The sequence below is a fragment of the Roseovarius sp. MMSF_3298 genome (assembly GCF_030733705.1).
Taxonomy (GTDB): domain Bacteria; phylum Pseudomonadota; class Alphaproteobacteria; order Rhodobacterales; family Rhodobacteraceae; genus Roseovarius; species Roseovarius confluentis.
In genome coordinates, this window is the sequence record NZ_JASHIN010000015.1 from 55,506 (window position 1) to 110,081 (window position 54,576).

Below are 54,576 nucleotides of genomic sequence, written 5' to 3' on the forward strand. Positions count from 1 at the left end.
ACGCTGGTGGCGTTGGCGGCGGCGAATTGATCGGCACAGGCGTCGTGAACGAAGCCGAAGCGGGCCTCGGAATGCTCGAGCGCGTAGGCTATGGCATCGCGGCCTGCCGCGAGGTTGATCATGGTGGCGCGGAAGCCCCCCGCAAGCGCGCCGTAAAGGGCGGTGAGCCCGTCGCGGCTGTTGGGGGCGACGATGGCGACGCTTTCGCCGCGGGCCGCGCCACGGGCTGTCAGTGCCCGGGCGAAGGCGAGGGCGGCGTCCCGCAGGGCAGGCCAGTCGAGGCGGGTTCCGTCCTCGGGGAAGACGATTGCGGTGCCGCCCCGATCCGCGCGGGCGGCAAGCCAGTCACGAACGGTGCCTTCGGGCGGTGTGTCGCAGCGCAGCTTCATTGGCCGGTGGCTTTCCAGTAGTCGGAGAAGATATCCTCGAGCGTGGGCTCGTTGGCTGGAATTTCGCGCACGATCTTGGTCGATTGCAGGAAATGCTTCCAATGGACGTTCTCGTCTATGGAGTTGCCGCCCCAGCTGCCACAGCCCATGGAGAGCGAGAAGGGCATGCCGTTGGTGAAGGCGCCTCCGGTGGCGAAGGTATGAGCCTGGTTGACGATGATGCGGCTGGTGGGGATGGCGCGGGCCAGCGTCATAGGGCGCGTGTCGTCCGTGCTGTGCAGGCCGACGGAGTGGCCCGCGCCCTGAAACAGCTGGATGTCGCGCGTGATGCGGAGGGCGTCGCCGAAATCCTTCGCTGAATAGAGCGCAAGCACGCGGCTGAGTTTCTCACCCGAGAGCGGGTTTTCCGGGCCGATGCGGGCGGTGGGCACGGCGATATACTCGGTGCCCTCGGGGACCTTGCCCGACAGTCCCAGCGCGTCGATCATCTTGTCGGCGTCCTGGGCGATGACCTCGCGGTTGAGATGCCCGTCGGGCCAGAGGGCGGCGAGGACGGCGGCCTCGTCCTCGACCGTAGCGCCGCCCGCGCGTGCCATGGCGGCGAGGAAGGCGTCGCGCACGGCCTCGACCACAACGACCGAGTTCTCGGACGAGCAGGACGTGGCGTTGTCGAAGGTCTTGGACGCGCGGATCTTTTCGGCGGCGGCGTCGAGATCGGCGGTTTCATCGACGATGACGGTGACGTTGCCCGCCCCCACGGCGACGGCGGGTGTGCCGGAGGTCTGGGCGCGGTGCACGTTGTTCTGGCTGCCGGTGGCGACGACCATGTCGCAGGTTTCCATGAGGCGCTGTGTTTTGTCCTTGGAGCCGGGCGCGGGGACCATGCCGACAAGGTCGGGATCCTCGCCGATCTTGGCGAACTCGGCGTGGATGAATTCGAGCAGTTTCTCGCAGCTGGGCACGCCCTTGGGCGAGGGGGCCACGACGATGGCGTTGCCGCATTTCAGCGCGTTGATGATGTTGTTGGCGGGCGTGGCGGCGGGGTTGGTCGAGGGCACGATAGCGGCAACCACGCCCTTGGGGCGGGCGATTTCTGTGATGCCGGTGGCGGCGTCGTCGCGGATGACGCCATAGGTGGTGACGCCCTTTATGTCGCGCATGAGACCCAGAGTCTTGCGGTGGTTCTTGGTGATCTTGTCGGGCACGTTCCCGAGCCCCGTGGTTTTCACGGCGAGTTCAGCCAGTTCCCGGTTGCGGTCCGGTTCCATGATTGCCCATGCGACGGCCTGTGCGGCGCGGTCGTAGCGCTGTTGGCTGCCTTCGGCCTCGTACCGGCCTTGGGCGGCGCGGGCGCGGGCGATGATGGCATCCAGGTCTGCGATGGGGTCAGGGGCGTTCATGATGCAAAACCTTTCTGGTGAGGAGCGCGCAATTGATGGCGCGCGCCCCGGTGGCATGGGTGGTCAGAGACCGGAGAGCAGTTCCTTGAGAGTTTCCTCGCGGGCGGCCCACATCTCGATCACCTCGTCGCGGGTCATGACGTGCATGGGCGAACCGCCCGCTTCCATCTTTCCCTTCACGCGATCGTTCTCGAACATGGTGGGGACGATCTCGGCCAGCTTGTCGATGATCGGCTGGGGCGTGCCCTTCGGCACCATCACGCCGCGGAAATTGACCGAGGCGTTGTCGATGTCATAGCCCTGTTCCTTCATCGTCGGAACATCGGGCAGGAAGTCGCTGCGCTCGTTGTCGAAGACGCCGAGGATCTTGACGTTGCCGGCCTTTTCGGCGCGAAACGCGTCGGACAGGTTGTTGACCCCGCCCAGCACGTCGCCGGCAATGACGGCCTTCATGGCGCCCGCACCACCCGCGTTGTTGGGGATGTAGGCCAGTTTGACGCCCGCGGCCTTTTCAAGCTGAAGCGCCGCGATGTGGTGGCCGACATAGAGCCCGGCGCCGGAAAAGGTGAGGCCGCCGGGGTTTTCCTTGGCGTAGTTCACCACATCTTCCATGGAGTTGAACTGGCTGTCCGCGCCCACGACGAAAACCGCCGGGTCGGCGCCCCAGTTGGCGATCGGCTCGAAGCTGTCGGTGCTGTACTCGACGCCGCCTTCGATGGACTGAGCGATGAAGTGGGGCACGTTGTAGGCGCCCAGGGTGTAGCCGTCGGCATCGACCTGCGTCGCGAGCCAGTTCCAGCCGACGCGGCCGCCCGCGCCGGGCTTGTTGACGATGGCGATGGGCATCCCCAGAGCGTCTTCGTTGCCGGCCGTCATTGTGACGATGCGGGCCTGGAAGTCGGTGGCGCCGCCGGCGCCGTAGCTGACCATCATCATGACGGGGCGCTCGGGGTAGTTGTCCTGTGCCGGAGCGGCGCCGGCCAGGCCCATGAGCGCAATGGATGCGGCTGCAATCAGTTTCTTCATTGGTGGTTCCTCCCTTGGAAAGTTGTCTTTCGCTTCTTGGTTTTCAGAATAGGATCTCTCGCGGGGTGAAGACCCCGAGCAACAGCGCGAAGAGACCGTACATCACGGCCAGGAAACCGGCCGTGATCAGCACCCGTTTGACCCATGTGCGGATCTCGCCGTGTGGGGCGGGGTCGTAGAGGGACAGCAGGATGAAAAAGGCGATGGTGGACGCAGTGTAAAAGCCCAGTGTCTGCGCTGCCCAGAACACGTAGATCAGCATGACCACGATTCCGGGCAGTATGTTCAGGGTCGCGATGCGGCTGAGGCCGGGGCCCACCTTGGTCTTGCCCAGGAGCGCCTTGCCGAAGGTCCAGACGGCCAGCGCCACGAAGACCACCGAGATGATGCGCGGAAACAGGAAGGCGCGGGCGGGCTCGCCGGTGAAGCTGAGCCAGGCAACCCAGATTCCGACAAGCGCGACCAGACCGCTGGCGAGGATGTGCTGGGTGCGGGGCAGGTTGGTCATGACGGCTGCTCCTCGCGTTCGAGTGTGTCTTCCTTGCTGAGGTAGCGCCGTTGGCGCAGCTCCATCCAGACCGAGTAGGCGATGGAGGCCAAGACGATGGTGATCAGCGTGAGGTTCAGCGCGCCGGTAAAGAAATAGCCGGCCATGCTGGAGGTGGCGTTGGCGATCATGGCGCCTTGCACGAAATTGGCCTCGGCGATGGGGCCGAGGATGAGGCCAAGCACTAGCGGCGCGGCCGAGAAGCCGAAGCGTTCGAGGAAGTACATCCCGGTGCCGAGGGCGGCCATGATGTAGACATCGCCCATGGAGTTCTGGACCGAGTAGCTGCCGAAGACGGCGAGGGCCAGCACCACGGCGGCCATAACCGCGTTGGGCACCTGGGCCACGCGGGCGGCCAGCCCGGCCACGTAAAGCCCGAATATGCACATCAGTATCTGGCCGATCAGCATCGAGTTAATGAAGGTCCAGGCGACATCGGGATAGTTCTCGAACAGGTCGCTGCCCGGGAAGATGCCGTGGATCAGCAGGCCGCCCAGCAGTACCGCCGCGGTCGGCGAGCCGGGGATCGACAAGGTCAGCAAAGGCACCAGAGAGGGACCGACCATAGCGTTGTTGGCGCTTTCGGCGGCGATCACGCCTTCGCTGTGGCCGGTGCCGAATTTCTTTTGCTCGCGACTGGTCTTGCGGGCCTGGTCATAGGCGACAAGCCCCGCGATCTGGCCACCGACGCCGGGGATCAGCCCGATGAACGAGCCGGTCATCGTGCCGATGCCGAGGGCGCGGGTGCGGCGGAAAACCTCGCGGATGGACCCCATGATGGGGCTTTTTTCGACTTTTATGACCTCGGCCCCATGCTGCTGCCGGCCTCTGGCGAACATGGTAATGACCTGCGGGATGGCGAAGAGGCCGATAAGAGCCGGGATGATGTTGATTCCTCCCGACACGCTGGAATGAAAGATGAAGCGCTGCGCACCCATCACGTCGTCAAAGCCGATGGTTGCGAGCCACAGCCCGATGCACCCCGACAGGAGACCCTTGACCACGGAGCTAGAATCGAGCGAGCCGATGACCGTGACGCCGAGGATGGCCAGCCAGAAGAGATGCGACGGTCCGAAGGCCAGCGCCCATTGGGCCAGCACTGGCGTCAGGAAAATCAACAGCAACACGCCGAAGACGCCGCCAATCGCCGAGGAGATGAAGGACAGTTGCAGCGCGCGGGCGCCTTGGCCGTTCTTGGCCATGGTATGCCCGTCGAGAGTGGTCGCGATGTTGGCCGGGGCGCCGGGAATCTTGAGCAGGATAGCACTGACCGCGCCGCCGGCGACCGTCGAGGTATAGGCCGCCCCCAGCAGGATCAGACCCTGCGTTGCGTCGAGCTTGAACGTGAAGGGGATCAGCAAGGCAACGGCCATGGTCGGCGACAGGCCCGGCGTGGCACCCAGGATCAGTCCGCCAATCGTGCCGATCAGCAGAAGCATGAAGTTGAATGGCGAGAATACGTCGCCGAAGTAGAGCAGGAACTCCAAGCCGTCACCTCCCAGTGGCTTGTCGCGTGAGGATTGAAAGGGTATGGAATGAAAATAATATTGCAAATGTTTTCATTTCTCCCTGCTGAAAACGACATATGTGTTTGAAAAAATGAAAAAAAAGACAGATATCATCGCCGTGGCAAGGGCCGCGCGGGTGTCGCCTTCGACAGTGTCTCGCAGCTTCAATCACCCTGATCTGGTGAAGGCGTCGACTCGGAAAAAGATCGATGCCGCGGTGCGGCAGTTGGGCTATATCCGCAACCGCGCCGCACAGACGATCCACGGCATTCGCAGCGGCACAATAGGGCTGATCGTGCCCACGGTGGACCAGGCGATCTTTGCCGAACTGATCCAGAGTTTTTCCGAGGCGGTGGAAAATCTGGGGTTTACCATCCTGCTAGCCTCGCACGGGTTCGACCTGGACCGGGAATATGCGCTGACGCGCAAGATGCTGGAGCATCGGGTTGACGGCGTGGCCCTGATCGGGATCGAGCACGCGCAGGACACGCTGGAACTGCTCGCGCAGCAGGACATGCCGACGCTGTTACTTTGGAGCTTCTCGCCGGACGCGGCGTTTCCCTGTGTGGGGGCGGACAATTACCAGGCTGGATACCTGATCGGGACGCATGTTGCTGCCCTGGGGCACAAGCGGGTTGCGGCGATTTTTCCGCCGCTTGGCGGCAATGACCGTGCGTCGCTGCGGTTTGCGGGCGTGACTGACGCGCTGGAGGCTGTGGGCTGTACCATACCCGAGGCGTGGCGGCTGGTGGCGCCCTACAGCGTGGCGACAGCGAAAAGCGCGGTGGAGGCGCTGATTGCAGAAGGCGACCTGCCGACGGCGATCGTCTGCGGCAATGACGTGTTGGCCTGGGGCGCACTGCACGCGCTGATGCGCGGCGGGATTCCGGTGCCGGGGCAGATGACGGTCACGGGGATTGGGGATTTCAACGGCTCGAAGGAGTTTGAACCGTCGCTGACCACGGTGCGCATCCCGGCGCGCACCATCGGCGCGAAGGCGGCAGAGGCCATCGTGCGGCTCACGACCTCGGAAGAGGAGGTCGACACGGGCGCGCTTATCCCGACGGAGATAATGGTTCGAGGGACCAGCGGCCCACCGGGCAAGGCCTGAGGCGCGCGGGCGTCGCGCGTCATGCGTGCGCCGAGAGGAACGTGTTGGTCACGACAAAGGCATCTTTGGCGGCCAGCGAAATGAGCATGAAGGCCATGTTGTACTTGCGCAGCATCGGGACGGTTCAATTTATGAGCCTCCATCTATCCGACTCGTGCACGGTTATAGGTAAATTGCGCAAACTCATGGGGACCGCGCATGTTTGTGCGCGATCCTCCTTGTGTGGTGAAATGAGTACGCCGGTCCAATGGTCGCCGTTCCGGCAAAGAAGCGCATTCCATGTGGATGGAAACATTGCTGGTCGGCTTGGTAGGGCACAGTTCGGCTGAACCCATGCTATCTGGTCCGGATTTTCGATTTACAGCTTCTACGCGGAACGGAGCAGGGGCGGTGCCTACGCTGCCCGTTTGCGGCTTGCCTCTTGTTTGCCTTGTCGCAATCCGAGTGAGCTTGCAGGGAATGCTTGCGAGCTATTGATCCCGACACTCGACCGTATTTGACGGCCCGGATACGTTTGCAAGGCAACTGGAAGACTGTATTTGACATAAACATATTTCTAATATATCACACATCGAGAAATGGTATATCGGAGGCTGACCATGGAACTTCAAGACACCAACATGACCGAACGCCAGCGCCAGTACCGGGCCAACTACCGGCAGCGCGTGGCGGGCTGGTACAACGGTTTCCTGCATATCGTGATCATCTACACGATCGGGCTGACCGCGCTTTACATCTATACCGCGAACCTCAACCAGGTGACGCCGCTGGAATGGCTTACGGTGCCGCTGGTCTTCCTGTTCTGCAACTTCTTCGAGTGGTGGCTGCACCGCTACGTGATGCATCGGCCGTCGAAGAACCCGGTCGCACGCGCGGTCTACAATCGGCACACCCTGCAACATCACCAGTTCTTTACCGAAGTGGAGATGCGGTTCGCGGACCAGAAAGACTACCGCGTGACCTTTTTCCCGCCCTATGCGCTGGCGGCCTTCACGTTGATCTCGATCCCCGGTGCCATCGTGATGGGCTGGCTGTTCACGGCCAATGTGGGCTGGTTGTTCATCGCCACCACGACCTCGATCTACATGATCTACGAATTCATGCATTTCTGCTGTCACGTCGAGGAAAACTGGTTCGTGCGCAACATGCCCTTCATCAACACCAATCGCCGTCACCACACGGCGCATCACGACCAGTCGCTGATGATGGAGCGCAACATGAACCTCACGTTCCCGATCATGGACTGGCTGTTCGGCACGTCGGACCTGAATCGTGGCCTGATCGGGCACCTGTTCAACGGCTATGACACCAAGCACCTCCGCCAGGACATGCGCAAGGTGTCCCGCACGCCGGTGCGCGGCAAGGATGAGACGACGAACGCGACCCCCGCCGAGTAAGTGACTTCCGCCCGGGCCCGCGTGACGGGCCCGGGCACGACCAAGACATCCCGGAGCAAACGGAGCGACCTCATGGCCAATATCGAGCCGAATATCACCGCAGCCTTCATCTTTGCGCTGTTCGCCTGCGTGGCCAGCCTGGCCGCCATCGTGTTGACCGGCGTCTTCCCGCTGTCGACACGGCCCGAACTGAAGCGGCCGCTGGGCTTTGCGCTGGTGGTGGCGAACTGCGTACTGCTGGGCGCGGTGCTGTACCTGACCTTTGGCTTTGGCCTGGCCGAACTGCGTTGGACCAGCGTGGTTATCATCGCCGGGTTCGCCCTGCTGTTCATGCCTGGCCTGTTCAACCTGTGGCCGAGCCGTTGGCGCGACGGGACCGTGGGCCTGACCGTGGTTCTGGCCGGGCTTGGCGCATCGGCCTGGACGCTGGTCGGCATGGCCTGAGCCAAGATCGCGGGTCCCGATTGACCCCGCAAACACTATCAGAAGGAGGAGGCTGAGATGCCAGTCATGATCAAAATCGCGCTGTCCACGATGGTGGCGCTCGCGGCCATCGGGGGATGGTTCTACATGGGACACCTGGGGCAGACCGGACCGCAATGGGCCATTGTCTTTCTCGGTCCGTTCAGCGTCGGATCGCTGTGGATTTTCCCGGAAGTGATGCGCTCGAAAGCCGATGCACGGGGGAAATCATGAAGACGTATCTTGGAGACAGGACGATCGACGGTGTTGTCGTGACCGTCGACGGAAAGGATCTGCCGGACTATGCGGAGGTCTGCAAGTTCACCAACGCGGGCTTTGAATGGAGCTTCGAGGGCGTGGCGGCGACACAGCTGGCCTTTGCGCTGATCTATGACGTGACCGGCGATGCGGGCCTTGCCAAGCGCCTGGCCGAGCCGTTCATGCGCGAAGTCACCGCGAATTTCGGCAACGACTGGGAAATGACCGAGGCGGATGTCCGTGCCGCCGTGGTCCAGGTTCAGCCAGAGCAGGCATGACGGCCCCACTCGACGACACGAAGACGGCACCCGCGGCGGAGGGCCCCGGGATGCCGAAGACGTTCCGGGCCGCCGTGCTGCGCGCCCCGGGCGAGGCGATGACGATCGAGGATGTCGAGCCTGGCGCGCTCGGGTCGCGCGATGTGATGGTCAAGATCCGCGCCGCGGGGCTTTGTCATACGGACCTGGAGGTGATCGACGGCTCGCTGCGGCTGGGAATGCCAGCCGTGCTGGGCCACGAGGCGGCCGGTGTGGTCACGGCCTGCGGTCCCGAAGCGAAGGGCGTGGCGGTGGGAGATCATGTGATCCTGTCGTGGAACCCCAAGTGCGGCGACTGTTTCTACTGCGACCAGAGCCTGCCGATCCTGTGCGAGACCTTCGTGGCCAATGGCCCTGCGGGGTTTGCCTTTGACGGGCGCCCGCGGGCGCGGCTGGCCGGTGGACAGGACCTGCACCAGTTGATGTATCTCGGGGCGTTCGGGGAATATTGCGTGGTCGAGGACCAGCAGGCGATCCCGGTGCCCAAGGAAATGCCATTCGACCGGGCCGCGTTGATCGGCTGCGGTGTGATGACCGGCGTCGGTGCTGCGCTGAACGTTGCCGATATCCGCGCTGGAAGTACCGCGATGGTGATCGGCTGTGGCGCGGTAGGTCTTGCGGCCGTGCAGGGGGCGGTGATGGGCGGGGCGCAGAACGTCGTTGCCGTAGACCTGAACGAGGCGCGTCTGGATGCGGCCTGCGGGATGGGGGCGACGCACCGGGTCAACCCGAAGACCGATAGCGTGGAGGAACTCGCCCGCTCCCTGACAGGCGGGCGGGGCGCGGACGTCGTTCTGGAAAGCGCCGGCAACGAGCCGGCTTTTCGCCTGAGCGTCGAGGCGGTGCGCCCTGGCGGCGAGGTGATCTGGCTGGGCAAGGTGGATGTCGAGAAGGATGTCGGTTTCCGCTGGGGCTCGCTTATGCAGGAGAAGCGTATCCGCCGGTCGAGCTATGGCGACACGCGGCCGCGAAGGGATTTCCCGATGCTGTGCCGGAAATATCTGGACAGTCAACTGGACCTCGACGGGCTGATCACCGACCGGATCACCCTGAACGAGATCAATGCCGGTTTCGAGAAGCTGCGCCGGGGCGAGAGCATCCGCAGCGTGATCGAATTCGGACCATGAGCGGCATTCGCAAAGAGTGGGTGGTGACGCCGCACGGTCCGATCGAGGTGTCTGTCGCGGGACGCGTTGTCGCCGACCGGCCCACCCTGGTGCTGGTGCACGGGATACAGGGCACGAAAGCAATATGGGATGCCGTGATCCCGGTGCTTGCGCAGGACTGGCACGTGATCGCGCCGAACCTGCGGGGCCGGGGCGGATCTTTCGTGTTAAAAGAAGCCGGGCGTTATCGCATGACGGATTTCGCAGACGATTTGGCCGCAGTGATGGACGGTGTCGCGGGCGACGTCGTGCTCGTTGGCTGGAGCATGGGCGGGCTTGTTGCGCTGGAACATTTTCAGAGGCGTGGGCCGGACCGGATGGCAGGGCTTGCGCTGGTCAGCACCAGCGCCTGCCTGCACGCCGAGGGGCTTGAGCCGGCGGTCTGGTTCCGCGGGGACACGCCCGTTAAACTCGTCGAGGAGGCGCGGGGCCGGGCGCAGCGGTTAAAGCTGACAGACACGGCGGCGGATATCGCGGTGGCCGGGGCGTGGTTGAGCGCCGCACAGGTCGATTATCGTCCTGTTCTGGACAGCATCGACGTGCCGGTGCTGGTTCTGCACGGCACTGCCGATCCCGAGTGCCCGCCAGATCATGGCAAGGCGCTAGCGGCTGGTCTGGCCACGTCGAGGCTGGAGTTGTGGCAGGGGTGCGGGCATGTGCCGATGGCAGAGCGGCCCGGAGTCCTCGCCGAGACGCTGGCAGTCTTCGCCTCCGGATGCTGCGCCGCCGTCGCGTCGTGACCCGCCGGCAACGCGTCCAAGCCTTGCGGCATGGAGCGAAGCACCGTAGATTTCCACATGGCGAGAAAGTATCCACCTCCGACGGCCGCACTAAAGGTCACAAACAGGCAGAATATGAACAAAGACACAGAGAACGTGTTGGATAATGCTTCTCCGCGCGCGCGAAAGATCGACAATATGACTCTGACCGACCGTGCCTACGAGATGATCGAGACACGGATTGTGGCGCTGGACCTGGAGCCGGGGCAGGTGCTGTCTGAATCGCAACTGGTCGAGGAACTGGGCATAGGCCGCACCCCCGTGCGCGAGGCGTTGCAGCGGCTGGCGGCCGAGGGTCTGGTGGTGGTGATGCCCCGACGCGGGGTCATGGTGTCCGAGATCAACATAGCCAAGCAATTGCAGTTGCTGGAACTGCGGCGCGAAGTGGAGCGGTTATGTGCCTGCAAGGCAGCGCAGCGGGCCACCGAGGCAGAACGAGAGCATTTCACGGAACTGGCCGCCAAGCTGGCCGCCTCGGCGGACGCAAGGGATTATGACGCGTTCATGCAGCTTGACCTAGAGTTCAACCGGGCTGTCCTGGTCGCTTGCCGCAACGAGTTCATCGAACGGTCGATGCGGCGGATGCAGGGCCTGTCGCGACGGTTCTGGTTCCAGAATTACCGCGTGGCGCTCGACCTGGAACGCTGTGCAAACCTTCACGCCGATGTTGCACGCAAGATCGCCGAGGGCGACCCGGCGGCAGCGGGCGAGGCGTCGGACAAGCTGATCGACTATATCTCCGAGTTCACCCGCGCGACCCTTTGAGGCGCTGCGCGCCGAGCTGGCGGCGGTATTTCCCAACAAAGAGGTCGCGGCCCTTGGCAAGGCGTGTCAGCCTGTCGCCGGGGCAGCGCATGGTGCCGGCCAGCGCCAACGGGCCCGGCAGGGGCAGGTGGCTGGCGCCGAGGCGTGGGCCGACAGGCACGAGCATGGGGGCGTCGCGCCAGGGCCGGTAAGGGGTCAGCACATCGACACGTTTGCCCCCGGCCGCCGCGCGCAGGATCTTCGAAAGGTACGGGCCTTGCCGCAGGATGCCGACGATGGTCATCGCGTCGCCGGTTGCGGCCATGTCACCCCCCGTGAACAGCCCCGGCAGTGCGCCCGGCGCGGGCCGCAGGTATGGGTCGGTCATCACCCGGCCCGCGCTGTCGAGGCGCACCGAGGGCAGGGCGGAGAGAAGATCGGTGCAGGGCATCGCGCCGAGCGCGGGGAGCACGAGGTCTGCCGCGACGTCCTGCCCGTCCGAAAGACCCAGAGGGACGTCCTGCGCATCCATGCCGGCAGCAATGCCGGGCGCGGAGCGATGCGTGATGACTTTGACTCCCAGCCTGTGCAGCCGGTTCATGAGTGCGCGACCCAGCCTGGCCGGCTGGTCGGGCATCGGAAGCGGGGCGGCGGCGATCAGGGTGACGTGCGCGTCGGGCCGGGCCGTCGCGATTTCGCCCGCGAGTTCGGTGCCGACCGGACCCGCACCGACAATGGCGATATGTCGGGCCTGTGCGATGCGCTCCGCGAGCGTTCTGTGCGCATCGAGGAAAACTTCGAGGTCTTCCGCTGAGGATTTGAAGGGCAGGTTGTAGGAGGAGCCAGTGGCGACAAGGGTGAAGTCGCTCGATATCTCCGTGCCATCCTCGAGGGTTGCGCCTTCGGAATGAAGGGCGGCGACGCGGCCCCGAACAACCCGCCCTTCGCGCAGCAGGCCGTCATAGGGGATCGTCGCGGCCGCCAGAAGGTCGGGTTCGACCAATGCGCGGATCATGGCGGGAGCGTGGAGGAAGGCCGGTTTCGGCTCGACCAGGGTGACGTCCATCACCCGGTCGAGCCGGCGGGCCACGTCGCAGCCGACGTAACCGCCGCCGACGACAAGGAGCTTTTGTCTAGAAGCCAAGGACTTTCTCCGGCAGCCAGAGCACCATCTGCGGGAAGGCCATCACCAACGCCAGCGTGAAGAGCTGAAGGATGATGAAGGGCACGACCCCCTTGAACATGTCGGGCATGGTGATCTCCGGCGGTGCGATGCCTCGCAGGTAGAAGATGGCCGGGGCCATCGGCGGCGACAGGTAGCTGGTTTGTATCACGATCAGGAAGAGGATGCAGAACCAGACCGGGTCGAAGCCGAGCTGCGTGACGATCGGAATGAAGACCGGAAGGAAAATCAAAAGGATCGAGATCCATTCCAGTGCGAAGCCGGCGATGAAGACGATGATCAGGAACACCGCCAGCGTGGCCCAGGGGCTGAGATCGGACGCGGCGATCAGTTCGGTCGTGACGCGTGTGCCGCCGGCACCGACGAAGACGCCCGAGAACATCGAGCCCGCCAGCAGGATCATCAGGATCATCGACGTGACCTTGACCGTGTTCAGCAGGGCAAGGCGCAGTGTTTTCCAGTTGAGCGTGCGGTAGACCGCCGCCAGGATCACGGCCCCGAAGGCGCCCATCGCCGCCGCCTCGGTCGGAGAGGCGAGGCCGAGCATGATCGAGCCCAGCACCGCGAAGATCATCAGCGCCGCCGGCAGGAAGGCCGTCAGCGTGATCCAGAGGCGCTCGCCCAGCGTCGGCAGATACTCGTCATCCGAAACCAGCGAGCCGTCCTGCGGACGCAGGTAGCAGCGGCCCATGATGTAGACGACGTAGAGCGTCGCCATGGTCAGGCCGGGGATGATCATGCCGATGAAGAGATCGCCGACCGAGACGTCCGCGATCGGCCCCATGATGATGACCACAACCGAGGGCGGGATGATGGTGCCCAGCGAGCCGCCGGCGCAGATCGTGCCCGAGATGAGCCCCTTGTTGTAGCTGTGTTTCATCATGACCGGGATGGCCAGAAGTCCCACCACGGTTTCCGTCGCGCCGATCACGCCGGTCGAGGCGGCGAAGATCACGCACATGAAGATCGTGCCGACCCCCAGCCCGCCGGGCAAGCGGCGGGTCCAGATGTGGACCGCATCGAACAGGCGTTCGGCGATGCCGGATTTTTCCAGCATGGTGCCCATGAAGACGAAGAGCGGTACGGCGGCGAGCACGAAATTGCCCGCGACCTCGTCGATCTTGTCGATGAATTGGTAAATGACAGTGTCGCCGAAGGTGATGTAGCCGAAAATGGTGGCCACGCCCATCAGCGAAAAGGCGATCGGAAACCCGGTCAGCAGGATCAGCAGCAGAACCGGAAACATCCAGAGTGCGAGATATTCCATGGCTCAGACCTCCTTCGCGTCGGGAGCAAACAGGACCTGGAGGCAGCCGAGCACCTCGGAGATGGCCTGTAGGACCATCGCCACAAAGGCCGTGAAGAACACCAGGTGATAGGGCCAGACGACAGGGTTCCAGGCGCTTTCGCCGGAGCGTTCACCCCATTCGTAGGCCTCGATCGTGTAGTGGTAGAGAGCGAAGCTCAGCCAGATGCCGATCGGCAGGAACAAAAGCAGGTATCCCGCGAGATCGAGAATGGCCTTGAGACGCGGCGAGAAGCGGCAGGCGAGGACGTCGATGCGCACATGCTGGCCGTCGCGCAGGGCGTAGGCAGAGCCCAGCAGGAAGGATGCGCCCATTGCCATGTAGCCGATCTCGTAGGCCCAGATGGTTGGCTGGTTGAAGACGTAGCGCGAGACGACCTCGTAGACCGAGGCGAGGATCAGGGGGACGAGGATGAGGGCCGAGAAATAGCCCAGGACACCACTGATCGCTCCGATGAAGCGGCGAATGGATGTAATCATGTCAGAGTTTCCTGTGGACGGCGTGGCAGCCCCAGACCTCGGCGGGTCGGGGCTGCGGCTGTCCGGTCGGGCGTTCAGTTGGATGAGCCGTCTTGCGGCGGCAGGGCCATCTTGCGATAGCTGTCGGCCTCCGACCAGGTGGACTCGAACTCGCGTTGGGAGGCAAGTACGCGCTCGAACCATTCATTGCCCTCGGCCTGGCGGTCGGCCCATTCCATGCCAAGACGCTTGGCGGCTTCCTTGACTTCATCTTCCAGGACGATGATCTCGTTGCCGTTGTCGCGGTAGAATTCCAACGCCTTGGCGTCCTCGTTTCCAAGGCGCATCCAGCTTTCGAACGTCACCAGTTCCGCGGCCAACCGGACCATTTCCTGGTCCTGTTCCGAGAGCGCTTCCCAAGCGGCGTCGTTGATCACCAGCTCATAAGGCGCGACGGGCTGGTGCACGCCGGGAACCACCACGTACTTGGCGATCTGGTAGAAGCCGGGCGATACGTTTTCATAGAGCGACCCCCACTCGGTGGCGTCGATGGTGCCGCGTTCAAGCGAAGTATAGACCTCGCCACCGGCCATGGTGACGGGCGAGGCGCCCAGCTCGCTGGAAATCTCCAGCCACGCCCCGGCGGTGCGCATCTTGAGGCCTTGCAGGTCCTCGAGCGTCGAGACGGGTTTCTTGGAATGCAGGAAAACCTCGGCGGGACGCATGAAGAGCGGCATGGAGACGATGCCAAAGCGATCCTGGCGGAATTCGGTCCAGAGTTCCTGGCCGCCACCCTGATAGAGCCAGTGCAGCATGCGCTCGCTGTCCATCGACCCGGCAAAACCGCCGAAGAGCACGGTGGTCTTGTCCTTGCCCCAGTCGTACCCCATCCATGTGTGGCCGACCTCGGCCACGCCCCGTTTCACGGTGGTGGACACATCGAGCGCCTTGCCCAGCGTGCCGGCGGGGAACACCTCGATCTCTACGCGGCCTTCGGTCATTTGAGACACGCGCTCGGCGAAGGCTTCGGCGCCCAGTTCCATCAGCGGACCGCCGGTGACAGTGGTGGCCATTTTCCATTCGTGTTCGGCGGCGAGCGCGGCGCTGCTCATCAGAGCGCCGGTCATGCTGGCGGCCAGCGCAACGGTCGCGATGCCTTTCTTTAACGGTGACATTTGATCTCCTCCCTAGCTGGTTTGTTGCAGGCTCTTCCCTTCCAAACCGTCATTCTCCTTAGGAATAGTTGACGGAGATGGACGCTTGTCTGCGCCGGGGAGCTGCATCGAAGACTCGTAAACGACTTTTGATCGACGGTCAATATTCATGTAATAGGCGACTAATATGTCAGTTTAGGGATCACGTTGAAAGCGTCGCAAACTTGGCGAGGATCAAGCTTTTGTCAGTGTTGGCTCAAAACGCCAAGCGAAGCGACGGTTTTCGCTACCAATGTGACGGGGCATTGCGATTCCAACGTGAGGCCTTGCTTCCGATCGGTAATCAAGCCGTGACTGGACTTGTCGCCGAGATCGTATGCTTTGTTTGTCAGCTGAAGAGAAGAGTTCGAAGCGCCTTCGAGACAATTGGAGAAAGAGTAGCTCAGTGCTTCTGAGTTACCTGTAACGGGTCGTTGTTTGCACAACGCAAATCGACGCGTTGACCGCCGTCAATGAAGCTGTGTCCGGCTGTGTTGAACTGGGTGTCCATAGGAGGATTGGACATGACAAAGACATCTAAAACACCCGGCGCGAACGAGGCGCTAGAACGTATGGCCGAAATGGAAATGACTTTCATCAGGCCACTGGGCGCATTTGGGGCGGCGATGGCCGACGCGTGGCTGGATCTTTGCGATGAATGGACAGGGTTCGTGACCGGCCGCATGCGGCAGGATCTGCGCACGGCGAACGATATGCTTCAATGCCGGAACCCGGCGGATTTGCCCAAGATCCAGTCCGCCTTTTTCCAGAAGGCGCTGGACGAATACCAGGAAGAGGCGAACCGCATGAATACCGTGATTCAGAAAGCCAGCCGCGACATTGCCAGCGGGAACGCGCAAGACGCGGCATGAAACCCGAACAGTTGCCTCAGCTGCATCGCGGCGCGCATGACGTGACGCCCGTCGATGCGCTGGACCGTGCGATGAGTGTCTCTATCGGACGTTTGACCATGGGGGTGTCGCCCATTGCACTCTGGTTGGCGTGGTTCGATTGGGTGGCTCACCTGGCGGCCTCTCCCGGTCGGCAGGTCGAATTGTGGGGAAAGGGCTTACGCAAGGCGCTGCGCCTTCAGTCTTTTCTTATGAACTGCGTCCGGTCGGAGGAGACCGAAGGCTGTATCGACCCGCTGCCGCAGGACCGACGTTTTGTCGGTGAGGCGTGGAAGCAATGGCCGTTCAACCTGTGGTCCCAATCTTTTCTGCTGAGCCAGCAATGGTGGCATGCCGCCACGACCGGACCGCTGGGCGTGACGCCTGAAAACGAACGGCAGGTGCAATTCTTCGGTCGGCAGATCCTCGATATGATGGCGCCGACGAATTTCGCGTGGACCAACCCCGAAGTGCTGGAGCGTACCTGGGCGGAGGGGGGCGCGAACCTGTTGCGCGGGGCGACATACCTGGCCGACGATCTGCTTCGGAGCGCAACCGATGCCCCGCCTGCGGGCACAGAAGCCTTTCGACCGGGCCACGAGGTCGCGATCACCGAGGGGGATGTGGTCTATCGCAATCACCTGATCGAATTGATCCGCTATCGCCCCAGTACCGGCGAGGTTCGGCCCGAACCCGTGCTGGTCGTGCCGGCCTGGATCATGAAATACTATATTCTGGACCTGTCGCCAAAAAACTCGTTGATCCGGTGGCTGGTGGCGCAGGGATTCTCGGTGTTCGTCATTTCCTGGCGCAACCCGACGGAGCGGGACCGAGACCTGGCGCTTGACGACTACCGGACGCAGGGCGTGATGGCGGCGATGGATGTGGTCGCGCGGTGGTCCGGGCAGAAGGTGCACGCGACCGGCTATTGCCTGGGCGGGACGCTGCTGGCCATCGCGGCGGCGGCGATGGCGCGGGACGGGGATGACCGGCTGGCGACGCTGTCCTTTTTTGCCGCGCAGACCGATTTCACCGAAGCCGGCGAGATCCAGTTGTACCTGTCGGAGGCGCAGGTGGCCTTTCTGGAGGAAATCATGGCGGAGCGTGGCGTTCTGGAGGCCCGCCAGATGGCGGGGGCGTTCCGGATGTTGCGGTCGAACGACCTGTTGTGGTCGCGAATGGTGACGCATTACTTGCTGGGTCAGCCCGACCCGGTGACCGACTTGATGGCGTGGAATGCCGATGCGACGCGACTTCCCGCGCGGATGCATTCGGAGTATCTTCGCAAGCTCTACCTGAACAACGATCTTTCGGAGGGGCGCCTTAAGGTGGAGGGGCATCCGGTCGTTCTGTCGGACATCCGGGTTCCGATCTGCCTGGTGGGCACAGAGAGGGATCACGTCGCGCCCTGGCGCTCGGTCTACAAGGCGACGCTGGCGGCAGACAGCGAGACGACGTTTATCCTGACGAATGGCGGGCATAATGCCGGGATCATTTCCGAGCCGAACCACCCGAACCGGCATTACCGCTGTGCCACGCGTCCTTCGATGGCCCGGTGGCGCGACCCCGAGAGGTGGTTCGCGGAAACACCGGTCGAGGACGGATCGTGGCGGCCGGCCTGGGCAAGATGGCTGGCAGCCCGTTCAGGCGCGCCCGTCGCCGTGTCGGCGGCGTCACGGGATCTGCCGGTGCTGGCGCCTGCGCCCGGTCGTTATGTTCTGGAAAGGTAAAGTCGCGGACGATTGATTGCCGTCATTGTGAGAAACTGGCTCCGGGCGAGACTGCACCAAGGCGCACGTTCATTCGGGAGGATCGACAAATGCCTGTGCTCTTGAGACCGATCTTTTCGATAGTTCTTGGCGGCGCGTTGTGCGCGGCGTCTCCGGTGATGCCGGAGGTTAGGTTGAGCGCCGACGAGATGGCTGTGACGCCATCGCTGGCGCCAATCGTCGAGAGCGTCGCGCCCGGGGTGGTTTCCATATCCGTGTCATCGCAGGAGAGTCTGGAGAGTCCTGTCTTTACCGATCCTTTCTTCCGGCAGTTCTTCGACTTTCTGCCGCACGACGTGCCGCTGGAACGCTTCGTCGAGGCCAGCGGCTCGGGTGTGATCGTGGACGCCGAGGCGGGACTGGTGCTGACAAATGCGCATGTGCTGGAATACGCCAAGAGTATCACGGTTCACCTGTCCGATGGGCGCGACCTGCGTGCCGAGATCCGCGGGATAGATGAAGAGACGGATATCGCCGCGCTGAGCATCGACGCAGAGAACTTGGAGGGCCTGGTGATAGGGCGGTCGAGGGGTCTGCGCGTGGGCGATTATGTCCTGGCGGTGGGAAACCCGTTTGGTCTGGAAGGGACCGTTACGCTGGGGATCGTGAGCGCATTGGGTCGCACGGGACTTGGAATAGAGGGATACGAGGATTTCATCCAGGTCGATGCAGCAATCAACCCGGGCAATTCGGGCGGTGCGCTGGTGAACCTGCGTGGCGAGCTGGTGGGGATCAACACTGCCATCGCGGGGCCGACCGGGGGGAATGTCGGAATCGGATTTGCCATTCCCATCGACATGGCGATGCAGGTTGCGCTGCAACTGGTGGAGAACGGCCGCGTCGAGCGAGGCCAGATCGGGATCATGATACAGGATCTGGACCCTGACTTGGCGGAGGCCTTCGGGGTTGCGGACACGGGCGGCGTTCTGATCGCCGATATCGTTCCCGGATCACCGGCAGAGGTTGCCGGGCTGAAACCCGGGGACATCGTCGTGGCTGTCGATAATGATCAAGTTGCCGATGCGGCGGAGTTGCGGCTGGCGGTGAGCTTCAAACAACCGGGCGCTACAGTGCGGCTTGGACTGATCCGCGAGGGTAGGCCGCAGAGCATGCGTGTTACGCTTGGGCGCGCGGGCGGTTCCCAAGTCGAAGCGAACAGGGGCGGGCCTTCCGTGCCGGCGACCGGGCGTCTTGATGGCGCGACCCTGAGGTCCGTGCCAGTGGACGAGGGGTCGGGCGGCAGGCGGAGTGGCGTGCTGGTCGAGGATCTCGATGCCGCCAGCCCACTGAGCGCGGCGGGGGTGCGGCCCGGGGATGTCATTGTTGAGGCCGGGGGCAAACCGGTTCACAGCCCGCAAGAGCTGGACAGGCGGGCGCGTCAATCGGACGGGCCGCTGATCTTGCGGATCTATCGCGCGGGGCGCGCGTATTTCACCACTATTGGTTAGGGTTGTCCCGTCGAGCCGTGATTGGTGAGCATTGGACCGGCTTTGCGGGAGACGCTCGTACCGGTGGCGAGGCCTTCGTCGCCGTTGCCGGGCGCAGGGGCGGATGCCGACGTTCGGGAGATCGCCGGAAAATCCTGTGGCGTGATCGTCTCTTTCTCGCAGAGCAGGTCAGCGCCGGACAAGAGGTCTGCGCGGGCTTTTTCAAGCGCGGCGGTCGCCTTTTGGAACGCCGCATCGAGGGCCGCGCGAACGTCGAGGTCCACCTCCCGTGCCGTGGCCTGGGAAAAGTCGCGCGGGCCGGTATCGGCGTCCGGTAACCATCGCAGGCGTTTCTCTTCGAGCGTCACGGGGCCGATCGTCTGTCCCATGCCGAACCGCATGACCATCGAGCGCGCGATGTCGGTGGCCTTGGCCAGGTCGTCTTCCGCGCCGCTGGAAACCTGCCCGAGCACCAGCGCCTCGGCCGCGCGCCCGGCCAGCAGCACTGCCATCCGGTCGCGCAGTTCCCTTTCGGTGATCAGGAACCTGTCTTCTGTCGGGCGCTGCATGGTGTAGCCCAAAGCGCCGATGCTGCGGGGAATGATCGAAACCTTGTGCACCGGGTCGGCCCCCGGCAGGGCCGCGGCGACCAGCGCGTGACCCATTTCGTGAATCGCGACGCGCCATCGCTCGTCGGGGGTGAGCAGCCGGGAATGGCGTTCCGCCCCGGCCACGACCCTTTCAACGGCCTCGGTCATGTCCTGAAGGGTCACGGCCTGCCCGCCGCGCCGGGTGGCGACAATGGCGGCCTCGTTGACGAGGTTTGCGAGATCGGCACCGGTGAAGCCGGGCGTGAGGGCCGCGACGTCATCGAGGCTCAGAGCTGGGTCGACTGTGATCTTGCGAATATGCACCGCGAGGATGTCGCGCCGTCCCTTGCGCTCGGGGCGGTCGACGATGATCTGCCGGTCGAAGCGCCCGGCCCGGGTGAGGGCCGGATCGAGAATTTCCGGTCGGTTGGTCGCCGCCAGCAGGACGATGCCCACGGTCGGATCGAAACCATCCAGTTCGGACAGTAGCTGGTTTAACGTCTGTTCCTTTTCGTCGGCGCCGCCGAAGCCCGAGATCGCGCCGCGCGCCCGGCCAAGCGCGTCGAGCTCGTCTATGAAGATGATGCAGGGAGCGGCCTTGCGGGCCTGTTCGAACAGGTCGCGCACCCGGGCGGCGCCGACGCCGACGAACATTTCCACGAACTCGGAGCCAGAGATCGAGAAGAAAGGCACGCCTGCCTCTCCGGCCACGGCGCGGGCCAGCAGGGTCTTGCCCGTACCAGGCGGCCCGGTCAGCAGGATGCCGCGGGGCACGCGGGCGCCGAGGCGCGCGAAGCGGTCGCGATCGGTCAGGAACGAAACGATCTCCTGTAGCTCGGTTCTGGCCTCGTCAACGCCCGCCACGTCGGCGAAGGTCACGCCGGTGTTGCGCTCGACCCAGACCTTGGCCTTGGACTTACCAACATTGACCAGTCCACCCATGCCCTGCCGTTCGGCAAAACGGCGGAATACGAAGGCCCAGAAGAATACGAGGATCACGGCCGGAGCGATCCAGGACGCAAGCGTCGTCAGCCAATTGGAATCGGATGCGCCGGCGATCTCTACCCCGTATGAGGCGAGCATTGAGGCGAAATCCGGATCGACGCGTGTTGTCACGAAGAGCGTCTTGCCACCCATGCTCTCGGTGAATGCGCCTTCGATCCGGGTTTCGGTCACGGTCACGCGGGCGATGCGGCCCTCTTCGAGGTAGGAAATGAATTGCGAGTAATCCAGTACAATTGTCTGGCTGACGGCGATCCAGGCCTGGAACGCGAAGACCGCGAAGAAGGCGAACAGGATGTAGCCAAGGTTCAGGGCGCGTTCAGACTTCACGGCTTCGTTCCTCCTGTCTTGTTCGCTCGAGGCCGTCGCGCAGGTCTGTCACGCGACTGTATGGGGATGCTGGATACTGTGCGGACGGTCATTTTCGAAGCCTAAGGTGCTTGCCACACAGACGGCGTGTCGTGGACGAAGCGCCGGGCCGCCGAGAGGCATTGCCTGGCTTGTCGGGGCCATTTCTCGGGGGTACGGATATGGCGGTCGAGCAGATGATCGATTGCGAGACGGGCGCGGGTGAGCAGACGGTTCAGGCTGTAGGCATTCATCAGCGCCGGGCTGGGACGGTCGAGCCCCGAGTCCGCGAGCCGGTGCAGCAGTGCGTTACGGATCCAGTGCGTTCCCAGCAGGGAGCAGCCGAGTCCAAGATAGTTGAGTTCCTCGTAGGGATCCGCAAGCCGAAGCCCTCGGTCGAATTCAAGTCGGTCGAAAACGATCGGCGGGTCGCCGAGGTTCACGTGTTCTGGCCGAAGGTCGCCGTGCCCTTCGACGATCAACCCGAGCGCCCCGCGTTTCATGATCTCGGCTCTGCAATTCTCGAGTGCCGAGATTGCCATCTCTGGTAGCGCGGGGTCGTAGGCCTCTCCAATCACGCTCTTTTGGTCAGCGAGGTGGCAGGCGTTGATGGAAGCCTCCCACAGCCATCGAGCCATATATTCTGTTCCGAATTCCGAGGATGGGCTGCTACGCAGGTAGAAGGCAGCCATGACATCGCAGACGCGATGAATCTCTTTCCTGGTTGGAGCCGGGCCGTGCAAAAGGCGATAGTCGAGCATCTGAGCCGCGGGAAGGCGGCGCATTTCCAACAGCCAGTCGACGATAGTGCCGCGTCCATCCAGGGCGAGCTTGCCGTCGACATGACGGGTGATTGGCCGCGTCCGGCGATACATGTCCCCGGCAAGTTCCTGGTTCAAGCGAAACTCCTCTTCGCACGAATGGTGGCGTGACGCGACAGACCGCAGATCGAGAGCGCCTATCCGGATCGATTTCTTCAGCTTCAGGACCGTGTCGCCGCCCATGAACACGAGCGAGGCGTGGGTTTCGATGCACTCTGGAACCGTGCCGGTCGGCCAGTTGGCAGGATCCTGAAGGAAGGCGCTCAAGTCGTTGATCCGCGAACGCACAGAACTGCGACGTGATGGGTGATGGGGCCGGGCAAAGGGCATGGCGTTCTGCATGAGAGCGTGATCAACCCCGAAAGACATGCGGGTCACCAGAGCGATGACCGGCCATTCGAGAATGTGAAACCAGGCAGGTGGTGGCATTGATGACGGTCAATGCTTTGCGATTGCGCATGGGAACCCTTGCGTCATGTTATTTTTCGCTCTCAACGGATCGCAAACCTTGGGCGCGCGGGTGGCCGCCGCCGGTGGCTATGCGGTTGCGGCGCACGAAGAACGCGACTTTCAGGGCGGCGAGCATAAGTCGAGGCCCCTTGTCAGTGTCCGGGGACGGGATGTGTTCGTGCTGCACTCGCTTCACGGCGATGGCGTCGCATCGGCGAACGACAAGCTGGTCCGCTTGTTGTTCTTCCTCGCAACCTGCCGGGAGCATGGGGCGGCGCGCATTACTGCAATCGTGCCGTACCTTGCCTATTCGCGGAAGGACCGGCAGACAAAGCCGCAGGACCCGGTAAGCAGCCGCTATGTTGCGCAGCTTCTGGAAGCGGTGGGTGTCGAACTGGTGATGAAGTTTGAGGTTCACAACCTCGCGGCGTTCCAGAACGCTTTTCGTTGCCGGACGGTTCACCTGGCCACGCAGGATTTCTTTGCGGCGCATATCGCAGCGCAGAATTCGGAGGCGCGCCTGGCGGTCGTGTCACCCGATGCCGGTGGGGTAAAGCGTGCCCAGCTTTTGCGTGAGGCGCTCGAGGCGCGCATCGGCGGGGAGGTATCGTTCGGACTCATGGAAAAGCGCCGCTCGGCCGGAATTGTGTCGGGATCGCTCTTTGCCGGAGAGGTCAAAGACCGCGTCGTACACATTGTCGACGACATGATTTGCGGCGGCGGAACCGTTTTGCGCGCGGCAAGGGCCGTGCGGGATCACGGCGGCCGCAGTATTCATGTCCTTGCCCCTCACGGGCTGCTGGAGGCGCAGACATTTCAGGATTTCTGCGCCTCGGGCGTGATCGACAGCGTGACGGTGACTGACAGCGTGGCGCCGCTTGCCCATCTTCCTGCAGAGCCGCCGGACTGGTTCAGGATTCTGGGCTGCGCGCCCCTGATCGCCGATGCCATTGATGCCGTGCACCGGGGGCAAGAGATCTCTCTGTCCGTCGCCTGCGCGCCGGAGCTTGTTGATAACCGTCAATGACCGGAAAACCGCAAGATGCGAAACAGGAAAGCGCACGAGAAACGTAGTCATTTGGAGGTTCAACGCATGGAGCGCAATTTGAAGACGCTTTTGTTCCTCGCGGGATTTGCGCTGCTGATCGGATGCGAAAACCTGACGGAGCAACAACGGACCGTTGTCGGCGTGACCGCCGGGGCTGCGGCAGGTCTGATCACGGCGGACGCGCTTGGAGCCGATGACGACTGGCGGCTCATCTCGGCGCTGGCCGGAGCTGCGGCGGGCACTCTGGTGGCGCAGAACACGGAAACCGGTAACTGCGCCTACGCACATGGAGATGGCACCTATTACAGGGCGCCCTGCCCATAGGGAGGTCGAAGAGCCAGAAGGTCAGAGGTCTATGCAGATTGACCCGATCATCAGTTATCGCAATCTCGATCCATCGCCGGCTGTGTCCGAGTTGGTGGGTCGCCGTATCACGGTGCTGGAGCGGATCAGCGACCGGGTCACCGGATGCGAGGTCACGCTGGATGCGCCGCAAAAGCGCAAGCCGCACGGGCGGGTGGTCAGGGTCCGTCTGAACCTGCACCTGCCCGGGCTCGATTTCGCGGTGTCGCGGCAAGTTGCGCAGGGCAGCGCGCGCGATGATCTTCTGCTGGCCGTGAACCGGGCTTTCTCGGCAGCCGAAAAGCACCTCAAGCGTCAGAAGAAAAAAATGGGTGGTGTCGACGTCAAGCATCATGCGCCGGTCTTGCACGGCGAGATCACGTCGATAGAGCCGAAGCTGGGCTATGGCTATCTGCGCGCCGATGACGGGCGCGAGGTCTATTTTCAACGTGATGGTTTCACGTCGGATGTTTGGGATGACCTTGGGACAGGCGACCGCCTGCGGTTTCGTGAAGAGCAGGGTGACAAGGGTCTCTTCGCGGTCTCCCTCACAAGGTTGGAAGGAGCGTACAATGACGCATCGGGACTATTATTCCGAACAGATACGCCACGGTGGTATACTGTTATGGGGCAGGGTCAATGACGTGGAACGGGAAACTCTTGCCCGCAAAATCCTGGAGGCACATTCGGGACGGGACGTGCATGTTCACGACTGGAGCACGTGATTCTGGGCCCTCGCGCGGAGTGCGGCTATCGGCATTGCAACGAGCGGGAGGAAACTGGTCCCCAATGCCAGCACCAAGCCCGCACCGCCTGGCGAGGGCAATTCAAGAACGTCCGAGAAGACTGGCACCCAAAGGGCCGTTGCCACGAGACCGAGACAGAGCGTGATCGCGCCCCAGACGAACGGGTTTCGCATCGCGCCACTGTCTACCGGTCCGCGCCTTGGGTCGCCCGCATTGATGACATTCCACAGCTGCGCCAAGGACAGGGTCAGAAATGCGACTGTGGTGGCCTGCGCCGGAGCGAGTGCCAACCAGAAAAGCGCAAGGCCGAACGCGCCTAGCGTCGCCACAGTGATGAGTGTCCCCAGCCATGCCACGCGGCGCCATTGGTGCCGGCCCATGATCGATTCTTTGGCGTGGCGGGGGGGACGTTTCAGAATGTCGGGATCGCCGGGGCCGAGCCCGAGTGCGAAGGCTGGGAATACGTCCGTTACGAGGTTCAGGAAGAGGATCTGCAAAGGCGTCAGTGGGGCGGGCAAGCCTGCAGCCACGGCGATGCCGACGACGAGCACTTCGGAAAGGTTGCACGACATCAGGTAGACGACGAATTTCCGGATGTTGTCGAAGATCGCGCGGCCTTCGCGGACCGCGGTCACGATTGTGGCGAAAGAATCGTCGCGCAGGACCATCTCGGCGGCTTCACGGGCGACCTGGGTACCGCGATGGCCCATGGCGATGCCGATATCGGCCTTGCGCAGGGCCGGTGCATCGTTGACGCCATCCCCGGTCATAGCGACGATCTGGCCCGATTTCTGGAGGAACGTGGCGAGCGCCAGCTTGCCGGACGGTGAAACGCGGGCGAAGACGTTGGTCTGTAACAGACGTTGGGCAGTGGTCGGATCGACACGCGCAGGGTCGAGCGTGGCGAGGTCGAGGTCATCCGGCATCGCGGCACGGCCCGGATCGATCCCGGCGTCGCGCGCAATGCGCAGGGCCGTGGCGGCGTGGTCGCCGGTGACCATGACGACGCGGATACCGGCCGTTTTGCAGGCCGCGATGGCGGCGGGCACCTCATGCCGCATCGGATCGGCAAACGCCACAGTCGCGATCAGCATTAGATCGGCATAGGGGTGTTCGTTCGATGCGTCGCGGCTTTTCATGGCCAGGGCGAGGCAGCGCAGACCTTCGGCGGCGGCGGCGCTGCTCTTGTTCTGCCAGGCATGTCGCGCGGCGGCGTCCAGTGGAAGTGTCACAGAGTCTGACAGAACATGTGTGCATCTGGCGAGTACGGCTTCTGGGGCACCCTTGACCGAGAAAAGAAATCGCCCTTCGAATTCGTGAATCTGCGCCATCATGCGATGGTCAGGATCGAACGCGTGCTCCGCGACGACGCGATAACCTGCGAGGTCCAAATTGGCCCGGGCCGCAACGTCGAGAAGAGCTAGTTCCATCGGGTCTCCGGTGCCTTCGCTTTGCAGCGGGCCGCCGCGATCCGCGCTATTGCACAAGGCGCCAATCCGCAGGGCCCATAGAAGAGCTGGCGACTGGCCGGTGTCGAGCGGACCTTCGGCTGTGACTTCCTGCGTTTCGCCCGAGAGCAGGTAGCGGGTGACGCTCATGCGATTTTCGGTCAGTGTGCCGGTCTTGTCGGTCAGGATCACCGTTGTCGCGCCAAGGGTTTCCACGGACGACAGGCGCCGGATCAGGGCGTTGTGGGTCGCCATCCGCCACATGCCGCGCGCAAGGCAGAGGGTCGCGACAACAGGCAAGCCCTCGGGTATCGCGGCGACCGCGAGCGCGATGCCGGTCTGGATGAGTTCTGTTACCGGATATCCGCGTACGTAGCCGGCCCCGACGGTGACACCGCAGAGCGCGATCATCAGCCCGACAAGTTTCTGCCCGAGGCGGTTGAGCTGGCTTTCAAGCGGCGTAGATTCCGGTTCGGCCGCTTGAACCAAGGCGCTGATATGCCCTACCTCGGTCTGCATGCCGGTGCCGGTGACCACGGCCTCGGCCAGGCCGCGGGTGACGGCACTGCCCTTGAAGAGCATACCGATGCGCTCGCCGAGAATGCTGTCGATTTCGACAGCCTCGGTGGATTTGGCGACTGCGATCGATTCACCCGTCAGGACGGATTCATCGCATTCCAGCCCAGTGGCTTTGATCACGCGCAGATCGGCAGTGATGACGTCGCCCGCCTCGATGATGACGATGTCGCCGGGGACGAGATCGCGGGCATCGGCCATGAAGACGTGGCCGTCGCGGTGGATGCGGGTGTGGGTGTCGGCGATATGTCTAAGCGCTTCCATCGATCGGGCGGCGCGCCGCTCGGTGAAGACGCCGATGAGGACGTTCAGAACCAGTACGATGAGGATCGCGGTAGCCTCGGCGGTGTCGCCGATCGAAAATGCGAAGGCGCTTGCGGCCACCAAAAGCCAGAAGATGAATCCGCGGACCTGGTGAAACAGGATGGAGAGCGTGCTGCGCGGTTTAATCTGGCGCAGGTGGTTAGGGCCGTAGCGAGCAAGCCGCTTTTGCGCCTCGTGGCAGCTTAGTCCCAGTTCGGCGTCGGTATCGAGCATTTGCAGGACTTCGGCGACCGAATGCGCATGCGGCACGTCGATGAACTCAGGCTTCAATTCCGGTCTCCTTCAGCAGCGGTCGGGAGCAGGTTAGGGGATTGGACTGGGCTGGTCTTGTTGACCGTCAATAGTGTGCCACGATGCCTGCCGCCCGTTGTCGGCGGTCAATGTGGCGGCATGGCGTGGACGTCATTCTTCTTCCATTGACACGGAATCAGTGTCGCATTCAGGAGAAAAGAAAATGAAGGACAAGGATCTCAGACAGGATGTCGTCGACGAACTGGAATTCGAGCCAAGCATTGACGCGGCCGACATCGGTGTTGCGGTGGAGGATGGAACGGTCACGCTGACCGGTCACGTGCCAAGCTATGCTCAAAAACGCATGGCGGAGAACATCGTGAAACGGGTCAAGGGCGTACGGGCCATCGCGCAAGAAATCGAGGTACGGCCAGTTGGGTCGCATATCACGGCCGACGACGAGATCGCGCATCGCGCGGCAAATTCGCTTCGCTGGAACAGTTCTGTCCCCAAGGATGCTGTGCAGGTGAAGGTCGAGAAAGGCCTCGTGACCCTGAGCGGCAAGGTGAAGTGGTATTTTGAAAAGCTTGCTGCGGAAAAGGCCGTTCGGGACCTGACCGGCGTCAAGAGCGTATCGAACCTGATACAGATTGCCCCGAGCGTCAGCCCGACCGACGTTCGTCAACGCATCGAGAACGCGTTGCGGCGAGATGCCGAGCTGGAGGCCAAGGGAATCAACGTGAAAGTCGATGACCGCAAGGTCACGCTGGACGGCAAGGTGCGCACTTGGTCGGAACGCGATGCGGCGGAAAGGGCGGCCTGGGCCGCACCGGGCGTGACCAGCGTAGTCGATCACATTTCAATCGGCGCCTGACAAGACCAGATGCCGGGCCGACGTTTCGGCCCGGTTCGCCAACCTTTTCTGAAAGGAGAACGAGATGCCGGAAGATATTCCGAAAACACAGAAAGCGACGGGCCTATCCTCCGAGGATCTGAGCGCTGATCTTCATGAATTTCGCGCCGCGGTACAGGATCTCGGGAAGTTGCTGAAGAAAGTCGGCAAGAAGCGGATGGGCGAGGTCGGTGAGGAGTTCGAACAGCAATCCGAGGAACTGATCCGCCAAGGACGGCAGGCGATACAGGTGCTGGAGCACCGTGTGGAGCAGCTGGAAAAAAGCGTCGAGCGCAGCGTGCGGGATCACCCGGGAGCGTGGGCCGGGGGTATCCTTGGCGTGATCGGTTTCGGTCTCATTCTCGGATTGCTGGCGCGTCGGCATAGTTGAGCGGCGCGTCGAATGCTGCCTCGCGACCGCATAGCAGCCGGCGCGCGTAGGGCCGCTCTGGCCGTTGTCATCGGTATTCTGGGCCTGACTTGCTGGGCCTGTCTGATCGCGGGCATCGTGATAATGGCAAGCCCCGCCCTTGGCTTGGGCGGGGCTTTCCTGGTGATGTCGGGGGCGCTGGCTGCGACGGCGCTGTTGATCGGCCTTGTTCTTCGTCTTGCGGTAGCCTCTGAAAAACAGCGGTCGAAGTCTTCCGATCCCTTGGCCGGGATCGCACTGGGCGTTCTCAAGGGCGGGGTGGCCGGGCTGTCGGAGCGGCAGACCTTGCGGCTCGCGCTACTGGCGGCGGCCGCAATATCGGCGGGCATCGCGTTGCTGTTGCCGCGCCGGAAATCCGAGGATCAGGAGTGAGGTCTATCGCGACAGGAGAACCGGAAGATTTGCCTTCTCAAGAAGGTGCCCCGTAACGGCGCCGATCATGAAATCGTAGAATTGCGAGTGCCCGAAGGCGCCCGCGACGAGAAGCGTGGCCTCGCAATCGTGCGCGGCGTTCAGCAGTTCCTGACCGCGATGATCGACCGTCGCCATCCTGTCGGTCGTCGTCGCCTTGAATCCACGGCGGTCGAGCGCAATTGCAAACTCATCCCGGCTGTCGAAGCCTGGTTTTTCATCGCTTGCGCGGGCGACCAGTGCGATTAGGTCTATCTGCGCGCCGGGCTTGGCAAGGTCGAGCGCATCATGCGCGGCGCGGGTGGCTTCGCGGGTTTCGCTCCAGCCGATGGCAATGGTGTCGAAGGGGGCTTTCACGTCTGCTTCGGGCGACAGAACCAGCACCGGACGACCGAGGTTCCGGATCAGCCGTTCTGCCGTGACCCGATCATCAGGCGCGCGTGTGCCTGAACCATTGCTTCCCATGACCACCAGATCGGCGGCGCGGGCGCCCGCCAGGAAAAATCTTTCGCTGCCGAAGAGCGCGTCCTGCCGGCGAAATTCAGTCCTCAGGTCGTTTTTGCGCGACGCCTCGTCGAACAGGTCGCGGATCTTGTCGGATTCCTTGATCTGCCAGTCCTGAAAGGTTGCATACACCATTGGTGCCGAACTCAGTCCATCGAAGAAGACGACCTGAGAGAAAGAATGCAGGCCAATCACGTGCGCATCGAGCGATAGGGCAAGTGTGAAGCATTTGTTGATAAGCCATTCTGCTTCGGCGGAGTCGAAAATGACCAATGCGATGGTTTTGACGGGCATTGGAATTATTCCTTTGAAATTCGTGAACTTAAAAATGGCCGTCCCGAAGGTTTCGGGGCGGCCTTTGCATTACTTGGACCCGGCCTGTTGTTGGGGCGCGGGTTTTGCCGGTTTCGCGGTCGACGGAGCAGGCTTGCTGCTCTGCTTGGCCGGTTTCGGCTTCGACTTCGGATCTGCCATTGGTACCTCCATGGTTGCGGGTGATTACCCGCGATCAGGAATCCATAGCTTTGGCTGATCATCATTGACGGCTGTCATCAGCCTGACTTTTCCGTGGCGTCTTTCCATTTCGGACCGGCTGGACTGCGCTGGTATCGGTTGTGTGCGAGCGGGTGTCTGCTGTCGGGCAATACAGAAGGGCTTTTGACTGTCCATTCTGGTGTCAGGAGCGTTCAGAACCTCGTGCACGCGGTCTTCACCACACCGCCCGAATAGCCGGAGCTTGGTCATGTCGACCACATCTATCTCTTCCGGGGTCAGCAAGCATATGGCGTTTCGATCGGCAAGCTGGTGCAGGCCTCGGCATAGGGTTTCTACGGTCATGTCCAGCAGCGAAGCCAGATCGCGTCGGGTCAGCGGTATCCGGACGGTTGCCTTGGCGCCGTCGCGCGCGTCAGGCAATTGTTGTACGATCCAGAACGCTATGCGCTGAAGGGTATTGCGGCCACGCATGGAAGCAGCCCACAGCCGATGCTCTTCCAGCTGTTGTGCGGTGATAGCAAGATATGCCCGGTAAATCTGCGGCTCATCCCGGATCAAAGCGTTCAGCGTCGCGCGGTTGACCCAGCAGATACGGGCCGATGTCGCGGCTTCCCAGGAAAACGCGTTCTCTGCCTTGCATGGATCCCCGACGATATGGCCGGGCTTGAGGAGCTGAAGGATGTGATGTTCGCCGTCCGCGGTCATCAGGACGACCTTCACCAGACCCGATGAGATGATCCCGATCCGGTCTGTAAGTTCTCCTTGTAAAGCCAGTTCGTCGCCTCTTTTGTATCGGGTCTGATGGCATCGTGGTGACAGCAAGCTTGAGCATGCGTCGCCCAGCATGCCACAAAGGCCGAAGTCGTGTGCCGCGCAAGATGCACAGATTTGGGCCGGCGCAATTTGCGTCGTCGTCGTCGAAGTATGCATTGGTCCCCCCAGTGTCCGGGCCATGACAGACGGCCGCATTGGTCCTTGCAACTTTCACATGGGGTCTTTCTATCGAATTGCAGCGGCGACGTGTGTGCGAGAATTGTGTAGAATTGTACGCGCAGGTTCCGCCTTTATTGCTTTAAGTATATGAAAATAGACCATGACAGACACGCCAAAGAGTGTTGAACCGACGGGGCCGGATGGGCTCGACACCCGTCTTGCAATGTTCGTGGAAGATGCCCCGGCGGCCGTGGCGATGTTTGATCGCAACATGCGATACGTCGCGTGGTCGCGGTTTTGGGCTGAGCGTTACGGACTTGTGGACAAAGACCTCAGGCGCGTGTGCCACTACGACATTTTTCCCAATCTGCCCGATCACATAAAACAGGCCCATCAGCGCGGTTTGGCCGGAGAAGGCCTGACGTCGCATGAGGATCGCCTGGTGCTGAATGACGGATGCGTCCGTTGGGAGCGCTGGCGCACAAAGCCGGTCCGCGATGCCCAGGACGTTGTTGTCGGGATCGCGGTTTTTACCGAGGACATTACCAAGCAGAAAGAAGCGGAGTTTCAGCTGCAAGAAAGCGAAACAAGGTTGCGGCTGTTGGTCGATGCGCTGGGGATCGGGACGATCGATTTGGACATCAGTACAGGAAAAATCGAAGTCAGCGACGCCTTTCTCGAGATGACAGATCTTGAAGACAAGGATCTGCCGGCCGATTTCGACGGCTGGATCGTGGCATTGAACCCGTTGGACGAAGAGGCGTTTCGCGAGTCGCGGGGACGCGCGTTTGATCCGGAGGGTGATGGGCTGTTTCGGGCTGAAGTCAGGCCCGGCACACCGAAGAAAGGTCGCGAGTTGCAGCTTGTCGGGCGTGTCTTGTTCGAAGGCACCGACAACAAAAAGAAGGCGGCGCGGTTCGTCGGGATACTGATTGATCAGACCGAGAGGAACGAGTTGCAGATGTCGGCGGCCAGATCGCAACGCCTGGAGGCGATCGGACGAATAGCCGGGATCATCGCGCATGATTCCAACAACCTGCTTTCCGTCATACTCGCGAATCTTGAGCTTGCTGCAATGCGTGTCTCCGACCCCGCGACTTACGAATACCTCCAGGTCGCAATGGACGCCGCTGAAATGGGGGGCGGATTCAACAAGAAGCTGCTGTCACTTTCCGGGGCGCGGAATTCGCAACCCACACTGATCCGTCTGGACGAACACATCCTGAAAACCTGGGCCATGTTGGAACGCCTGCTGAATGAGCACATTTCCTTGCGTTTCTCGGCTGGAGCGGATGACTATTGCGTCCGTATCGACCCAGCCGAACTGGACGGTGCAATCCTGAACCTTGTTGTGAATGCGCGAGATGCGCAGCCAAATAGTGGAGAGATCATTATCACCACGAAGGATGTCGAAATCGATGCGCAAGCCGCCAAGTCCTATGACAACGGCAAGCCCGGGCACTACCTGGAACTCAGCGTGTCGGACAATGGCGTCGGCATGACCCCAATAGAGGTCAAGCGCGCGAAAGAACCGTTTATCACCAGCAAATCGCCGGAGATGGGTACGGGTCTTGGACTGACCAGTGTGTTTGCTTCGGTCGAACGGGTGAACGGGTTCGTTTCGATCGTGTCCGAAAAAGGAGAAGGAACGACGGTGTCGATCTTTCTTCCGGTCGCGGATGGCATTGCTCATCGAGAGGAGCGGGAGGCTGAGATACCTATGGGCAATGGCGAGATGATCCTCGTCGTGGAGGACGATGCGCTGGTGCGGGAGGCGACCCTGAAGCGTCTTGAAGCATTAGGATATGCCGTGATCGAAGCGGCGGATGGAGAGACCGCCTTGCAGCTTTTGAGCGAGGGGGAAGTGGTCGACCTGGTTTTTTCCGATGTCATCTTGCCGGGTACGATCTCGGGATATGACATTGCGGAAACGGTTCGGGAGCAATACTCGCAAATTGCCGTTCTTTTGACCTCGGGACACGTGTCCGGCCGGCGACTGCCACGCCATCCGCGCGGCCGTCTGCCGGAACTCCTCAAGAAACCATATCCGCTGACGGTGCTGGCGCAGGCGGTTGAAAGGGCGCTCAGTCCTCGCGGGAAGGCTTGACGTCCCCGCTAAATACGTAGCCAACACCGCGAACCGATCGGATCAAAAGAGGAGACTCTCCCGGCGTTTCGATCTTTCTTCGAAGGCGCGCGACGTGACCATCGATGCTGCGGTCATAGGGCGACCATCCCCGTCCGTGCAGGGCGTGCGAAATCTCGTCTCGGCTGAGCACGCGGCCGGGGTGCCGCACGAACAGCTCCAGCAGTTTCAGTTCCATTTCCGTAAGATCAAGCGGCGACCCGTCGAGGTGCCGGGCAATATGGTTTTTCAGATCGAGTTCGCTGTGATCGAACAGAAGCTTGCCCGAAGGTTGAACGGTGTCTTGATATCTCTCCAATGTCTTTTGGACCCGCATTACGACTTCCTTGATATGGAAGGGTTTGACGATGTAATCGTCCGCGCCGCACTCCAGCCCCCGGACGCGGTCGTAGGGGTCGGTTCGGCCAGATATCATCACGACGGGGATATTGCGCTTTGCCCTCAGTTCCCGCGCAAGGTCCAGGCCGTCGTCGCCGCCGAGATTGAGATCCAGGGTGATGAGGGATACGTGGTTTTCACGCAAGTTGCTGAGCATCGTTGCCCGGTCGCTGGCTTCGTGCACGTTGTAGCCTTCGGACGAAAGGCCGTGGTTCAAGGCTTTTCTGATCTCGGGGTCGTCATCGACGACAAGGACGGTTGCTTTCGTCATGGCTGTCACGGCGGAAATTTCTTCGATTATAGCGGGTGCTGCAGAAAGCGCCAAACCATGCTTCGTCCAAAGGCGGAAATTGTCATCGCTTTCAGGCCTGTTCGCGGCGGAGACAGGAAAGCATGTCTGTAACCTGCTGGTCAGTGACCTGAGGGAAATCCCGGTATGCGCCACTGATCGAGTAGAGCCTGTCGGATCGGTGAGGGCAAATGACCCGGACGCCACTCATGGACAGACGGTCAAGCGCGCCTTGCAGAGCGACGGGAACGGCCACGGCGATGGCGCGTGCGCCCTGACGCCGGACCATTGTCAGGGCCGCTTCAAGCGTTGTACCCGTCGCGGCGCCATCGTCCACGATCAGCACGTCGCGATCAATGAAAGGCAGGGGACTCCTGCCTTCCAGCCACATGCGCCGCCGTTTTTCCACCTCGCGGATCGGCTCCACGGCCAATGCCTGGATATCAACCTCCGACAAGTCGAGCATGTCCTGAAGGGTTCGGTTGATCGCAAGTTCGTCAGGGTCGGGCCCGGTGACGGCGGCGACGGCCAGTTCCGGATTATTCGGCAGACCCACCTTGCGCACGATCAATATATCGAAAGCGCCACCCAAGTGGCGTGCGATGTCCGCGGCAATGGGGACGCCGCCGCGCGGCAGTCCCAGAACCAGCCAGCGGCGGTCGATATCGGGCGGAAGTGCTGCGATCAGCTGGCGCGCCGCGTCCGCCCGATCCTTGAAAAAAGGGCCAGACACCCGGCTATGCCGCCTTGACAGCGATCGTCTTCTCGGACGCCAGGGCCGCCTTGGATTTCGGCAGTTGGATGGTCAGCACGCCCTTGGAGAACTCTGCCTCGATCTTGTCGTGCTCGATGTTTTCGGGCATCCGGATCGTGCGCTGAAAACTGCCCCAGCGACGTTCACTGAGATGATGGCTTTCATCCCCTTCTTTCTTCTCGTCGGATTTCTCGCCGCTTATTGTCAGCGTTCCGTTACTGATCTTCACGTGGATTCCGTCGGGGTCCAGTCCCGGCAACTCGGCGGTGACGGCATACCCTTTTTCGGTCTCGGTCAGGTCGACTGCCGGACAGAGGGGAAACCCGCGTGACGTCTCTGGAAGCGCGCGGTCGAACCACAGGCGCGGTTCAAAACTGTCGAACAGGCGCTCCATCTCGTCGCGCAAACTGCCAAAGCCGGTCCATGGGTTGATCGGCCGGTTGGTTGCGCGTGCTTCGCGTGTGACAGGGATATCGGTAGACTTATCAGCCATGTATCGCTCCTTTTGAGTTAATGCCGTTGGCCGAACTCACGGGATGCATCGCCCAGCCAACGGCAATTTCCGCGATTTCCGGGGACAGGCGGAAGTTCCACGCCTGCTTGGACAAAGGCGTAGTCGCGAATTTCTCCAAGATGTCCGAGTCGTTCCCCACTCTCATTGATGGTCATCAATACCACGTGCGCGGTGCAAACCCGGGCGTTGACGGTCGTCAATGATATCGAGCCGAACAGGCGCGACGCTCGGGCAGCAACTGGAGGATCAAGATATGAAAAAGTTCTTTTTGATGATGCCTTTCATTCTCGGGAGCGCGGCAATGGCCCAAGAGCATGATTGGGGCGCTCGTTTCTATGCAGAGAATTGCGCGGGGTGCCACGGTGAAACCGCCAAGGGCGACGGGGTCCTGGCTGACTACCTGACGGTCGATGTGCCGGACCTGACCTCGCTCAGCGCGGCAAACGATGGTGTTTTTCCGATGCTGCGCGTCATCCAGATCATTGACGGACGTAGCGGGTTGCGCACACATGAAAAACCCATGCCGCTCTACGGCGCTATCTTTCGCGAAGATCTTCAACCACCCATGGGAATGCCAGGTGCGTCGGAGCCGTTGGTTCGCGGACGCGTCCTCAGCATCGCGGAATACCTGCAATCAATCCAGGAATAGCGCGACTTGTGAACGCTGCGGGCAGGTCTTTTGTCCTAAGTCGGAAGGGCCTGGCCAAAGCCTACGCGTGACTTTGTAGCCGCACTCAAGCATTCGCCTGACCGGGCCAAGCATTGCGGTGCCTATTCGTGTGAGACGAGGGCGCGAATGGCGGCGACGAGTTCGCGACCGGAAAACCGCACCAGGTTCTTGACGATCTCGCGACGCACGCAGTTCGCCAGACCTTCGGGTGCCTGAGCCCGCCATAGGCCGATGGTTTCGGCTGGAGCAATCAGAACCAGTTCCTCGAACGCCCCGATTTGCGCCTCTTTTTCGAGGAAAGCTTGAACATCGCGCATGAAGTTGCGTGCGTCTTCTTCTAGAGGGTCCGAACCGGGCGCGACCGCGGATCGCCGGCGCCCGCCCGCCGAAGCGAAGCTGCGGGTCGGGCGGTCACGTTTGACCTCGCCCACGGAGCGTCTGCGGCCCTGCATCGTGATTTCGGTTGGCAATGGATCACGTATGCCGGGCAATTCGCGCAGGATACGCGCCCGGTGCGCGTTCATGACGATGTACCATATCCGCGGGCGTTTCATCGCCACGGACCTATTTGTGATGATCGGCCACGGCGCGTGTCAGTTCGCCTGCCAACTGAAGTCCCGCTGCATGGGCGACATCACCGAGGCTGAGCATGCCTACCATTCTTTTGCCATCATCGAGCACGGGCAGCCGACGGATCTTCTTCTGATCCATGAGGTGGATGGCGTCTTCGACCGTTTCCTCGGTGCGGCAGTAAACGATGCCCTTGGTCATGACCTCTTCGGCGGTAGTTTTATGCGCATCGAGCCCTTTGGCTATGACTCGGATCGCCAGATCACGGTCCGTGATCATGCCGATCAGTTTGTCGTCCTTGCCGATGGGAACGGCACCGATGTCGTCCTTTGCCATGCGCGACGCGATTTCGCTGACAGGGGTGTCGGCTGTAACCCATTCGGCCGGTGCATGCATTGCCTCACTGACTTTCATGATGTCCTCCGTGGAATAACATTGATCGACAGTCGTGCTTTCCTGCAAGCCGGTCATTGACCACCGTCAAGCCCCCGCTGTGACGGTGATCAATGCGATTTGACCCGGACCCTTCAGAGTTCTGGACGGCAAGAACGGAGGATGGACATGAAACCCACCGGACATACCGCGATCGACCAGGCGCCACAGGTCGTCGCCGAATGGATCAACCTGCTATGCGACGATCTGGAGTGGCACGAGAAGGGACGGGCATACCTGCTGTTGTCCGAGACGTTGCAGGCCATCCGCGATTACCTGGGCGTAGACGAGGCCGCTGACTTGGCGGCGCAACTGCCGCTGATCGTGCGGGGTATCTATTACACCGGATGGAACCCGTCCAAGACACCGGTGCAGCCGCGCGGCAAGTCGGAGTTCCTGGGCAGGGTGGCCGGGAAGTTCAGCAAGCAGCCGCTGGAGAACCCCGAACGCGCTGTTGCCGCGGTGTTCGATCTGTTGCGGCGCAAGATTTCGATGGGCGAGATCGACCAGGTCAGCAATGCCATGCCCGGTCCGCTGCGGGAGCTTTGGCAATGACGGAGGTTCGGCGAAGCGGTCGTTTTGATGACGCTGGGGCCCAGGCTGGAACGCCGGAGCGGAAGCGCAAGCCGGGCGCTGCCCCGATTGCGACCTACGACCCGGTTCTGGAAGCGGGGCTGGAGTCCTTTCCTTGTTCGGACCCGCCTGCGTGGGCCGGTTTCAAGGAACCTGCGTCCAGAAAGGCGACGCGGTCCGGGTCGCGCCGCAAGATACGCGGGCTCGATCCAGAGAGCCCGAACGGTGAAGACCTGCAGGTCCCGGTGCGCACCGTTTGCTATATTGCCGAGCGGGCCCATGACCTGATGGGAAAATCGGCGAGCACGGAGGCGGAGGACGCGCCGGACGAGGAGGACGCGGTGGCCGATATCCTGGAGGCTCGTGGCCATGATGCCGTGGAAGAGGAACTGCGGTCGGTGATCGACGATCTGGATGAAATCGCCCAACGCGACCTGGTCGCACTTTTGTGGCTGGGCCGGGACGACGATGAATGGAATGTATTGCGGGACCTTGCGTGGCAGGAGCGCACGTCTTCGCCTGCGAGCTACCTGCTGGGGACGCCGTTTTTGGCGGATTATCTTTTTGCGGGGCTTGAAAAGTTGGGGCTGGAGTGCCCGACTTCGTGAAAAGCCCCGCTTCATTGACGGGCATCAATGGCCGCCAGAGGGGAATCGCGTAGTTTGAATTTATCGACGGGAGGAGTGGAACCGGAGCAAAATCTTGGCACGACGTCGCGAGACGCGAACCGAAAGATGGTGCAATGGCGAAGCATTGAGACCTGTTGATCGGGGGGCTGCCGGATGATGGCGATAGCGCCAGAGGCGACTTTGGAACCTAAGTCAGATTCCGGCGGCCCTTTGAATACTTGAAGTGATTTCGATATGTCCAAGCCCGGGCGGAGATAATCCGTCCGGGACATTACGTCTTCCAGACGGCCTTTTTCCGCGTGCCGACTGGCCGGCACCGACGCCATTGATCGCGATCAATGGCGAAGTGACGAGAGCCGGGCATGCTGTTTTCATCGACGGGAGGAGCGGAACCGGAGAGGGATCGTTGGAAAACGTTGCAAGGCGCGGACCGCGAGACATTATACCGGGAAAGCCATGAGACCTGTCGATCCTGGATCGTCGGGCAAGGGTTAGCGCACTTGGGGTAACCTTGGATGTGGAAGCCGGGCCTGACGGTCCCGCGGCGGACCGCCGGCCGCTTTGGAGCGGGATGCGAACCGGGGCGAAAGCGTTCGTCCCGGTTTCTTTTTTTGCAGGTTACTTCTTCAGAAGATGTCTTTCATCCGCGGCTGGAGCAGTGCTGCAAGGGCCATCACGGCGATGACCGCACCGCACAGTATCGCCAGCCAGGTCAGAACGAGTATCTCTTTGAAGCCCAAGACCCAGGGTGAAACCACCATCCAGAGACCGAGCACCAGCGTGAGCCATTCTTCCCATGCCTGGTGGTCATAGAGGGCTGCCGTCGCTATCGCGACGACGGCGATGCCTACGACCACGAAATTCAGCGTTACGGGGCGAAAGTTCATGCCCTCGGGTGGCGTGATTTTCAGGACAAAGAGGGCCGCGACGAGCACGAGGCCCGTCAGGAGCGTCACTGTGTCCTGCCAGTGTATCCGTTTCATGTTTTCCTCCATTGGCAAAAGGCGCGGTTTCGCGCCACGGACAGCCACAGGATGCCAATGTCGGACCGTGATGCATTGATGGCTATCAAGCACGTTTTCTGGAGCGCTTGGCGGGGCGCTTCTCAAGCGCGTGTTCGAGAACATCATCGACCGTTTCCAGCCAGATGAATTCAAGCCTTGAGCGGGCGGCTTCGGGGATGTCTTCGAAATCGTGCCGGTTGCGTGCGGGCAACATAACGCGCTTGAGGCCCGCGGTGGCCGCCGCGACGACCTTTTCGCGAATTCCGCCGACCGGCAGCACGAGTCCGCGCAGGGATATTTCGCCGGTCATGGCGGTATCGCTGCGCAGCTTGCGATCCAGCAGAAGCGAGGCGAGGGCTGCGAAGATCGCAGTGCCGGCGCTGGGCCCGTCCTTGGGCGTGGCGCCTGCGGGCACGTGAATGTGGATGTCGGTGCTTTCAAATGTCTTGGGGTCGATGGACAGCGCCTTGGCGCGCGCCTTGACCAGGGTCAGGGCGGCCTGCGCGCTTTCGCGCATGACGTCACCCAGTTGGCCGGTCAGGGTGAGGCTCCCCTTGCCGGGGGTGCGACTGGCCTCGATGAAGAGGATATCACCTCCGACCGCCGTCCAGGCGAGGCCTGTGGCCACGCCGGGCAGGCTGGTGCGCATGGCGACCTCGTTCTCGTAGCGCGGCGGGCCGAGGATTTCGGACAAGTCGGTTGCCTTGACCTGGAAGGTTTTCGTCTTTCCCTCTACGATATCCACGGCTGCGTGCCGCAGGACCGCGCCGATCTTGCGTTCGAGGCTTCGGACGCCTGCCTCCCTGGTGTAGTTGCGGATGATGGCATGCAGGGCGTCGTCGTCGATACTGACCTGCTCCGGCTTGAGGCCCGTCGCTTGCATCTGGGATTTCACCAAGTGGCGCTTGGCGATCTCCAGCTTTTCGTCCTCGACGTAGCCGGGCAGGGTGATGATCTCCATCCGGTCGAGCAGCGGAAACGGAATGGTTTCGAGCACGTTCGCCGTGGTCAGGAACACCACGTGGCCGAGATCGAAATCAACGCCAAGGTAGTTATCGCGGAAGGCGGTGTTCTGCGCAGGATCGAGGACCTCGAGCAGGGCCGAGGACGGATCGCCGCCGATCCCGCGCCCCAACTTGTCGATCTCGTCGAGCATGAGCACGCAGTTGCGGGTGCCGGCGCGGCGAATGGACTGGATCACTGTGCCGGGCATGGCGCCGATATAGGTGCGGCGGTGGCCGCGGATCTCCGCTTCGTCATGCACGCCGCCCAAGCTGAGCCGTGCGAACTTGCGTTGCATGGCGCGGGCGATCGACTGGCCGAGGGAGGTCTTGCCAACACCGGGTGGCCCAACGAAACACAGGATCGGCGCCTTGCCGGTGGGGGCAAGCTGACGGACAGCCAGATGCTCGATGATCCGGGTCTTTATCTTGTCCAGGCCATAGTGATCGGCGTCGAGCACGCGGCGCGCTTCGGCGAGGTCGATCGGGGCCTCCTCGGGGAGTTGCCAGGGTAGGTCGACCATCCAGTCCAGCCAGGTACGCAACATTCCCGCCTCACCGGAGCTGTCGGACATGCGCGCGTAACGCCCCAGTTCCTTCAGGACGTATTTCCTGGTTTCTTCGGGCATTCCGGCCTCTGATATGGCCCTGGTCAGCTCGGCCACTTCCTCGGCGGTGCTGTCCGCGCCTTCGCCGAGTTCGCGTTGGATCGTTTCCAGCTGTTCGCGCAGCACGGCCTTTCGGTGCCTTTCATCGAAGGCCTCTCGGGTCTGTTCGCCGATTTCGCGGGTGATGCGCAGCACCTCGAGCCGGCGCGCCAGCAGGGTTGTCACCTTGGCGATGCGGGCGCCGATATCCAGCGTTTCCAGCAGTTCCTGGCGATCCTGCAATGGAAAATCGGAATAGGCGGTGGCGAGATCGGCAAGCAGGCCTGGCTCTGTCATCTGACCGACGGATTCGGCAAGGCCGACCGGCGCATCGGGTAGGGTTTCCAGGAGTTCGACCGCCAGTTCGCGTAGGTAAAGAAAGCGGGCCTCGGTTTCTGGCCGCTTGTCGGGGGCATCGGTCAACTGTGTGACACGTGCGATCGGGAAGGGCGTGTTTTTCAGCAACTCGGTCACGCGGAACCTCCCGGTGCCCCGGCATATGAGGTGGTTGCCGCTGTCGGGGGACGAGACGTAGCGCAGAATGGTGGCCGTGCACCCGATCTTGTGCAGGTCTTCGGCATCCGGTTCGTCCTGCGAGGGATCGCGTTGCAGGATGACGCCGATCGGGCGCTCGCCGCGGACCGCCTGTTCGACAGCCATGACGGAGCGGGGTCGACCGACGGCAAGGGGAAACACGGTGCCGGGGAAACCCACGAAGTTGCGAACCGGCAGGAGGATCAACCCGTCGTCGGGAATGGGTACGAGGTCTTGCGGCTGCTCGGGCGCCCGCATGGTGTTCTGCTTTGTCATCCCTGGGCCTCCGACGCGGGTTTCTTGAGGTGGATCACGAGATATCCGTGGAATGACTGCCGCTTGACCAGCTGGCACCCGGCGGGGATGCGCACCCGGCGCTGAAACGGACCCCAGGGCAGTTCGACGCGAAGCAGCCCAGCCTCGCGCCATTCCGGCGGCCGTTGCCGTTCGCCGCACAGGATCAGCATGTCGTCCTGGGCGGTGACGGTGACATCGGCCGCCTCGACCCCGGGCAGTGCGACATAGGCCACGATCTCTGTGCGCGTCTCGATCAGGTCGAGCGGCGGTTCCCATTGGGCAGCCGTGCCGATGTCGAAGCTCAGTCGTCTGAGATCATCGACCTGCGCCAGAAGGCGCAGTGCCTGGGACAACATGAGGTTTTCTGCGGTGTTGGATGGCATCGGGAACCTCCGGAAATGTTCTATCCATCGATGCGATGTGTAGGGCGGGGGCGCATTGACCGCGGGCAATGCGCGTTTGTTCCATGAGGTCATGCTGGTTCCAGCACACCGTTTCAGAGCCGCTGACATGGCAAATTCAGAGCGCACCCGTACCCCCGCCCGCGCGCACCTGCGCGAGAACGCGCAGATCGCCGCACGATTGCGGAGCTATGCGGACCTATTGGAAAAACAGGGCGACGACGGGTTTCGCGTGCGCGCCTATCATGCGGCGGCAGACCGGATCGAGGACATGAACCTGGCGTTGCGAGGAATCTACAATTCCGGCGGCATCAAGGCGCTCGTTGCCCTGCCGACGATTGGGGATGGCATTGCGGCCGCGATCGTGGAGATCCTGACGACGGGCCGGTGGGCCCAGCTTGAAAGGCTGCGGGGAGAGACCACGCCGGAGCGGGTGTTTCAGACTGTTCCCGGCATCGGGCCGGTCCTTGCCGAAAGGTTTGCAACGCATCTGGATGCGCAGACGCTGGAAGAACTGGAAGCCTTGTTGCACGATCCGAAAATGTCCGTGCCCGGGCTTGGCCGGCGGCGGCGCCGGGCCATCCTTGCGGCGCTGGCGGACCGTTTGGACCCGATCCGCCTGGCGCGGCGCGGAACGCAGGCGCAGGACAATGCGCCGTCGGTATCGCTGCTGCTGGACGCCGATGCGCTGTTTCGAAAACAGGCGGCTGCGGGCAGTTTGCGCAAGATCGCTCCGCGCCGTTTCAATCCAGAGGGCAAGGCCTGGCTGCCGATCCTGCACCTGAGGCGAGGCGACTGGCACCTGACGCTGCTATATTCCAACACCGCCCGGGCACATGATCTTGGTATGACGAAGGACTGGGTCGTAGCATTCTATCACCAAAAGGACGCGCCGGAAGCGCAGTGCACAATTGTCACCCAGAAACGAGGGCCGCTGGACGGCAAGCGCGTGGTGCGGGGACGCGAGAATGAGTGCATGAGCCACTACGCCAATGCGGGTGCAGCAGCGGATGCATCGGCGTAAAGTTTTTTTATCAAGGGCAGGTAGAGGGTCAGACGCCGGAGATTCGAATTCGGCGCTCCGTACGGCTTCGCGGCATTCTGGTTTCTACGGCGAAGACGGTCCGTGCGGCATGAAGTCCGAACGGGCCGTCGTTTGAGCGCAGGGCTCATTCAGGTTTTGCAAGCGTTCCGGCATCCATAGCCACGGTCATTTCATCCTCGTCCAGGCTGCCATCCGCATTGGTGTCCATGGCCGTGAACTGTTCCTCGGTCACGTCGGTGTAGACTGCGGTAAGTTCTTCGTAGCTTGCCATGCCGTCTTCGTCCGTATCGACTTCCATCATTTGTGCGAAGGCGGTTGAGGACAGAAAAACGCTTGCGACGAGCACGGGGGCAAAGTGTTTCATTTCAAAACTCCATCTAAAGGTCGGCGCGCCAACAGGGCGCGTCGATGGCGCCACGAAAACACGGGCCGGGCATACGGTCATTGTCGAAGATCAATGGCTGGTGCGTGACATGACAAGGCGGGGGAACATTGGCGGAGTCTTGCTTGGCCAGGACAGCCATTCCCCACTATTGACGTCCGTCAATGTAATACCGTCCGCGTCCGAGCATCTTGCCGCAATGCTGCAACGGAGGGAGAACAAATCATGCCGGCAGATCACCAAATCGAACACTCGCATCGTGATGAGTTTGTGCTGGCCCCCGAGAGTATCCCGTCGACCGTCTTCTGTGATCCAGGAAGCCTGCAGCAAAGCAATGCCGCGCATACCCCTGACCCGCTGGGACCTGACCCCAAGGCTTCGGTGGAAGTCTTTGCGGATCTCGGCTTGAGTTCGTCGGAGATCGCGCAGTATTTCGGTGTTCCGGAAGGTCGGATAACTCGATTGCGGAAAGTGTTGGGGCGCAAGGCAATGCCATGTTGACGAAGACTTTGCCTGGCCATTGCGCACAGACGACCGACCAGGAACAGTGAACAGAGCCGAATGTGCGAATTTGCAGTTTAAGGCACGTAGCGGGACGGCGGCGGTGACTGTATGCGTTCGAGATATTCGGCCACGGCGAGGAGCCGGGCGGGCGTGGGTTTGACGAGGCCGTTGCCGCTGTCGAAATCCACCATCGGTCCCTCGGTCAGTTCCGCGATGACCGGCATGTCCTCGCGCGGTTCTGTTCGCTTGGTATAGCCGTCGATGATCGACATCACCTCAAGCACTGGCCACACGCCGCCCCGGCGGCTGGCGATTTTCGTGAGGTCGGCCGGGCGCGTTGACAGACGCGCGGCCATCGGCCCGGTGCCGGTGCCGTCCACTCCGTGGCAGACAGCGCAGTTCCGGGCGAAAATCGCCTGTCCGTCCTCGCGGGACACTTCCGGTTCGGGTCCCGGCATGCAGCCCGCAAGGAGCAACCCCATGGGGATCAATACGTGTTTCATCATGACTCCTTTGATTGAAGCGGTCCGGGCTGGCCGGGCATTTCATACGCCATGGCCGTCGAGCGGCCCTGACAGCAGCAGGATCACCCGCCGGCGCTTTTCCATGCGCTCCTTGGCGCGCAGGAATTTCTGCCGGGCGGCCGCGAGCTGCACCAGTGCGCGTTGGCGCCGTTCGTAGATCTGGCGCAAGCGCGATTGCGGGCTGCCCATCGTCCAGCGATAGGGCTGGCTTTCCTCGGGGAACCATGCGCGTGCGGCGCGGCGTGCCCGGACCCAGCCGAGGTCGGCCTCGATGTAGCGCCGGTAGGTCATGGCGAGGAGCCGGCGGCTCTGGTCAAGATCCCTGTCCATGCGATCGTCCTTTCTTCCTGGCTCGTATCCTGTCCGTTCGGTCGTGGCGCTACTCCGGGTCTTCGTGAAGTGCGGCGTAGCGGGCAATGATCTGCTGCTGCACGGTGTCCGGCTGTCCTTCGAGGGCGCGCTGGAGGCATTGAAGCTCGCGGCGGGTCTGGTTCAGCCGGTCGATCAGCGACAAAACCAGCGGCAGGGCGTCGGCCGATATGGACATGTCGGTCTTGAGATCACGCAGAAGGCAGATGCGGGCGACATCGACCTCGTCGAAGAGTGGGCCTGCCATGCCTTCCATCGGTTTGACCCAGCCCTTGCGCACCCAGAGGCGCAGGTCCCGGAGCGTCAGCCGCTCGACACGCGTGACAACGGTGCGTTCGTCGTAGCTCATGTCGTCGTCCTACGTAGTTTCTGGCGCGGGTCGGTCTTGACGTGTTTGCGCCACTCCTTCGCGAGATCTTCCATCCGTGCGTCGATCTTGTCGGGCAGCACGATCCTGAGGCGCACGATCTGGTCGCCCTTGCCGCCCTTTGTGATCGGCAGGCCGCGTCCTTTAAGCCGTAGCCTGTCACCGGACGACGTGCCTTTGGGCACGGTCATCGCGACGGTGCCAGAGATCGTGGGCACATCGACCTTCGTGCCCAGCACGGCCTCGTCGAACGTGATCGGCAGTTCGATTTCCACGTTGTCGCCTGCGCGGGTGAACAGCGGATGGGGCAGGATGGTGACGGTCACCAGCGCGTCGCCGGGCGGGCCGTCTCCGAAGCCAGGCCCACCCTTGCCGCGCAGGCGCAACGTTTGGCCGTCGCGGATACCCGCAGGGATGGTCACCTCCAGCCGGTTGCCGTCGGGCATGGTGACGCGGCGCCCCGCGCCCTTGGCGGCGTCAAGGAAATCCACGTCGAGGTGATAGTGCGCATCGGACCCCCGGGCGTGGAATTCCTGCCGAAAGCCGCCTTGGCCGCCACGCGCCCTTTGGCCGAAAAGATCCGAGAACAGGTCGGAAAAGTCCTCGGCGCCACCCGTCCCCGCCCCGGGATCGTAGCGGCGAGCGCGCTGTTGGCCGGCATATTGGTGGTAGAAGTCGCGCTCGGGGCGCTCGTGACCCTTGGCGTCGATCTCCCCGGCGTCGAAGCGGCTGCGTTTCTCGGCGTTGCCGAGTATCTCGTAGGCCGCCGACACGGCCTGGAATTCGGCCTTCTTGTCGGCATCGCCCGGGTGCAGGTCCGGGTGCAGCTTTTTCGCGAGCTTGCGATAGGCCTTCTTGATCTCGTCCTGCGATGCCTTTTTGGCGACGCCAAGAACCTTATAGGGGTCGTCACTCATTTTGCGGTTTCACACTCATGCTAATCCAGTTCATCCCACGTTGCTTTTCCCGGCGATGCGCTTGACCCATTCCGTTATCTTCCCGGCGGGCATTGCGCCGGCCTGGCGTCCAGCCTCGCCACCGGCGCGAAAGGCGATCAGCAGGGGGATGCCGCGTATGCCGTAGGTGCCGCTCGCTTGCGGGTTGGCCTCGGTGTCCAGCTTGGCGAAACGGGCCTGCCCGGAAAGCGTGGCGGCGGCGCTGGCAAATTCCGGCGCCATGGATCGGCACGGGCTGCACCACGCCGCCCAGAAATCGACGATCAACGGCAGTTCATCCACGCGGGCGGCTTTGCGCAGCACTTCGAAAGAAATGTCTTTCGGTGCCTTGTCGATCAGCCTTGCGCCGCAGGTGCCGCATTTCGGTCCGGCGGAAAGCCGGTCTTCGGGAACGCGGTTGGTTTGCCCGCAGGCGAGACAGGCCAGTTTCACAGCCACTGTGCCACTCCTTTCGTTTTGACCGATTCTATGCCGCCTGTCGGGCCTTGTGATTGACACGCATCAATTGGCGGTACGCCTTCGCGGCGATCGGTTGGAGCACTTTGTGTCATTCGGCCTGCCGCGGGATGATCGAGACGCCGTCGCGGATGCTGTCGTTGGGGTGCAGGATCACGGTGTCGCCCGCCTGGAGCCCGGAGAGGACTTGTGCCTGGTCCGGGTTCATCTTTCCGGTTTCGATCATCCGCAGGCTGGCCGCGTCATTCACGGCCACGAATACCGCCCAGTCCGCGCCGCGCCGGAAGAGTGCGCTGAGTGGGACTTGCAGGATATCCTGACCTTCCCATTCCACAACGCGCAGGTAGACGGAAAAGCCGTGGCCAAGCGCCTGGCGGTCCTCTGCAGGGGTTGCGAGATCGAACACCACGTCGACGCGCTGTTCCTCGATCCCGAGGGCGGAGACCTTGGTGTAGGCGGAGGGCTCGATCCGGGAGATGGTGGCCTCGAGCGTCTTGTCTCCGCCCCAGCGCAGAACCTCGGCCCGGTCGCCGACCTTCAGCCGGACGGCGTCGGTCGACAGAACGTCGGCCACGATTTCGAGATCTTGCGGCTGCCCGATGGTCAGCAGGCGGGTTCCGGCGGCGACGGGGCGGGCGCTGATCGTGTCGATTTCCAGCACCTGTCCGTCCACGGGTGCCGTCAGGCTCATGCAGCAAGTCTCGGCGCTGGTGGCGTCTGCGGTTGCGTCGATGAGAGCGGCGCGGGCGCGGTCGAGCGCGCTTTGTGCGCGTTCGAGGTTCGACTCGGCTGCGCGCCGGGCGGCTTGACGCGCGGCGAGGGTTTGCTCGGCCGATTCCAGCCGGGCCAGAGAGGCGACGCCGCGATCCACCAGTTCGCGCGTGCGGTTGTGTTCACTGGTGGCGAGCTGCAGCTCCTCCTCGGCCTGGCGCAGCGTGCTTTGGGCCATGTGCAGACCGGCCTCTGCCTCGCGCGTGGCAGCTTCGGCCTGGACGCGACTGCGGGCATCGAGCGGATCGGATGCGGCCGGGTCGAGAATGGCAACCACGGTTTGGCCTGCAATGACCGGGTCGCCCACGCGCACCGGCGCGCGTCGCGCATTGCCGCGGATCGGCGCGGCAACTTCGTAAAGCTCGGCGATGCGGGTTTCTCCTTCGACATCCACGGTCACCTGCATCGGGCCGCGCCGCACCTCCGCCAAGTCGACCGGTACCGGGTCCGTCCGGAAGGCCAGCACGGCGAGGGCGCCAAGGGCCAGGGTGCCGACGGAAATTGCGATCGCGGTACTGGGTTTCATCGCTGTCCTCATTCACGTGTTTTCATGACCTGCACGAGGTCGAGAGTATCCAGGCGGCGGCGCACGACGAGTGCGGCCGCCAGCGCCGCGGCCAGCACCACGAGGCTGGCCTGCGCAAAACCTGCTGTCTCCAGCACCAGCGGGATTTCGTAGAGATCGCTCGAGGAGCCCCTTGCCAGCGCACCGGCAATCGCCGCCCCGAAGAGCCAGCCCAACGGCTGCGCCAGCGTGGCGATCAGCATGGTTTCCCCGATCAGGATGTAGGCGACCTCGCCCCGGCTGAAGCCGAGAATGCGCAGGCTGGCGAGTTCGCGGGCCCGTTCGGAAAGCTGGATGCGGGCCGAGTTGTAGCTGACGCCTGCGGTGATCAGCACGGCGACTGTCATGTAGATCGTGGTCATGATCATCAGGTTTTCGCGGATCGTCGCCTCGAAGCCGCGTTTCGCCTTGTCGAGCAGGACCAGCGCGGAGAGTTCCGGCGTTGCCTTGAGTACCTTGTGCAGGTCCGGCAGTGCGGCCGTGTCCAGTTGCAGGTTGGCGGCGGTGATACGGGGCGCTTGCCGCAAAAGCGTGTTGAGCGCGCCGAGATCCATGTAGGCGTTGAGGCCGATATACTGCGTGACGATCCCGGCGATGCGGATCTTGTGGGTCTCGTTGCGTCCACCGAGGAATTCCGCCTCGAGCACGTCTCCGGGCGCGGCCTCCAACTGCCGGGCCAGACGCTCCGACAGCAGGAGGCCCTGGCTCGGGGGTTCGATCACGCCGCCGTCCTGGGCGATGATGCGGGCAAGATCGGTTCCCGGGCGGCGGGATTCGATTGCGGTTTCCTTTTCGAGATGTCCGTGGCGCAGGACGACCGACTGGTAGTGCTGCCCCTCCGCGCGCAGCACTCCGGGAAGCCGGACCACGGCGGTCAGCGCGGTTTCGGGCACGTCCGGGTCGAACAGGAGCATGGCGTTCTGCCGGTTGGCGCGGTCGAACGTGGTGTCCATCAACGCGTCGAGCGCGGCGGAAAAGAAACCGGAGGCTACCAGCACGGCCACCGCGCAGGACATGCCCAAGAGCGTGATGCCTGAGCGCAGAGGCCAGCGCAGCAGGCTGCGGGCGATCATCATCGTGGGCTGCGACAGGCGCAGCGCGGCAATGGCGTGGTCCAGCAGGCCCTGTTTGAAGCGCGGCGGGGCGGGCGGCGCCATGGCGACCGCCGGTGGCAGGCGTGCCGCGCGCAGGGCGCTGCGGGCGGCACCGAGCGCCGCGCTTGCAATCGCGAGCAGGCCCGACAACGCATAAGCGTCCAGACTGACGTGGTAGATCAGGAAGGGGAAGTCGAAGAACCCGGCATAGAGCCGCGCGAGGCCGCGCGCCAGCCAAGTGCCCGCGCCCCAGCCGATCAGCGTGCCGCCAAGGGCGATGAGCCCTGCCAGCATGAGGTAATGCAGGCAGATGCGCACGTTCGAGTAGCCAATGGCTTTGAGAAGACCGATCTCGCTGCGTTCCAGCGCGATGATCCGACTGATGACGGCACCAACGAGAAAGGCCGATATGGCGTAGAAAATCGGCGGCAGGATCATCGCGGCGACGCGCTGTTGCTGAAGCTCGCTGTCGATGAAGCTGTTGGAGAGGTGCCGGTCGCGCCCGTAAGCACCCAGACCGCCATAGGGCTCCAGCAGGTCGTCCAGCCGGTCGATCACAGGGGCCTCCGGCGTGCCAGGAGCAAGCTTGAGAGTGACGTCGTTGAAGGCGCCGTCCATGTCGAACGCCGCCGCGACAGTGCGCTCGGGCATCCAGAGGATCGCGAAAGTCTCGTTGTCGGGCATCAGGGCGCCCGGGCCAATGGTGTAGATGAATTCGGGTGACAGCAATGTGCCGGTGACGGTGATTTCTCGTTTCTGGCCGTTCAGATTGGCATGAAACCTGTCGCCGGGTTCCAGCCCGTTGGCTGCCGCGAAAGGCGCGTTGACGGCGGCCTCGTCCGTCCTTTCGGGGCGGGGCAAACGGCCCGTGCGCAGGATCGGCATGTTGAGCTGCGCCTGAGTGCCGTCGGGGGGCAATGACAAAAGATAGGCGGATACGGTTTCCTGCCGTCCCGGCACGTCGAGTATGACATAATTGGACACGCGTGCCTCGGCGGAACGAACGCCGTCTATGGCCCGGATGTCCTGCATCAGAGCCCGCGGCGCACGCACCGCATGCGCAAAGACATCGGCAAAGCGGTTGCGCTCGTAATAGGCCCGGCGGGTCTCGTCCAGTGCGCCATAGGTGCCGAAGGTTGCCAGGAGGATGGCCACGCCGCAGGCCAGGACCAGCGCGATCGCCAGCGCCTGTTCCCAGAGCCGGACGAAATCGCGTAGGAGCTTGCGGTCGAGTGCGTTCATGCCGGCCTCACCACGAGATCTCTGCCGGCGCGACGCGGGTGGCGTTTTCTTCGACGCGGTCGATGCGGCCATCGAGGAACCAGATCACCCGGTGCGCCATTTTCCGTATCCCCACGTTGTGGGTGATGACCACCGTGGAGGTGCCGAGATCCTCGTTCACTTCGCGCAGGGCCTCCAGCACCTGCACCCCGGTCTGGCTGTCCAGTGCACCGGTGGGTTCGTCGCAAAGCAGCACCTCGGGGCGCTTCGCGATGGCGCGGGCGATGGCGACGCGCTGTTGCTCGCCGCCTGACATCTCGGCCGGGAAGTGATGCAGGCGGTGCGAGAGCCCGACGCGCTCCAGCGCCTCTTCGGCGCGCATGGGCGTGCGGGCGACGTCGGTGACAAGCTGGACATTCTCGCAGGCGGTCAGGCTGGCGACGAGGTTGTAGAACTGGAAAACGAATCCGACATGGGCGCGCCGGTAGAGCGTGAGCTGTTTGTCGTTCATGCCCGTAAGCTCGGTATCGCGGAACCAGACGCGGCCATCGGTGGCGTGGTCAAGCCCGCCCAGGATGTTCAGAAGCGTTGATTTGCCACTGCCCGACGGCCCCAGCAGAACGGCGAGCTGCCCGCGATAGAGTTCGAGGTCCACAACATCGAGGGCACGCACTTGCAGCGTGCCAGTGTCGTAGACCTTCGTCAGGCCTTCGGTCCGAAAAACGCTGTCCATCGCCATCCTTTCCGCGCCGCTTCCCAAACGGGCACTTGGGTTCTCAATGAAATGGACGAGGGCGAGTGATATGCATTGATCCTGATCAAGGCTCGTTCGAAGTAGCGCGGCAAATTTCCGGGTTGGCGAAGTCGAAGAGCGGCCGCGCTGTCGTCAAATACCAATCGAGTACTTCGTAGCCGCAATATTGGTCGTCTCACACGCTCAACATCATCGTTGAATACAGCCGAGAATGTCTGGCCATCCGCATAGATAGGAAGCTGAACTCAGGCAATGTCATCGATGCCCGGGTCCGCGATGAGTTCTTGAATGGTGAAGTCTTCTACAGCCTGCGAGAAGCCCAAATCCTGATCGAAGAATGGAGGAAACACTACAACACAAAACGCCCTCGCAGTGCTCTGGGCTAACGCCCACCGGCCCCGGAAACCATCGTCCAGATGGACCCAAGGCCAGTCATGCACTAACAATCAAATTGGATCACTCAAGTGAGGCTGATCAGTAAGGCATCACCATTGTTATCCGGAAACGACAGCTGATCCATGGTGCTGGCCAAAGCTCGCACCGGCTGTGTTTCTCCCCTTTCACAATTGATCCAGGCCGCGCGCCTCGAGACTGCGGGCCATATCGTCGGAAAGACGGATCGCTCTCACCCCGAGGGGCATCATGATGCGTCCGGGCGCATGAACGAAGTGGCGCGGTCGGACGTCGCGCAGGCGGGCGGGCCAAGTGCCGCTTAACCGGGCGACGAGGAGGATGTCCCTCATGTCACGCAATAGCAGTGGCCAAATCCGAAGGGCAAAAAGGAGGATGAGCCGAAGCCTGAACGGCAGTACGCGCTCAAACAGCGTCAAGAGGTGGGTCGGGGCCGTCAGCCGATGCAGCCAGAAGATCGGCATGGCCGTCAGCATGAACCGGACCGAGATCTCCAGCGCCAAGGCCCAGTCGACCCTGCCGTTCACGATCAGCATGCCGAGCAGCAGAACAGGCGCATGCCACGCCAAGGGCCGCGCGTCGCGAAGCGTGGCCCTTGGCCCCGCGGTTGCGATGAATAGTCCGGTTGCGAGCAAACTCAGCAGGGGCAGCCAGGTCGCCGGTGCCAGAACGCCGAACAGTGCGATGGCAAGCGCGACCATCCAGAGAAACAGTGTGCGAGTCCAGACAGTGGCAGGCCCGCGCGTATCAGACATCGATGAGTTTCCCGTTCGACATGCGAAGGTGTCGATCGGCAAAGTCCGGAACAGGACCTTGCGGATCGTGAGTAACCGCAATGACCGTCAACCCAGTACGGTGCACGATCCGTCGAAGAGCAGAGAGTATTGATGCCATAGCGCTGGCATCCAGCCCGCAAAAGGCCTCGTCCAGCAAAAGAAGGCGCGGCATCGATGCAACCGCGCAGGCTAGAACCAGCGCCTGTTTCTGGCCGTGTGACAGGGTAAGGGCAGCCTGCTCGGCGAACTGCGACAGACCGAAGATGCGAAGGCACGTCTCGGCGCCCGGTTTCGGAATGGCGCTGGCCACTTCGATCTCGCCGCGCACGGTGCGGCCGGTCAGGTGCAGTTCAGGATCTTGCAGAACAAGCGCGGTTTCTCGGGCCAGATTGCCCGCGCCTGCCATGTCTCGCCCCAGTATGCGCCGCGTGCCCGAGAGTGCCGGCATGTCGCCGGCGACCGCGCGCAGAAGTGTGGACTTGCCGCAGCCATTTGCACCGCTGACCACGGATATCGAGCCCGGCGGCAAGACAAGATCGATGTCGCGCAAAACCGCCGACGTATCTTCGTAGCCTGCCGTGAAGGACAGTAGCTCAACTGCAGACCCTGTTGGGGTGTCGGGGGCGTGATCGGGCCACTTTTCGCAAAAGCCGGCCACAAGATCCGGCTCGGGTCGAAGGCCTGTCTCGGCATGGAGCAGGCGGGTCCGGCCAGAAGGCAACCCGCCCACCGTTTCCAGGGCCTCTGCCGCGCTGACGACGACCGCACGGCCTTGGCCCAGCCATTCGGTGATCGCAGCGTCGAGCCGCCTCCGCCCGGTGTCGTCCAACTGTGCGTAAGGCTCGTCGAGAAAAAGCGCATCGGGTTCCAGCGCGTGCAGCGCGCCGAGAAGTGTCCGGCATTTCCAGCCCATAGAAAGAGCGTCGGTTCGGGCTTTGGCGCGGTCGTCCAGCCCGAAAGTCGCGAGAGCGCGGGCCGTGCGACGGGCGATTTCCGCATCCGGCATCTGGGCTGCGACCAATGCGAAGGCGACCTCTTCCTCTACGGTCTCGCCCACGAGCTGTGTCGCGGGATTCTGCCCAAGCAGAACAGCACCGGGCCAGCGTGCCGGGTGCGCCGCGCGCCAGTCGCGCAACGCTCTGGAAAGAAGCGTCGTCTTTCCGGTCCCGGTCGGTCCCGCGACCAAGGTCAACTCGCCCGGGACCGTCAGTTCGGCCGTCAATGGTTGCGCTTCGGCCAGGGCTTTGTCTCCCATCGTCCCGGCGCGGCCTCGTGGACCATCAGAACCGGGACGCCGCCGATCAGCACGGGGCGGAACTGATCCGGCACGATCACCCGGTCTTCATCCAGCGGCGGCGGCGCATCGCGCTCCATCACGGCCAGTCGCACGCCGCACTCGGCAAGGTCTGCGACCGAGTTGTCGAGCGGCCGCTCTTCCAGCGCCGTTACCTCGATGAAGCGTCCGCACCAGCCGTGCGCGGTAAGCCCGACCGCACCAAGCGCACCGATTATGCCACCATTGTCGCCGCCCAGGCCCTCGAGGATCAGGCCTTTGCCGGTGCGGATCGCGTCGGCCTGCGTCAGCACGCGGCGCCGGCAATCGACGCCATGTTCAATTACCCGGGGTGCAACGTCCCGCACGAGGCCAAGGCAGATGCCCGGATCGCTTCCGTTGGAGGCCAGGGCGCGGACATGGTCGCGGGTCGCCTTTGCGACCTCGGGCACGAGTGACGGATCGGACACGCGCACGATGGCGCAGGCCGGGCTGTTCCAGGAGGTGTAGGGAATCTCGGGAACCATCAGGAACTGATGCCGGACCACGCCGACCATCTCGGCGCCGGTCGGAAGGACGTCCTTCAGCCGCCGCGTGATCTTGCCGGTGCCAAGTTCGGCCCCTTCGACATCCGTATCCTCGACTCCGATCAGCAAAAGGCTCGGATCGAGAGGTGAGACGTGTTTCATGATACCCCCGGTGATAGTCCGCCACGTTCAAGCCGCCGTGCCACGAGAAAGGCCAGAACCCCGCCAAGCAAACCGAACATTGCCGCGGGGATCAGTTTCAGCCCCGCCGTGGTCAGTGCCAGATTCCAATCCATGCCAATCAGAAGGTTCTGTGCCAGTTGCGCAGGTCCGCGTCCCAGACCGGCGGCAAGCCCAAGCAGGGCCGCGCCCCAGAACTGCCTTGTCAACCCGAGGGCTGCCAGCGCGTCGACCATCAGTCCTGCCATGCCGGTCTGAAGCAGGACCAGCGGCCCGGTCTTGCCCAGCCCGAGTGCCATCATGGCCAGGCCACCCAAAACGCCCACGAACGTCGCCGAAAGCCCGCGCGGCACCAGCGTGCGTCCGAGGACAAGGCAGAACGCGAGAAAGATCGCGCTGTGTCCCGGAATGCCCAGCTTCAGGCGGAAAAAGATCTTCGTGCTTACCAGCAAAACCGTACATAGCGTGAGGAACATCGCCTCGCGCAGTCGAAAGCCGCCGATGTATCCCTTGTCCGAATGCCCTGTCATGGCCGTCACTTTCTCAGAAGCGGATGCGCCCGCCGACCTGAAAGGTCCGCCCGGCCTGCACGAACCCGTAGCTGTCTTGGTAATCCTCGTCGAAGAGGTTGCGGACACGT

60 protein-coding genes and 1 pseudogene (2 of these 61 running past the window's edge) are annotated in these 54,576 nt (G+C 62.7%); 25 read left to right on the forward strand and 36 right to left on the reverse strand.

The window, feature by feature from the left end; all coding sequences use genetic code 11:
• The 5 genes from RBB18_RS14305 to RBB18_RS14325 all read right to left on the reverse strand — a co-directional run.
• Positions 1–389, reverse strand: the start of a protein-coding gene (locus RBB18_RS14305) for an AMP-binding protein (protein ID WP_103764978.1). It extends 1,111 nt beyond the left edge of the window; the window shows 389 of its 1,500 coding nt (coding positions 1–389); the start codon lies at positions 387–389; its stop codon lies off the left edge, out of view.
• A complete protein-coding gene (locus RBB18_RS14310) occupies positions 386–1,789 on the reverse strand; it encodes an aldehyde dehydrogenase family protein (RefSeq protein WP_306111202.1) in 1,404 nt (467 codons plus the stop codon). Before RBB18_RS14310 ends, RBB18_RS14305 begins: the two co-directional genes overlap by 4 nt.
• 63 nt (positions 1,790–1,852) lie before the next feature.
• Positions 1,853–2,815, reverse strand: coding sequence for a tripartite tricarboxylate transporter substrate binding protein (locus tag RBB18_RS14315; protein WP_103764976.1), 963 nt, complete (start codon positions 2,813–2,815; stop codon positions 1,853–1,855).
• Positions 2,816–2,858: 43 nt separating this feature from the next.
• The gene (locus RBB18_RS14320) at positions 2,859–3,323 is read right to left on the reverse strand and encodes a tripartite tricarboxylate transporter TctB family protein (protein WP_103764975.1); all 465 of its coding nucleotides are present in this window, start codon (positions 3,321–3,323) and stop codon (positions 2,859–2,861) included.
• Positions 3,320–4,849 carry a tripartite tricarboxylate transporter permease gene (locus RBB18_RS14325; protein WP_306111203.1) on the reverse strand — a complete coding sequence of 510 codons (1,530 nt, stop codon included), beginning with the start codon at positions 4,847–4,849 and terminating at the stop codon, positions 3,320–3,322. The genes RBB18_RS14320 and RBB18_RS14325 overlap by 4 nt, the downstream gene beginning before the upstream one ends.
• Before the next feature lie 112 nt (positions 4,850–4,961).
• On the opposite strand from RBB18_RS14325, the gene RBB18_RS14330 reads away from it, so the two are divergent.
• From RBB18_RS14330 to RBB18_RS14365, 8 genes are all read left to right on the forward strand, one after another.
• Positions 4,962–5,981, forward strand: coding sequence for a LacI family DNA-binding transcriptional regulator (locus RBB18_RS14330; RefSeq protein WP_306111204.1), 1,020 nt, complete (start codon positions 4,962–4,964; stop codon positions 5,979–5,981).
• 599 nt (positions 5,982–6,580) lie between these two features.
• On the forward strand, positions 6,581–7,378 hold the full coding sequence (locus RBB18_RS14335) for a sterol desaturase family protein (RefSeq protein ID WP_103764973.1): 798 nt from the start codon (positions 6,581–6,583) through the stop codon (positions 7,376–7,378).
• Positions 7,379–7,450: 72 nt separating this feature from the next.
• The gene (locus RBB18_RS14340; protein WP_103764972.1) at positions 7,451–7,822 is read left to right on the forward strand and encodes a hypothetical protein; all 372 of its coding nucleotides are present in this window, start codon (positions 7,451–7,453) and stop codon (positions 7,820–7,822) included.
• Positions 7,823–7,879: 57 nt separating this feature from the next.
• Positions 7,880–8,074: a hypothetical protein gene (locus tag RBB18_RS14345; protein WP_103764971.1), complete on the forward strand. Its 195-nt coding sequence runs from the start codon at positions 7,880–7,882 to the stop codon at positions 8,072–8,074.
• Entirely contained in the window at positions 8,071–8,376 is a 306-nt protein-coding gene (locus RBB18_RS14350) for a DUF6166 domain-containing protein (RefSeq protein ID WP_103764970.1), read from the forward strand. Before RBB18_RS14345 ends, RBB18_RS14350 begins: the two co-directional genes overlap by 4 nt.
• Complete coding sequence (locus RBB18_RS14355) at positions 8,373–9,542, forward strand: Zn-dependent alcohol dehydrogenase (protein WP_306111205.1); 1,170 nt, start codon at positions 8,373–8,375, stop codon at positions 9,540–9,542. The genes RBB18_RS14350 and RBB18_RS14355 overlap by 4 nt, the downstream gene beginning before the upstream one ends.
• On the forward strand, positions 9,539–10,321 hold the full coding sequence (locus tag RBB18_RS14360) for an alpha/beta fold hydrolase (RefSeq protein ID WP_306111206.1): 783 nt from the start codon (positions 9,539–9,541) through the stop codon (positions 10,319–10,321). Before RBB18_RS14355 ends, RBB18_RS14360 begins: the two co-directional genes overlap by 4 nt.
• A gap of 177 nt (positions 10,322–10,498) precedes the next feature.
• A complete protein-coding gene (locus RBB18_RS14365) occupies positions 10,499–11,125 on the forward strand; it encodes a GntR family transcriptional regulator (protein ID WP_306111207.1) in 627 nt (208 codons plus the stop codon).
• Here the strand turns inward: RBB18_RS14365 and RBB18_RS14370 are convergent.
• From RBB18_RS14370 to dctP, 4 genes are all read right to left on the reverse strand, one after another.
• Entirely contained in the window at positions 11,106–12,248 is a 1,143-nt protein-coding gene (locus RBB18_RS14370) for an NAD(P)/FAD-dependent oxidoreductase (protein WP_306111208.1), read from the reverse strand. The genes RBB18_RS14365 and RBB18_RS14370 overlap by 20 nt on opposite strands.
• Positions 12,238–13,554, reverse strand: a complete 1,317-nt coding sequence (locus RBB18_RS14375) for a TRAP transporter large permease subunit (RefSeq protein ID WP_211286164.1) — start codon at positions 13,552–13,554, stop codon at positions 12,238–12,240. Before RBB18_RS14375 ends, RBB18_RS14370 begins: the two co-directional genes overlap by 11 nt.
• 3 nt (positions 13,555–13,557) lie before the next feature.
• Positions 13,558–14,073, reverse strand: coding sequence for a TRAP transporter small permease subunit (locus tag RBB18_RS14380; protein ID WP_103764082.1), 516 nt, complete (start codon positions 14,071–14,073; stop codon positions 13,558–13,560).
• Positions 14,074–14,147: 74 nt separating this feature from the next.
• Complete coding sequence (gene dctP, locus RBB18_RS14385) at positions 14,148–15,227, reverse strand: TRAP transporter substrate-binding protein DctP (protein WP_103764081.1); 1,080 nt, start codon at positions 15,225–15,227, stop codon at positions 14,148–14,150.
• Between the two features lie 542 nt (positions 15,228–15,769).
• Here dctP and RBB18_RS14390 point away from each other — a divergent pair.
• The 3 genes from RBB18_RS14390 (at position 15,770) to RBB18_RS14400 (ending at position 19,352) form a co-directional block, all read left to right on the forward strand.
• Positions 15,770–16,117 carry a phasin family protein gene (locus tag RBB18_RS14390; RefSeq protein WP_306111209.1) on the forward strand — a complete coding sequence of 116 codons (348 nt, stop codon included), beginning with the start codon at positions 15,770–15,772 and terminating at the stop codon, positions 16,115–16,117.
• Positions 16,114–17,865 (forward strand): alpha/beta hydrolase, encoded by a 1,752-nt coding sequence (locus RBB18_RS14395; RefSeq protein ID WP_306111210.1) that lies wholly within the window; start codon positions 16,114–16,116, stop codon positions 17,863–17,865. Before RBB18_RS14390 ends, RBB18_RS14395 begins: the two co-directional genes overlap by 4 nt.
• A gap of 173 nt (positions 17,866–18,038) precedes the next feature.
• Complete coding sequence (locus tag RBB18_RS14400; RefSeq protein ID WP_306111211.1) at positions 18,039–19,352, forward strand: Do family serine endopeptidase; 1,314 nt, start codon at positions 18,039–18,041, stop codon at positions 19,350–19,352.
• On the opposite strand, the gene ftsH is transcribed toward RBB18_RS14400, so the two are convergent.
• Positions 19,349–21,253 carry an ATP-dependent zinc metalloprotease FtsH gene (gene ftsH, locus RBB18_RS14405; protein ID WP_103764077.1) on the reverse strand — a complete coding sequence of 635 codons (1,905 nt, stop codon included), beginning with the start codon at positions 21,251–21,253 and terminating at the stop codon, positions 19,349–19,351. The genes RBB18_RS14400 and ftsH overlap by 4 nt on opposite strands.
• Positions 21,254–21,354: 101 nt before the next feature.
• Positions 21,355–22,521 carry a hypothetical protein gene (locus RBB18_RS14410; protein WP_146050054.1) on the reverse strand — a complete coding sequence of 389 codons (1,167 nt, stop codon included), beginning with the start codon at positions 22,519–22,521 and terminating at the stop codon, positions 21,355–21,357.
• 46 nt (positions 22,522–22,567) lie between these two features.
• Here RBB18_RS14410 and RBB18_RS14415 point away from each other — a divergent pair, with 46 nt between their 5' ends.
• The 3 genes from RBB18_RS14415 (at position 22,568) to RBB18_RS14425 (ending at position 24,575) form a co-directional block, all read left to right on the forward strand.
• Positions 22,568–23,569, forward strand: a complete 1,002-nt coding sequence (locus RBB18_RS14415) for a ribose-phosphate pyrophosphokinase (RefSeq protein ID WP_306111212.1) — start codon at positions 22,568–22,570, stop codon at positions 23,567–23,569.
• A 66-nt stretch (positions 23,570–23,635) separates the two neighbouring features.
• Entirely contained in the window at positions 23,636–23,914 is a 279-nt protein-coding gene (locus tag RBB18_RS14420; RefSeq protein WP_103764074.1) for a glycine zipper 2TM domain-containing protein, read from the forward strand.
• 31 nt (positions 23,915–23,945) lie between these two features.
• Positions 23,946–24,575, forward strand: a complete 630-nt coding sequence (locus tag RBB18_RS14425) for an HPF/RaiA family ribosome-associated protein (RefSeq protein ID WP_103764073.1) — start codon at positions 23,946–23,948, stop codon at positions 24,573–24,575.
• A 63-nt stretch (positions 24,576–24,638) separates the two neighbouring features.
• On the opposite strand, the gene RBB18_RS14430 is transcribed toward RBB18_RS14425, so the two are convergent.
• Positions 24,639–27,296 (reverse strand): cation-transporting P-type ATPase, encoded by a 2,658-nt coding sequence (locus tag RBB18_RS14430; RefSeq protein ID WP_306111213.1) that lies wholly within the window; start codon positions 27,294–27,296, stop codon positions 24,639–24,641.
• 184 nt (positions 27,297–27,480) lie between these two features.
• Here RBB18_RS14430 and RBB18_RS14435 point away from each other — a divergent pair, with 184 nt between their 5' ends.
• From RBB18_RS14435 to RBB18_RS14445, 3 genes are all read left to right on the forward strand, one after another.
• Positions 27,481–28,131 (forward strand): BON domain-containing protein, encoded by a 651-nt coding sequence (locus tag RBB18_RS14435; protein WP_103764072.1) that lies wholly within the window; start codon positions 27,481–27,483, stop codon positions 28,129–28,131.
• Between the two features lie 64 nt (positions 28,132–28,195).
• Complete coding sequence (locus RBB18_RS14440; protein WP_146050053.1) at positions 28,196–28,540, forward strand: hypothetical protein; 345 nt, start codon at positions 28,196–28,198, stop codon at positions 28,538–28,540.
• 12 nt (positions 28,541–28,552) lie between these two features.
• Complete coding sequence (locus RBB18_RS14445; RefSeq protein WP_103764070.1) at positions 28,553–28,951, forward strand: hypothetical protein; 399 nt, start codon at positions 28,553–28,555, stop codon at positions 28,949–28,951.
• Positions 28,952–28,954: 3 nt separating this feature from the next.
• Here the strand turns inward: RBB18_RS14445 and RBB18_RS14450 are convergent, their stop codons facing one another.
• Positions 28,955–29,788: a universal stress protein gene (locus RBB18_RS14450; RefSeq protein ID WP_103764069.1), complete on the reverse strand. Its 834-nt coding sequence runs from the start codon at positions 29,786–29,788 to the stop codon at positions 28,955–28,957.
• On the opposite strand from RBB18_RS14450, the gene RBB18_RS14455 reads away from it, so the two are divergent.
• Entirely contained in the window at positions 29,760–30,026 is a 267-nt protein-coding gene (locus RBB18_RS14455) for a hypothetical protein (protein WP_306111214.1), read from the forward strand. The genes RBB18_RS14450 and RBB18_RS14455 overlap by 29 nt on opposite strands.
• Here the strand turns inward: RBB18_RS14455 and RBB18_RS14460 are convergent.
• A complete protein-coding gene (locus RBB18_RS14460; protein ID WP_306111215.1) occupies positions 29,993–30,919 on the reverse strand; it encodes a Crp/Fnr family transcriptional regulator in 927 nt (308 codons plus the stop codon). The two genes, RBB18_RS14455 and RBB18_RS14460, sit on opposite strands and share 34 nt — an antisense overlap.
• A 163-nt stretch (positions 30,920–31,082) precedes the next feature.
• Here RBB18_RS14460 and RBB18_RS14465 point away from each other — a divergent pair, with 163 nt between their 5' ends.
• Positions 31,083–33,029 carry a PAS domain-containing sensor histidine kinase gene (locus tag RBB18_RS14465; protein WP_306111216.1) on the forward strand — a complete coding sequence of 649 codons (1,947 nt, stop codon included), beginning with the start codon at positions 31,083–31,085 and terminating at the stop codon, positions 33,027–33,029.
• On the opposite strand, the gene RBB18_RS14470 is transcribed toward RBB18_RS14465, so the two are convergent.
• The 3 genes from RBB18_RS14470 to RBB18_RS14480 all read right to left on the reverse strand — a co-directional run bounded on the left by RBB18_RS14470 (position 33,007) and on the right by RBB18_RS14480 (position 34,982).
• Positions 33,007–33,717 (reverse strand): response regulator transcription factor, encoded by a 711-nt coding sequence (locus RBB18_RS14470; RefSeq protein WP_306111226.1) that lies wholly within the window; start codon positions 33,715–33,717, stop codon positions 33,007–33,009. The genes RBB18_RS14465 and RBB18_RS14470 overlap by 23 nt on opposite strands.
• Positions 33,718–33,808: 91 nt before the next feature.
• The gene (locus tag RBB18_RS14475) at positions 33,809–34,468 is read right to left on the reverse strand and encodes a phosphoribosyltransferase (protein ID WP_306111217.1); all 660 of its coding nucleotides are present in this window, start codon (positions 34,466–34,468) and stop codon (positions 33,809–33,811) included.
• 4 nt (positions 34,469–34,472) lie between these two features.
• Positions 34,473–34,982, reverse strand: coding sequence for an Hsp20/alpha crystallin family protein (locus tag RBB18_RS14480; RefSeq protein WP_103764064.1), 510 nt, complete (start codon positions 34,980–34,982; stop codon positions 34,473–34,475).
• Positions 34,983–35,256: 274 nt separating this feature from the next.
• Between RBB18_RS14480 and RBB18_RS14485 the strand changes: the two genes are divergently transcribed.
• Positions 35,257–35,652 carry a c-type cytochrome gene (locus RBB18_RS14485; protein WP_146050051.1) on the forward strand — a complete coding sequence of 132 codons (396 nt, stop codon included), beginning with the start codon at positions 35,257–35,259 and terminating at the stop codon, positions 35,650–35,652.
• Positions 35,653–35,774: 122 nt separating this feature from the next.
• Here RBB18_RS14485 and RBB18_RS14490 read toward each other — a convergent pair whose 3' ends face one another.
• Positions 35,775–36,227, reverse strand: a complete 453-nt coding sequence (locus RBB18_RS14490; protein WP_103764062.1) for a host attachment protein — start codon at positions 36,225–36,227, stop codon at positions 35,775–35,777.
• 10 nt (positions 36,228–36,237) lie between these two features.
• Positions 36,238–36,657, reverse strand: coding sequence for a CBS domain-containing protein (locus RBB18_RS14495; protein ID WP_103764107.1), 420 nt, complete (start codon positions 36,655–36,657; stop codon positions 36,238–36,240).
• 147 nt (positions 36,658–36,804) lie between these two features.
• On the opposite strand from RBB18_RS14495, the gene RBB18_RS14500 reads away from it, so the two are divergent.
• Both RBB18_RS14500 and RBB18_RS14505 read left to right on the forward strand, forming a co-directional pair.
• Complete coding sequence (locus tag RBB18_RS14500; RefSeq protein WP_103764106.1) at positions 36,805–37,230, forward strand: DUF2267 domain-containing protein; 426 nt, start codon at positions 36,805–36,807, stop codon at positions 37,228–37,230.
• On the forward strand, positions 37,227–37,856 hold the full coding sequence (locus tag RBB18_RS14505) for a DUF3775 domain-containing protein (protein ID WP_306111218.1): 630 nt from the start codon (positions 37,227–37,229) through the stop codon (positions 37,854–37,856). Before RBB18_RS14500 ends, RBB18_RS14505 begins: the two co-directional genes overlap by 4 nt.
• Positions 37,857–38,503: 647 nt before the next feature.
• Here the strand turns inward: RBB18_RS14505 and RBB18_RS14510 are convergent.
• The 3 genes from RBB18_RS14510 to RBB18_RS14520 form a co-directional block, all read right to left on the reverse strand.
• Positions 38,504–38,860: an SPW repeat protein gene (locus RBB18_RS14510; RefSeq protein ID WP_170067237.1), complete on the reverse strand. Its 357-nt coding sequence runs from the start codon at positions 38,858–38,860 to the stop codon at positions 38,504–38,506.
• A gap of 85 nt (positions 38,861–38,945) precedes the next feature.
• Positions 38,946–41,339 carry an endopeptidase La gene (lon, locus tag RBB18_RS14515; RefSeq protein ID WP_306111219.1) on the reverse strand — a complete coding sequence of 798 codons (2,394 nt, stop codon included), beginning with the start codon at positions 41,337–41,339 and terminating at the stop codon, positions 38,946–38,948.
• The gene (locus tag RBB18_RS14520; protein ID WP_170067236.1) at positions 41,336–41,743 is read right to left on the reverse strand and encodes an Hsp20/alpha crystallin family protein; all 408 of its coding nucleotides are present in this window, start codon (positions 41,741–41,743) and stop codon (positions 41,336–41,338) included. The genes lon and RBB18_RS14520 overlap by 4 nt, the downstream gene beginning before the upstream one ends.
• Before the next feature lie 127 nt (positions 41,744–41,870).
• On the opposite strand from RBB18_RS14520, the gene RBB18_RS14525 reads away from it, so the two are divergent.
• The gene (locus RBB18_RS14525) at positions 41,871–42,785 is read left to right on the forward strand and encodes a DNA-binding protein (protein ID WP_306111220.1); all 915 of its coding nucleotides are present in this window, start codon (positions 41,871–41,873) and stop codon (positions 42,783–42,785) included.
• Positions 42,786–42,930: 145 nt separating this feature from the next.
• Here the strand turns inward: RBB18_RS14525 and RBB18_RS14530 are convergent, their stop codons facing one another.
• On the reverse strand, positions 42,931–43,170 hold the full coding sequence (locus tag RBB18_RS14530; RefSeq protein ID WP_103764058.1) for a hypothetical protein: 240 nt from the start codon (positions 43,168–43,170) through the stop codon (positions 42,931–42,933).
• A 243-nt stretch (positions 43,171–43,413) separates the two neighbouring features.
• Between RBB18_RS14530 and RBB18_RS14535 the strand changes: the two genes are divergently transcribed.
• A complete protein-coding gene (locus RBB18_RS14535; protein ID WP_146050048.1) occupies positions 43,414–43,689 on the forward strand; it encodes a hypothetical protein in 276 nt (91 codons plus the stop codon).
• Positions 43,690–43,766: 77 nt separating this feature from the next.
• Here RBB18_RS14535 and RBB18_RS14540 read toward each other — a convergent pair whose 3' ends face one another.
• From RBB18_RS14540 to RBB18_RS14575, 8 genes are all read right to left on the reverse strand, one after another.
• Entirely contained in the window at positions 43,767–44,195 is a 429-nt protein-coding gene (locus RBB18_RS14540) for a cytochrome c (RefSeq protein ID WP_274593242.1), read from the reverse strand.
• Positions 44,196–44,237: 42 nt separating this feature from the next.
• Positions 44,238–44,546, reverse strand: coding sequence for a hypothetical protein (locus RBB18_RS14545; RefSeq protein ID WP_103764057.1), 309 nt, complete (start codon positions 44,544–44,546; stop codon positions 44,238–44,240).
• Positions 44,547–44,595: 49 nt separating this feature from the next.
• Complete coding sequence (locus tag RBB18_RS14550; protein WP_103764056.1) at positions 44,596–44,934, reverse strand: chaperone modulator CbpM; 339 nt, start codon at positions 44,932–44,934, stop codon at positions 44,596–44,598.
• Complete coding sequence (locus tag RBB18_RS14555; RefSeq protein ID WP_306111221.1) at positions 44,931–45,869, reverse strand: J domain-containing protein; 939 nt, start codon at positions 45,867–45,869, stop codon at positions 44,931–44,933. Before RBB18_RS14555 ends, RBB18_RS14550 begins: the two co-directional genes overlap by 4 nt.
• A 30-nt stretch (positions 45,870–45,899) precedes the next feature.
• On the reverse strand, positions 45,900–46,340 hold the full coding sequence (trxC, locus tag RBB18_RS14560) for a thioredoxin TrxC (protein ID WP_103764054.1): 441 nt from the start codon (positions 46,338–46,340) through the stop codon (positions 45,900–45,902).
• Between the two features lie 115 nt (positions 46,341–46,455).
• Entirely contained in the window at positions 46,456–47,661 is a 1,206-nt protein-coding gene (locus RBB18_RS14565; RefSeq protein ID WP_245890515.1) for an efflux RND transporter periplasmic adaptor subunit, read from the reverse strand.
• 8 nt (positions 47,662–47,669) lie between these two features.
• The gene (locus tag RBB18_RS14570) at positions 47,670–50,036 is read right to left on the reverse strand and encodes an ABC transporter permease (protein WP_306111222.1); all 2,367 of its coding nucleotides are present in this window, start codon (positions 50,034–50,036) and stop codon (positions 47,670–47,672) included.
• 7 nt (positions 50,037–50,043) lie between these two features.
• The gene (locus RBB18_RS14575) at positions 50,044–50,748 is read right to left on the reverse strand and encodes an ABC transporter ATP-binding protein (RefSeq protein WP_371931658.1); all 705 of its coding nucleotides are present in this window, start codon (positions 50,746–50,748) and stop codon (positions 50,044–50,046) included.
• Between the two features lie 203 nt (positions 50,749–50,951).
• On the opposite strand from RBB18_RS14575, the pseudogene RBB18_RS14580 reads away from it, so the two are divergent.
• Positions 50,952–51,155: pseudogene (locus RBB18_RS14580) on the forward strand (integrase core domain-containing protein); the annotation flags it as partial.
• A 174-nt stretch (positions 51,156–51,329) separates the two neighbouring features.
• Here the strand turns inward: RBB18_RS14580 and RBB18_RS14585 are convergent.
• The 5 genes from RBB18_RS14585 to RBB18_RS14605 all read right to left on the reverse strand — a co-directional run.
• Positions 51,330–51,935 carry an energy-coupling factor transporter transmembrane component T gene (locus tag RBB18_RS14585; RefSeq protein ID WP_103764050.1) on the reverse strand — a complete coding sequence of 202 codons (606 nt, stop codon included), beginning with the start codon at positions 51,933–51,935 and terminating at the stop codon, positions 51,330–51,332.
• Positions 51,928–53,211 carry an ATP-binding cassette domain-containing protein gene (locus tag RBB18_RS14590; RefSeq protein WP_306111223.1) on the reverse strand — a complete coding sequence of 428 codons (1,284 nt, stop codon included), beginning with the start codon at positions 53,209–53,211 and terminating at the stop codon, positions 51,928–51,930. The genes RBB18_RS14585 and RBB18_RS14590 overlap by 8 nt, the downstream gene beginning before the upstream one ends.
• Positions 53,175–53,918 carry a hypothetical protein gene (locus RBB18_RS14595; RefSeq protein WP_103764048.1) on the reverse strand — a complete coding sequence of 248 codons (744 nt, stop codon included), beginning with the start codon at positions 53,916–53,918 and terminating at the stop codon, positions 53,175–53,177. The genes RBB18_RS14590 and RBB18_RS14595 overlap by 37 nt, the downstream gene beginning before the upstream one ends.
• The gene (locus tag RBB18_RS14600) at positions 53,915–54,466 is read right to left on the reverse strand and encodes a hypothetical protein (protein WP_103764047.1); all 552 of its coding nucleotides are present in this window, start codon (positions 54,464–54,466) and stop codon (positions 53,915–53,917) included. Before RBB18_RS14600 ends, RBB18_RS14595 begins: the two co-directional genes overlap by 4 nt.
• 13 nt (positions 54,467–54,479) lie before the next feature.
• Positions 54,480–54,576, reverse strand: part of the annotated coding region (locus tag RBB18_RS14605) for a TonB-dependent siderophore receptor (RefSeq protein WP_306121254.1) (this coding region is incomplete at its 5' end). Its footprint extends 747 nt past the window's final position; 97 of its 844 annotated nt are in view.

Bases quoted from the DNA above. Each gene is read 5' to 3' on its own strand.
- RBB18_RS14505 (WP_306111218.1), top strand. From the start codon at position 37,227: ATGACGGAGGTTCGGCGAAGCGGTCGTTTTGATGACGCTGGGGCCCAG.
- RBB18_RS14540 (WP_274593242.1), bottom strand. From the start codon at position 44,195: ATGAAACACGTATTGATCCCCATGGGGTTGCTCCTTGCGGGCTGCATG.
- RBB18_RS14445 (WP_103764070.1), top strand. From the start codon at position 28,553: ATGCTGCCTCGCGACCGCATAGCAGCCGGCGCGCGTAGGGCCGCTCTG.
- RBB18_RS14345 (WP_103764971.1), top strand. From the start codon at position 7,880: ATGCCAGTCATGATCAAAATCGCGCTGTCCACGATGGTGGCGCTCGCG.
- RBB18_RS14410 (WP_146050054.1), bottom strand. From the start codon at position 22,521: ATGCCACCACCTGCCTGGTTTCACATTCTCGAATGGCCGGTCATCGCT.
- RBB18_RS14565 (WP_245890515.1), bottom strand. From the start codon at position 47,661: ATGAAACCCAGTACCGCGATCGCAATTTCCGTCGGCACCCTGGCCCTT.
- RBB18_RS14530 (WP_103764058.1), bottom strand. From the start codon at position 43,170: ATGAAACACTTTGCCCCCGTGCTCGTCGCAAGCGTTTTTCTGTCCTCA.
- RBB18_RS14510 (WP_170067237.1), bottom strand. From the start codon at position 38,860: ATGAAACGGATACACTGGCAGGACACAGTGACGCTCCTGACGGGCCTC.
- RBB18_RS14470 (WP_306111226.1), bottom strand. From the start codon at position 33,717: ATGACGAAAGCAACCGTCCTTGTCGTCGATGACGACCCCGAGATCAGA.
- RBB18_RS14600 (WP_103764047.1), bottom strand. From the start codon at position 54,466: ATGACAGGGCATTCGGACAAGGGATACATCGGCGGCTTTCGACTGCGC.
- RBB18_RS14500 (WP_103764106.1), top strand. From the start codon at position 36,805: ATGAAACCCACCGGACATACCGCGATCGACCAGGCGCCACAGGTCGTC.
- RBB18_RS14415 (WP_306111212.1), top strand. From the start codon at position 22,568: ATGTTATTTTTCGCTCTCAACGGATCGCAAACCTTGGGCGCGCGGGTG.
- RBB18_RS14420 (WP_103764074.1), top strand. From the start codon at position 23,636: ATGGAGCGCAATTTGAAGACGCTTTTGTTCCTCGCGGGATTTGCGCTG.
- RBB18_RS14315 (WP_103764976.1), bottom strand. From the start codon at position 2,815: ATGAAGAAACTGATTGCAGCCGCATCCATTGCGCTCATGGGCCTGGCC.
- RBB18_RS14440 (WP_146050053.1), top strand. From the start codon at position 28,196: ATGCCGGAAGATATTCCGAAAACACAGAAAGCGACGGGCCTATCCTCC.
- RBB18_RS14335 (WP_103764973.1), top strand. From the start codon at position 6,581: ATGGAACTTCAAGACACCAACATGACCGAACGCCAGCGCCAGTACCGG.
- RBB18_RS14535 (WP_146050048.1), top strand. From the start codon at position 43,414: ATGCCGGCAGATCACCAAATCGAACACTCGCATCGTGATGAGTTTGTG.
- RBB18_RS14340 (WP_103764972.1), top strand. From the start codon at position 7,451: ATGGCCAATATCGAGCCGAATATCACCGCAGCCTTCATCTTTGCGCTG.
- RBB18_RS14490 (WP_103764062.1), bottom strand. From the start codon at position 36,227: ATGAAACGCCCGCGGATATGGTACATCGTCATGAACGCGCACCGGGCG.
- RBB18_RS14375 (WP_211286164.1), bottom strand. From the start codon at position 13,554: ATGGAATATCTCGCACTCTGGATGTTTCCGGTTCTGCTGCTGATCCTG.
- RBB18_RS14485 (WP_146050051.1), top strand. From the start codon at position 35,257: ATGAAAAAGTTCTTTTTGATGATGCCTTTCATTCTCGGGAGCGCGGCA.
- RBB18_RS14350 (WP_103764970.1), top strand. From the start codon at position 8,071: ATGAAGACGTATCTTGGAGACAGGACGATCGACGGTGTTGTCGTGACC.
- RBB18_RS14550 (WP_103764056.1), bottom strand. From the start codon at position 44,934: ATGAGCTACGACGAACGCACCGTTGTCACGCGTGTCGAGCGGCTGACG.
- RBB18_RS14545 (WP_103764057.1), bottom strand. From the start codon at position 44,546: ATGGACAGGGATCTTGACCAGAGCCGCCGGCTCCTCGCCATGACCTAC.
- RBB18_RS14425 (WP_103764073.1), top strand. From the start codon at position 23,946: ATGCAGATTGACCCGATCATCAGTTATCGCAATCTCGATCCATCGCCG.
- RBB18_RS14355 (WP_306111205.1), top strand. From the start codon at position 8,373: ATGACGGCCCCACTCGACGACACGAAGACGGCACCCGCGGCGGAGGGC.
- RBB18_RS14435 (WP_103764072.1), top strand. From the start codon at position 27,481: ATGAAGGACAAGGATCTCAGACAGGATGTCGTCGACGAACTGGAATTC.
- RBB18_RS14460 (WP_306111215.1), bottom strand. From the start codon at position 30,919: ATGCATACTTCGACGACGACGACGCAAATTGCGCCGGCCCAAATCTGT.
- RBB18_RS14520 (WP_170067236.1), bottom strand. From the start codon at position 41,743: ATGCCATCCAACACCGCAGAAAACCTCATGTTGTCCCAGGCACTGCGC.
- RBB18_RS14585 (WP_103764050.1), bottom strand. From the start codon at position 51,935: ATGTCTGATACGCGCGGGCCTGCCACTGTCTGGACTCGCACACTGTTT.
- dctP (WP_103764081.1), bottom strand. From the start codon at position 15,227: ATGTCACCGTTAAAGAAAGGCATCGCGACCGTTGCGCTGGCCGCCAGC.
- lon (WP_306111219.1), bottom strand. From the start codon at position 41,339: ATGACAAAGCAGAACACCATGCGGGCGCCCGAGCAGCCGCAAGACCTC.
- RBB18_RS14395 (WP_306111210.1), top strand. From the start codon at position 16,114: ATGAAACCCGAACAGTTGCCTCAGCTGCATCGCGGCGCGCATGACGTG.
- RBB18_RS14570 (WP_306111222.1), bottom strand. From the start codon at position 50,036: ATGAACGCACTCGACCGCAAGCTCCTACGCGATTTCGTCCGGCTCTGG.
- RBB18_RS14360 (WP_306111206.1), top strand. From the start codon at position 9,539: ATGAGCGGCATTCGCAAAGAGTGGGTGGTGACGCCGCACGGTCCGATC.
- RBB18_RS14320 (WP_103764975.1), bottom strand. From the start codon at position 3,323: ATGACCAACCTGCCCCGCACCCAGCACATCCTCGCCAGCGGTCTGGTC.
- RBB18_RS14595 (WP_103764048.1), bottom strand. From the start codon at position 53,918: ATGAAACACGTCTCACCTCTCGATCCGAGCCTTTTGCTGATCGGAGTC.
- RBB18_RS14575 (WP_371931658.1), bottom strand. From the start codon at position 50,748: ATGGACAGCGTTTTTCGGACCGAAGGCCTGACGAAGGTCTACGACACT.
- RBB18_RS14310 (WP_306111202.1), bottom strand. From the start codon at position 1,789: ATGAACGCCCCTGACCCCATCGCAGACCTGGATGCCATCATCGCCCGC.
- RBB18_RS14465 (WP_306111216.1), top strand. From the start codon at position 31,083: ATGACAGACACGCCAAAGAGTGTTGAACCGACGGGGCCGGATGGGCTC.
- RBB18_RS14450 (WP_103764069.1), bottom strand. From the start codon at position 29,788: ATGCCCGTCAAAACCATCGCATTGGTCATTTTCGACTCCGCCGAAGCA.
- RBB18_RS14365 (WP_306111207.1), top strand. From the start codon at position 10,499: ATGACTCTGACCGACCGTGCCTACGAGATGATCGAGACACGGATTGTG.
- RBB18_RS14590 (WP_306111223.1), bottom strand. From the start codon at position 53,211: ATGGGAGACAAAGCCCTGGCCGAAGCGCAACCATTGACGGCCGAACTG.
- RBB18_RS14380 (WP_103764082.1), bottom strand. From the start codon at position 14,073: ATGATTACATCCATTCGCCGCTTCATCGGAGCGATCAGTGGTGTCCTG.
- RBB18_RS14480 (WP_103764064.1), bottom strand. From the start codon at position 34,982: ATGGCTGATAAGTCTACCGATATCCCTGTCACACGCGAAGCACGCGCA.
- RBB18_RS14390 (WP_306111209.1), top strand. From the start codon at position 15,770: ATGACAAAGACATCTAAAACACCCGGCGCGAACGAGGCGCTAGAACGT.
- RBB18_RS14525 (WP_306111220.1), top strand. From the start codon at position 41,871: ATGGCAAATTCAGAGCGCACCCGTACCCCCGCCCGCGCGCACCTGCGC.
- RBB18_RS14455 (WP_306111214.1), top strand. From the start codon at position 29,760: ATGACCAATGCGATGGTTTTGACGGGCATTGGAATTATTCCTTTGAAA.
- RBB18_RS14495 (WP_103764107.1), bottom strand. From the start codon at position 36,657: ATGAAAGTCAGTGAGGCAATGCATGCACCGGCCGAATGGGTTACAGCC.
- RBB18_RS14330 (WP_306111204.1), top strand. From the start codon at position 4,962: ATGAAAAAAAAGACAGATATCATCGCCGTGGCAAGGGCCGCGCGGGTG.
- RBB18_RS14555 (WP_306111221.1), bottom strand. From the start codon at position 45,869: ATGAGTGACGACCCCTATAAGGTTCTTGGCGTCGCCAAAAAGGCATCG.